This window comes from Paracoccus versutus (genome assembly GCF_029909795.1).
Classification (GTDB): domain Bacteria; phylum Pseudomonadota; class Alphaproteobacteria; order Rhodobacterales; family Rhodobacteraceae; genus Paracoccus; species Paracoccus versutus.
In genome coordinates this window covers 1,241,076-1,295,142 of record NZ_CP038196.1, presented here as the reverse complement: position 1 = coordinate 1,295,142, position 54,067 = coordinate 1,241,076, and the positions used below count along the sequence as shown (strand labels likewise).

The 54,067-nt window shown below is 66.0% G+C and carries 57 protein-coding genes, 1 tRNA gene and 2 pseudogenes (2 of these 60 only partly in view); 33 read left to right on the top strand and 27 right to left on the bottom strand.

All coding sequences use genetic code 11. The features are described 5' to 3' along the window. From E3U25_RS06350 to E3U25_RS06330, 5 genes are all read left to right on the top strand, one after another. On the top strand, positions 1-367 hold the 3' portion of the coding sequence (locus tag E3U25_RS06350) for a malate synthase G (protein ID WP_116220908.1). The gene continues 1,781 nt to the left of window position 1, outside the view; 367 of the gene's 2,148 nt are visible here — the last part of the coding sequence; the start codon falls outside the window, past its left edge; it ends in the stop codon at positions 365-367. Beyond that, a complete protein-coding gene (locus E3U25_RS06345; RefSeq protein WP_166435396.1) occupies positions 364-810 on the top strand; it encodes a methyltransferase family protein in 447 nt (148 codons plus the stop codon). The genes E3U25_RS06350 and E3U25_RS06345 overlap by 4 nt, the downstream gene beginning before the upstream one ends. A 10-nt stretch (positions 811-820) precedes the next feature. After that, a complete protein-coding gene (locus tag E3U25_RS06340) occupies positions 821-1,486 on the top strand; it encodes a D-lyxose/D-mannose family sugar isomerase (RefSeq protein ID WP_116220909.1) in 666 nt (221 codons plus the stop codon). Positions 1,487-1,612: 126 nt separating this feature from the next. Next, positions 1,613-3,187, top strand: a complete 1,575-nt coding sequence (locus E3U25_RS06335) for a Re/Si-specific NAD(P)(+) transhydrogenase subunit alpha (protein ID WP_116220910.1) — start codon at positions 1,613-1,615, stop codon at positions 3,185-3,187. Positions 3,188-3,200: 13 nt separating this feature from the next. Beyond that, positions 3,201-4,640: an NAD(P)(+) transhydrogenase (Re/Si-specific) subunit beta gene (locus tag E3U25_RS06330; protein ID WP_116220911.1), complete on the top strand. Its 1,440-nt coding sequence runs from the start codon at positions 3,201-3,203 to the stop codon at positions 4,638-4,640. Positions 4,641-5,420: 780 nt separating this feature from the next. Here E3U25_RS06330 and purF read toward each other — a convergent pair. The 6 genes from purF to E3U25_RS06300 form a co-directional block, all read right to left on the bottom strand. Then, positions 5,421-6,917 (bottom strand): amidophosphoribosyltransferase, encoded by a 1,497-nt coding sequence (gene purF / locus E3U25_RS06325; RefSeq protein ID WP_114536430.1) that lies wholly within the window; start codon positions 6,915-6,917, stop codon positions 5,421-5,423. A gap of 135 nt (positions 6,918-7,052) precedes the next feature. Beyond that, a complete protein-coding gene (locus E3U25_RS06320; RefSeq protein WP_036759674.1) occupies positions 7,053-7,664 on the bottom strand; it encodes a CvpA family protein in 612 nt (203 codons plus the stop codon). 43 nt (positions 7,665-7,707) lie between these two features. Then, on the bottom strand, positions 7,708-9,072 hold the full coding sequence (gene radA / locus E3U25_RS06315) for a DNA repair protein RadA (protein ID WP_036759673.1): 1,365 nt from the start codon (positions 9,070-9,072) through the stop codon (positions 7,708-7,710). Between the two features lie 149 nt (positions 9,073-9,221). Then, on the bottom strand, positions 9,222-10,412 hold the full coding sequence (locus E3U25_RS06310) for a UbiH/UbiF family hydroxylase (RefSeq protein ID WP_116220912.1): 1,191 nt from the start codon (positions 10,410-10,412) through the stop codon (positions 9,222-9,224). A 42-nt stretch (positions 10,413-10,454) separates the two neighbouring features. After that, positions 10,455-10,652, bottom strand: a complete 198-nt coding sequence (locus E3U25_RS06305) for a hypothetical protein (protein ID WP_036759671.1) — start codon at positions 10,650-10,652, stop codon at positions 10,455-10,457. A gap of 41 nt (positions 10,653-10,693) precedes the next feature. Next, on the bottom strand, positions 10,694-11,380 hold the full coding sequence (locus E3U25_RS06300; RefSeq protein ID WP_114536419.1) for a pyrimidine 5'-nucleotidase: 687 nt from the start codon (positions 11,378-11,380) through the stop codon (positions 10,694-10,696). A gap of 65 nt (positions 11,381-11,445) precedes the next feature. Here E3U25_RS06300 and E3U25_RS06295 point away from each other — a divergent pair, with 65 nt between their 5' ends. Genes E3U25_RS06295 through E3U25_RS06285 form a run of 3 tightly spaced genes read left to right on the top strand, consistent with a single transcriptional unit; the run spans position 11,446 to position 13,375 of the window. Next, the gene (locus E3U25_RS06295) at positions 11,446-12,081 is read left to right on the top strand and encodes a GntR family transcriptional regulator (RefSeq protein ID WP_036759669.1); all 636 of its coding nucleotides are present in this window, start codon (positions 11,446-11,448) and stop codon (positions 12,079-12,081) included. Beyond that, entirely contained in the window at positions 12,081-12,704 is a 624-nt protein-coding gene (locus E3U25_RS06290) for a DNA-3-methyladenine glycosylase family protein (protein WP_116220913.1), read from the top strand. Before E3U25_RS06295 ends, E3U25_RS06290 begins: the two co-directional genes overlap by 1 nt. An 11-nt stretch (positions 12,705-12,715) precedes the next feature. Continuing rightward, entirely contained in the window at positions 12,716-13,375 is a 660-nt protein-coding gene (locus E3U25_RS06285) for an alpha/beta hydrolase (RefSeq protein WP_072464081.1), read from the top strand. Between the two features lie 204 nt (positions 13,376-13,579). Here the strand turns inward: E3U25_RS06285 and E3U25_RS06280 are convergent, their stop codons facing one another. Further along, the gene (locus E3U25_RS06280; protein ID WP_116220914.1) at positions 13,580-14,011 is read right to left on the bottom strand and encodes a VOC family protein; all 432 of its coding nucleotides are present in this window, start codon (positions 14,009-14,011) and stop codon (positions 13,580-13,582) included. A 97-nt stretch (positions 14,012-14,108) separates the two neighbouring features. Between E3U25_RS06280 and E3U25_RS06275 the strand changes: the two genes are divergently transcribed. From E3U25_RS06275 to E3U25_RS06265, 3 genes are all read left to right on the top strand, one after another. Further along, the gene (locus E3U25_RS06275) at positions 14,109-14,429 is read left to right on the top strand and encodes a DMT family transporter (RefSeq protein WP_072464083.1); all 321 of its coding nucleotides are present in this window, start codon (positions 14,109-14,111) and stop codon (positions 14,427-14,429) included. Between the two features lie 156 nt (positions 14,430-14,585). Beyond that, on the top strand, positions 14,586-15,182 hold the full coding sequence (locus E3U25_RS06270; protein WP_116220915.1) for an HNH endonuclease: 597 nt from the start codon (positions 14,586-14,588) through the stop codon (positions 15,180-15,182). A gap of 164 nt (positions 15,183-15,346) precedes the next feature. Further along, positions 15,347-15,622 carry a hypothetical protein gene (locus E3U25_RS06265; RefSeq protein ID WP_240540434.1) on the top strand — a complete coding sequence of 92 codons (276 nt, stop codon included), beginning with the start codon at positions 15,347-15,349 and terminating at the stop codon, positions 15,620-15,622. Positions 15,623-15,695: 73 nt separating this feature from the next. Here E3U25_RS06265 and E3U25_RS06260 read toward each other — a convergent pair whose 3' ends face one another. Beyond that, positions 15,696-15,860, bottom strand: coding sequence for a hypothetical protein (locus E3U25_RS06260; protein WP_166435398.1), 165 nt, complete (start codon positions 15,858-15,860; stop codon positions 15,696-15,698). Positions 15,861-16,003: 143 nt separating this feature from the next. Here E3U25_RS06260 and E3U25_RS06255 point away from each other — a divergent pair, with 143 nt between their 5' ends. Next, entirely contained in the window at positions 16,004-17,086 is a 1,083-nt protein-coding gene (locus E3U25_RS06255) for a PA0069 family radical SAM protein (protein WP_036759661.1), read from the top strand. Here E3U25_RS06255 and bmt read toward each other — a convergent pair whose 3' ends face one another. Then, positions 17,087-18,046: a betaine--homocysteine S-methyltransferase gene (gene bmt / locus E3U25_RS06250; protein ID WP_072464084.1), complete on the bottom strand. Its 960-nt coding sequence runs from the start codon at positions 18,044-18,046 to the stop codon at positions 17,087-17,089. A gap of 86 nt (positions 18,047-18,132) precedes the next feature. Then, positions 18,133-19,152 carry a tryptophan--tRNA ligase gene (trpS, locus tag E3U25_RS06245; RefSeq protein ID WP_036759659.1) on the bottom strand — a complete coding sequence of 340 codons (1,020 nt, stop codon included), beginning with the start codon at positions 19,150-19,152 and terminating at the stop codon, positions 18,133-18,135. A gap of 80 nt (positions 19,153-19,232) precedes the next feature. Here trpS and E3U25_RS06240 point away from each other — a divergent pair, with 80 nt between their 5' ends. After that, complete coding sequence (locus E3U25_RS06240; RefSeq protein WP_240540435.1) at positions 19,233-19,949, top strand: rhomboid family intramembrane serine protease; 717 nt, start codon at positions 19,233-19,235, stop codon at positions 19,947-19,949. Here E3U25_RS06240 and murJ read toward each other — a convergent pair. The 3 genes from murJ to E3U25_RS06225 are packed head-to-tail and all read right to left on the bottom strand — an operon-like array spanning position 19,940 to position 25,510. Beyond that, positions 19,940-21,484: a murein biosynthesis integral membrane protein MurJ gene (gene murJ, locus E3U25_RS06235; RefSeq protein ID WP_116220916.1), complete on the bottom strand. Its 1,545-nt coding sequence runs from the start codon at positions 21,482-21,484 to the stop codon at positions 19,940-19,942. The genes E3U25_RS06240 and murJ overlap by 10 nt on opposite strands. A gap of 10 nt (positions 21,485-21,494) precedes the next feature. Beyond that, a complete protein-coding gene (locus tag E3U25_RS06230) occupies positions 21,495-24,305 on the bottom strand; it encodes a [protein-PII] uridylyltransferase (protein ID WP_114536425.1) in 2,811 nt (936 codons plus the stop codon). A gap of 2 nt (positions 24,306-24,307) precedes the next feature. After that, a complete protein-coding gene (locus E3U25_RS06225) occupies positions 24,308-25,510 on the bottom strand; it encodes a penicillin-binding protein activator (protein WP_036759656.1) in 1,203 nt (400 codons plus the stop codon). Positions 25,511-25,612: 102 nt separating this feature from the next. Here E3U25_RS06225 and rsmI point away from each other — a divergent pair, with 102 nt between their 5' ends. Both rsmI and E3U25_RS06215 read left to right on the top strand, forming a co-directional pair. Beyond that, on the top strand, positions 25,613-26,521 hold the full coding sequence (rsmI, locus tag E3U25_RS06220; RefSeq protein WP_116220917.1) for a 16S rRNA (cytidine(1402)-2'-O)-methyltransferase: 909 nt from the start codon (positions 25,613-25,615) through the stop codon (positions 26,519-26,521). Then, entirely contained in the window at positions 26,518-26,931 is a 414-nt protein-coding gene (locus tag E3U25_RS06215) for a YraN family protein (protein WP_116220918.1), read from the top strand. The genes rsmI and E3U25_RS06215 overlap by 4 nt, the downstream gene beginning before the upstream one ends. A gap of 490 nt (positions 26,932-27,421) precedes the next feature. Here E3U25_RS06215 and E3U25_RS06210 read toward each other — a convergent pair. Next, positions 27,422-28,351 (bottom strand): annotated as a pseudogene (locus tag E3U25_RS06210) (IS5 family transposase). Positions 28,352-28,446: 95 nt separating this feature from the next. On the opposite strand from E3U25_RS06210, the gene E3U25_RS06205 reads away from it, so the two are divergent. The 5 genes from E3U25_RS06205 to E3U25_RS06185 all read left to right on the top strand — a co-directional run bounded on the left by E3U25_RS06205 (position 28,447) and on the right by E3U25_RS06185 (position 31,068). Then, positions 28,447-28,656 carry a hypothetical protein gene (locus E3U25_RS06205; RefSeq protein ID WP_116220919.1) on the top strand — a complete coding sequence of 70 codons (210 nt, stop codon included), beginning with the start codon at positions 28,447-28,449 and terminating at the stop codon, positions 28,654-28,656. A gap of 343 nt (positions 28,657-28,999) precedes the next feature. Beyond that, complete coding sequence (locus E3U25_RS06200; RefSeq protein WP_036759654.1) at positions 29,000-29,218, top strand: hypothetical protein; 219 nt, start codon at positions 29,000-29,002, stop codon at positions 29,216-29,218. Between the two features lie 84 nt (positions 29,219-29,302). Further along, positions 29,303-30,091 carry a hypothetical protein gene (locus tag E3U25_RS06195; protein WP_244294904.1) on the top strand — a complete coding sequence of 263 codons (789 nt, stop codon included), beginning with the start codon at positions 29,303-29,305 and terminating at the stop codon, positions 30,089-30,091. Continuing rightward, positions 30,084-30,371: a hypothetical protein gene (locus E3U25_RS06190; protein WP_036759651.1), complete on the top strand. Its 288-nt coding sequence runs from the start codon at positions 30,084-30,086 to the stop codon at positions 30,369-30,371. The genes E3U25_RS06195 and E3U25_RS06190 overlap by 8 nt, the downstream gene beginning before the upstream one ends. A 94-nt stretch (positions 30,372-30,465) precedes the next feature. Beyond that, positions 30,466-31,068 carry a hypothetical protein gene (locus E3U25_RS06185; protein ID WP_116220920.1) on the top strand — a complete coding sequence of 201 codons (603 nt, stop codon included), beginning with the start codon at positions 30,466-30,468 and terminating at the stop codon, positions 31,066-31,068. A 79-nt stretch (positions 31,069-31,147) separates the two neighbouring features. Here the strand turns inward: E3U25_RS06185 and E3U25_RS06180 are convergent. Together E3U25_RS06180 and E3U25_RS06175 are read right to left on the bottom strand one after the other, a co-directional pair. Next, positions 31,148-32,410, bottom strand: a pseudogene (locus E3U25_RS06180) (IS3 family transposase). Positions 32,411-32,776: 366 nt separating this feature from the next. Next, positions 32,777-33,154: a hypothetical protein gene (locus E3U25_RS06175; RefSeq protein WP_010400853.1), complete on the bottom strand. Its 378-nt coding sequence runs from the start codon at positions 33,152-33,154 to the stop codon at positions 32,777-32,779. A gap of 235 nt (positions 33,155-33,389) precedes the next feature. Between E3U25_RS06175 and E3U25_RS06170 the strand changes: the two genes are divergently transcribed. From E3U25_RS06170 to E3U25_RS06155, 4 genes are all read left to right on the top strand, one after another. Then, entirely contained in the window at positions 33,390-33,557 is a 168-nt protein-coding gene (locus tag E3U25_RS06170) for a hypothetical protein (RefSeq protein WP_010400856.1), read from the top strand. A gap of 261 nt (positions 33,558-33,818) precedes the next feature. Further along, on the top strand, positions 33,819-35,033 hold the full coding sequence (locus tag E3U25_RS06165) for a DUF6538 domain-containing protein (protein WP_244294907.1): 1,215 nt from the start codon (positions 33,819-33,821) through the stop codon (positions 35,031-35,033). Between the two features lie 38 nt (positions 35,034-35,071). Next, on the top strand, positions 35,072-35,212 hold the full coding sequence (locus E3U25_RS06160) for a hypothetical protein (protein ID WP_244294908.1): 141 nt from the start codon (positions 35,072-35,074) through the stop codon (positions 35,210-35,212). Beyond that, positions 35,205-36,902 (top strand): hypothetical protein, encoded by a 1,698-nt coding sequence (locus E3U25_RS06155; RefSeq protein WP_244294911.1) that lies wholly within the window; start codon positions 35,205-35,207, stop codon positions 36,900-36,902. The genes E3U25_RS06160 and E3U25_RS06155 overlap by 8 nt, the downstream gene beginning before the upstream one ends. A gap of 145 nt (positions 36,903-37,047) precedes the next feature. Here E3U25_RS06155 and E3U25_RS06150 read toward each other — a convergent pair whose 3' ends face one another. After that, positions 37,048-37,497 carry a TerB family tellurite resistance protein gene (locus tag E3U25_RS06150; protein WP_244294915.1) on the bottom strand — a complete coding sequence of 150 codons (450 nt, stop codon included), beginning with the start codon at positions 37,495-37,497 and terminating at the stop codon, positions 37,048-37,050. Between the two features lie 150 nt (positions 37,498-37,647). Here E3U25_RS06150 and E3U25_RS06145 point away from each other — a divergent pair. Continuing rightward, positions 37,648-38,735 (top strand): IS3-like element ISPbe1 family transposase gene (locus E3U25_RS06145; RefSeq protein WP_076611590.1). Its coding sequence is split into 2 segments (ribosomal slippage): positions 37,648-37,903 and positions 37,903-38,735, totalling 1,089 coding nucleotides; the frame shifts between segments, so codons are not numbered across the junction. 3 nt (positions 38,736-38,738) lie between these two features. Here the strand turns inward: E3U25_RS06145 and E3U25_RS06140 are convergent. The 4 genes from E3U25_RS06140 to E3U25_RS06125 all read right to left on the bottom strand — a co-directional run bounded on the left by E3U25_RS06140 (position 38,739) and on the right by E3U25_RS06125 (position 41,388). Then, the gene (locus tag E3U25_RS06140) at positions 38,739-39,119 is read right to left on the bottom strand and encodes a hypothetical protein (RefSeq protein WP_208861515.1); all 381 of its coding nucleotides are present in this window, start codon (positions 39,117-39,119) and stop codon (positions 38,739-38,741) included. Then, a complete protein-coding gene (locus E3U25_RS06135) occupies positions 39,116-39,571 on the bottom strand; it encodes a hypothetical protein (protein ID WP_116220922.1) in 456 nt (151 codons plus the stop codon). Before E3U25_RS06135 ends, E3U25_RS06140 begins: the two co-directional genes overlap by 4 nt. 269 nt (positions 39,572-39,840) lie before the next feature. Then, a protein-coding gene (locus E3U25_RS06130; protein WP_076611590.1) for an IS3-like element ISPbe1 family transposase occupies positions 39,841-40,928 on the bottom strand; the annotation gives its coding sequence in 2 pieces (ribosomal slippage) (positions 39,841-40,673 and positions 40,673-40,928; 1,089 coding nt in all). A 34-nt stretch (positions 40,929-40,962) separates the two neighbouring features. After that, positions 40,963-41,388 carry a YajG family lipoprotein gene (locus tag E3U25_RS06125; RefSeq protein WP_147304470.1) on the bottom strand — a complete coding sequence of 142 codons (426 nt, stop codon included), beginning with the start codon at positions 41,386-41,388 and terminating at the stop codon, positions 40,963-40,965. A gap of 138 nt (positions 41,389-41,526) precedes the next feature. Between E3U25_RS06125 and E3U25_RS06120 the strand changes: the two genes are divergently transcribed. Continuing rightward, entirely contained in the window at positions 41,527-41,787 is a 261-nt protein-coding gene (locus E3U25_RS06120; protein ID WP_166435399.1) for a helix-turn-helix domain-containing protein, read from the top strand. A gap of 219 nt (positions 41,788-42,006) precedes the next feature. On the opposite strand, the gene E3U25_RS06115 is transcribed toward E3U25_RS06120, so the two are convergent. Beyond that, positions 42,007-42,081 (bottom strand) — tRNA-Gln (locus tag E3U25_RS06115). Positions 42,082-42,177: 96 nt separating this feature from the next. Between E3U25_RS06115 and E3U25_RS06110 the strand changes: the two genes are divergently transcribed. Beyond that, the gene (locus E3U25_RS06110; RefSeq protein WP_116220924.1) at positions 42,178-43,386 is read left to right on the top strand and encodes a BaiN/RdsA family NAD(P)/FAD-dependent oxidoreductase; all 1,209 of its coding nucleotides are present in this window, start codon (positions 42,178-42,180) and stop codon (positions 43,384-43,386) included. Here E3U25_RS06110 and kdsA read toward each other — a convergent pair whose 3' ends face one another. From kdsA to E3U25_RS06095, 3 genes are read right to left on the bottom strand one after another with little or no spacing between them, the layout of a single operon-like run. After that, complete coding sequence (gene kdsA / locus E3U25_RS06105) at positions 43,387-44,220, bottom strand: 3-deoxy-8-phosphooctulonate synthase (protein ID WP_036760622.1); 834 nt, start codon at positions 44,218-44,220, stop codon at positions 43,387-43,389. Next, positions 44,217-45,965, bottom strand: a complete 1,749-nt coding sequence (locus tag E3U25_RS06100) for a KpsE/RkpR family capsule polysaccharide export protein (RefSeq protein ID WP_116220925.1) — start codon at positions 45,963-45,965, stop codon at positions 44,217-44,219. The genes kdsA and E3U25_RS06100 overlap by 4 nt, the downstream gene beginning before the upstream one ends. Then, positions 45,949-46,602 carry an ABC transporter ATP-binding protein gene (locus E3U25_RS06095; protein ID WP_072462460.1) on the bottom strand — a complete coding sequence of 218 codons (654 nt, stop codon included), beginning with the start codon at positions 46,600-46,602 and terminating at the stop codon, positions 45,949-45,951. Before E3U25_RS06095 ends, E3U25_RS06100 begins: the two co-directional genes overlap by 17 nt. Before the next feature lie 203 nt (positions 46,603-46,805). Here E3U25_RS06095 and E3U25_RS06090 point away from each other — a divergent pair, with 203 nt between their 5' ends. After that, positions 46,806-47,414, top strand: a complete 609-nt coding sequence (locus E3U25_RS06090; protein WP_244294918.1) for a uracil-DNA glycosylase family protein — start codon at positions 46,806-46,808, stop codon at positions 47,412-47,414. Next, positions 47,398-48,150 carry an SseB family protein gene (locus E3U25_RS06085; RefSeq protein ID WP_116220927.1) on the top strand — a complete coding sequence of 251 codons (753 nt, stop codon included), beginning with the start codon at positions 47,398-47,400 and terminating at the stop codon, positions 48,148-48,150. The genes E3U25_RS06090 and E3U25_RS06085 overlap by 17 nt, the downstream gene beginning before the upstream one ends. 68 nt (positions 48,151-48,218) lie before the next feature. Here the strand turns inward: E3U25_RS06085 and mepK are convergent, their stop codons facing one another. Then, positions 48,219-48,779, bottom strand: coding sequence for a peptidoglycan L,D-endopeptidase MepK (gene mepK / locus E3U25_RS06080; RefSeq protein WP_036760631.1), 561 nt, complete (start codon positions 48,777-48,779; stop codon positions 48,219-48,221). 333 nt (positions 48,780-49,112) lie between these two features. Here mepK and E3U25_RS06075 point away from each other — a divergent pair, with 333 nt between their 5' ends. The 4 genes from E3U25_RS06075 to E3U25_RS06060 all read left to right on the top strand — a co-directional run bounded on the left by E3U25_RS06075 (position 49,113) and on the right by E3U25_RS06060 (position 53,492). Next, a complete protein-coding gene (locus E3U25_RS06075; RefSeq protein ID WP_116220928.1) occupies positions 49,113-50,717 on the top strand; it encodes a L,D-transpeptidase family protein in 1,605 nt (534 codons plus the stop codon). A 26-nt stretch (positions 50,718-50,743) separates the two neighbouring features. Continuing rightward, a complete protein-coding gene (locus tag E3U25_RS06070) occupies positions 50,744-51,838 on the top strand; it encodes a UDP-3-O-(3-hydroxymyristoyl)glucosamine N-acyltransferase (RefSeq protein ID WP_116220929.1) in 1,095 nt (364 codons plus the stop codon). A gap of 47 nt (positions 51,839-51,885) precedes the next feature. Further along, complete coding sequence (locus E3U25_RS06065; RefSeq protein WP_116220930.1) at positions 51,886-52,146, top strand: acyl carrier protein; 261 nt, start codon at positions 51,886-51,888, stop codon at positions 52,144-52,146. A 137-nt stretch (positions 52,147-52,283) separates the two neighbouring features. Continuing rightward, complete coding sequence (locus E3U25_RS06060; protein ID WP_114535988.1) at positions 52,284-53,492, top strand: beta-ketoacyl-[acyl-carrier-protein] synthase family protein; 1,209 nt, start codon at positions 52,284-52,286, stop codon at positions 53,490-53,492. Between the two features lie 45 nt (positions 53,493-53,537). Here E3U25_RS06060 and E3U25_RS06055 read toward each other — a convergent pair whose 3' ends face one another. Further along, positions 53,538-54,067: the 3' portion of an MFS transporter gene (locus tag E3U25_RS06055; RefSeq protein ID WP_166435491.1), read on the bottom strand. The gene runs 691 nt beyond the window's last position; only the last 530 of its 1,221 coding nucleotides appear in the window; its start codon lies off the right edge, out of view; the stop codon is at positions 53,538-53,540.

Genomic DNA, 54,067 nt, shown 5'->3' with positions numbered 1-54,067 from the left:
TGTCGTGCGCTGGATCGACCAGGGCGTCGGCTGCTCGAAGGTGCCCGACATCAACGACGTCGGCCTGATGGAGGACCGCGCCACGCTGCGCATCTCGGCCCAGTCGCTGGCGAACTGGCTGCATCACGGCATCGTCACCGACCGGCAGGTCATGGACGCCTTCCGCAAGATGGCCGCGGTGGTGGACCGCCAGAACGCGGACGACCCGGCCTATGCGCCGATGGCGCCGGGCTTTGACGGCGTGGCCTTCCAGGCGGCCTGCGACCTGGTCTTTTTGGGCCGCATGCAGCCCTCGGGCTATACCGAGCCGGTGCTGCACGCCCGCCGCCTGCAGGCCAAGGCCGAACAGACGAGCCGCGCGGCATGATCGCGCGGCTGGCCGGCCTGCCGCCGGTCTGGCTGGTGCTGTTCGCATCGGCCGGGGCGGTGCTGGGTCGGCTGGTGCCGCTGGGCCTGCCGCCGGCGCTGCGCGGGCTGGGCCTGTTGCTGGTCGCGGCGGGGCTGGGGCTGATGCTCTGGGCGGCGCTGACCATGTGGCGGGCGCGCACCACCGTCATGCCCGGCCGCCGGCCCGAGGCGCTGGTGACGGGCGGCCCGTTCCGCTTTTCGCGCAATCCGATCTATCTGGCCGACCTGATTCTGCTGGCCGGGCTGATGCTGGCGCTGGCCGCGCCGGCGGGGCTGGTCACGGTGCCGGCCTTCGCCCTGTTCCTGCAGCGCCGCTTCATCCTGCGCGAGGAAGCCGTCATCGCCGCCGCTTTCGGTCCCGCCTATGACCGCTATAGGATGCAGGTCAGGCGCTGGATCTAGGGAGGGCATCGTGGAACGCTCGCGCATCAACCGCATCATGGCCGAGGCGGCCGAGCTGATTGGCAAGGCAGGCTTCCACCTGCCGCCATTCGCCCATTGGAGCCCCGAGGAGTTTCGCGCCCGCGCCACGCCGGCGATTCGCGACGGCCGGCTGGGCTGGGACATCACCGATTACGGCCAGGGCGATTTCGATCGGCTGGGCCTGTTCCTGTTCACGCTCAGGAACGGCCGGCTTGCCGAGCTGCAGGCGGGCAGGGGCATGGTCTATGCCGAAAAGCTGCTGATCTCGCAGGAAAACCAGATCAGCCCGATGCATACCCATGCCATCAAGACCGAGGACATCATCAACCGCTGGGGCGCGACGCTGGCCATCCGGCTTTGCGGGTCGGACGCGCAGGGCTGCATGGACCGCAATGCGCCCTGCCGGGTCGATTGCGACGGCATCGCGCGCGAGATCGCGCCGGGCGGCGTGCTGCGGCTGGCGCCGGGCGAATCCGTGACGCTGCGTCCGGGCGACTGGCACGAGTTCTGGGCCGAGGGCGGGCCGGTGCTGATCGGCGAGGTCTCGACCGTGAACGACGACCTGACCGACAATATCTTCGCCGCGCCCATCGGGCGTTTCGCCACCGTCCACGAGGACGAGCCCCCGGTTCACCTGCTGGTCAGCGACTACTGAACTCCGCGATGGTGTTTCTGACGCAGGGTCACATTCGTGGAATGTGCGGCGCCTCACTCTCTTGTGAAAGATTGTTGCGCTCTGCTATGGGGGACGCTGAAAGTCGCTAACAGGGGAGGTGGCCTGGTGAAGATCGGCGGATTGAAGGAGATTTTTGAGGGGGAGGCTCGGGTCGCCATCACTCCGTCCTCTGCGGGGCATCTGCGCAAGCTGGGGCATGACGTGCATGTCGAGACGGGCGCGGGGGTTCGTGCGGGGTTTTCGGATGCGGCCTACGAGGCGGCAGGCGTCACCGTGCATCCCGATGCCGCGGCGCTGGTCGGGGCGGTCGAGGTGGTGGTCAAGGTCCGGCCGCCGAGCGAGGCCGAGCTGCGGCAGATGCGGCGCGGGCAGACCCTGATCTCGCATTTCTACCCGGCGCAGAACCCGGACCTCCTGGAGCTGGCGCGCGAACAGGGCGTCACCGCCATCGCCATGGACATGGTGCCGCGCATCTCGCGCGCGCAGAAGATGGACGCGCTGTCCTCGATGGCCAATATCGCCGGCTACCGGGCGGTGATCGAGGCGGCGAACAACTTCGGCCGCTTCTTCACCGGCCAGGTCACCGCGGCGGGCAAGGTGCCGCCGGCCAAGGTGCTGGTGGTGGGCGCGGGCGTCGCCGGGCTTGCCGCCATCGGCGCGGCGGTCAGCCTGGGCGCGCAGGTCCATGCCTTCGACGTGCGCCCCGAGGTGGCCGAGCAGATCGAATCGATGGGCGCGGAATTCGTCTACCTGGACTTCCAGGACCAGGTGCAGGACGGGGCCGCGACCGGCGGCTATGCCGCGCCCTCGAGCCCCGAGTTCCGGGAAAAGCAGCTCGAGAAGTTCCGCGAACTGGCGCCCGGGATGGACATCGTCATCACCACGGCGCTGATCCCCGGCCGCGATGCGCCCAAGCTCTGGACCCGCGACATGGTCGCGGCGATGAAGACCGGCTCGGTCATCGTCGACCTGGCGGCCGAGCGCGGCGGCAATTGCGAGCTGACCGTGCCGGACGAGCGCATCGTCACGGAAAACGGCGTGGTCATCATCGGCTATACCGACTTCCCGTCGAGGATGGGCGCGCAAGCCTCGGAGCTTTATGGCAACAACATCCGCCACATGCTCTCGGACCTGACGCCGGGCAAGGACGGCGTCATCGTGCAGAACATGGAGGACGACGTGATCCGCGGCGCCACCGTCGCCCATGACGGCGACGTGACCTGGCCGCCGCCGCCGCCCAGGGTCGCGGCCATCGCCGCCCAGAAGCCGCGCGAGAAGCCCAGGGAGCCGACCCCCGAGGAACGGCGCGCGCAGGAGATCGCCGCCTTCCGCGCCCAGACCCGCAGCCAGGTCACGCTGCTCGGCGCGGGCGCGGCGGCGATGCTGCTGGTGGGGCTGTTCGCGCCCGCGAGCTTCCTGTCGCATTTCATCGTCTTCGTGCTGGCGGTCTTCGTCGGCTTCCAGGTGATCTGGAACGTCAGCCATTCGCTGCACACGCCCCTGATGGCGATCACCAACGCGATCTCGTCGATCATCATCGTCGGCGCGCTTCTGCAGATCGGCTCGGGCGGCTGGCTGGTGGTGTTGCTGGCGGCGCTGTCGGTGCTGATGGCGGGCGTCAACATCTTCGGCGGCTTCCTGGTCACGCGCCGGATGCTCGCCATGTTCCAGAAGTCGTAAGGGGAGAGGGCGCATGGAATACGGATTCACCACCGCCGCCTATGTGGTCGCGGCCGTGCTGTTCATCCTGTCCCTGGGCGGGCTTTCCGGCCAGGAAAGCGCCAAGCGCGCGGTCTGGTACGGCATCGCGGCCATGGCGCTGGCGGTGGTCGCGACGCTGATCGGGCCGGGCTACGGCAACTGGGGGCTGACGCTGGTCATGCTGGCCATCGGCGGCGCCATCGGCTGGGTCGTGGCCAAGCGGGTGCAGATGACCGAGATGCCGCAGCTGGTCGCGGCCATGCACAGCCTGGTCGGCCTGGCCGCGGTGCTGATCGGCTTCAACGCCCAGTTCGAGCTCTCGCGGGTGCTGCGCGCCCGCGCCGCCGACGCGGCGGCCGAGTTCCACGGCTTCGCCGCGGTGCTGGCGCACAAGACCCCGGCCGAGATCGCCATGCTCAAGGTCGAGGTGGCGCTGGGGATCTTCATCGGCGCGGTGACCTTCACCGGCTCGATCGTGGCCTTCGGCAAGCTCGCCGGCAAGATCGACGGCAAGCCCCGGAAGCTGCCGGGCGGGCACATGCTGAACGCGGGGGCGGCGGCGCTGTCGCTCTTGTCGGTGATCCTTTACTGCACCGCCGGGGCGCCGGTGCTGTGGCTGGTGCTGATCACGCTTCTGGCCTTCTTCATCGGCTATCACCTGATCATGGGCATCGGCGGCGCCGACATGCCGGTGGTGGTGTCGATGCTGAACAGCTATTCCGGCTGGGCGGCGGCGGCGATCGGCTTCACCCTGGGCAACGACCTCCTGATCGTGGTCGGCGCGCTGGTCGGCTCGTCCGGTGCGATCCTGAGCTACATCATGTGCAAGGCGATGAACCGCAACTTCGTCAGCGTGATCCTGGGCGGCTTCGGCGGCGAGGCGGGCCCGGCGATGGAGATCGAGGGCGAGCAGGTGGCCATCGACGCCGACGGCGTGGCGGCGGCGCTGAACGAGGCGGACGAGATCGTCATCGTGCCGGGCTACGGCATGGCGGTGGCGCAGGCGCAGCAATCGGTCAGCGAGCTGACGCGCAAGCTGCGGGCGCGCGGCAAGAACGTGCGCTTTGCCATCCACCCGGTGGCGGGGCGCCTGCCGGGGCACATGAACGTGCTTCTGGCCGAGGCCAAGGTGCCCTACGACATCGTGCTGGAGATGGACGAGATCAACGAGGATTTCCCCTCGACCGACGTGGCGATCGTGATCGGCTCGAACGACATCGTGAACCCGGCGGCGCAGGAGGACCCGAACTCGCCGATCGCGGGCATGCCGGTGCTGGAGGTGTGGAAGGCCAAGCAGGTGTTCGTCTCCAAGCGCGGCCAGGGCACCGGCTATTCCGGCATCGAGAACCCGCTGTTCTACAAGGAAAACACCCGCATGTTCTACGGCGACGCCAAGAAGTCCATCGACCAGCTCCTCCCCATGATCGAGTGAGCGGCCGCGAAAGGCGACCCCCCTGGTCCGCCCCCGCGATATATCGGGAAGAGCCGCGCAATGCGGCTCTTTTCATTTTTCGGGAATGGGTAAGCGGCATCGCCCATTTCCGATGCCGGCAAGGAGATGCGATGCGCCGCCTTGCCGCCTGCGCAGTTGCCGGGCTCGAACTGCCGAAGGCCAGAGCCCCTGCGCATCTGTCCCAAAGCGCCTAGCCCGGCGACCGGAAAGCCGGCGTCTGCGAAGGAGGAGGCATTCGCCCGCGCGGGCGAACAAGCGTTCAGAATGAAAGAGTGCCCGTGGCGATATCGGCCCTTAGTTCGGCATGGCTCGGTATCGTCGGGGGCCTTGTCACCCCTGCAGTTGTCTGGCCTGACCTGCCGAAGGCCGGGCGTATGGCCGGCCTATGCGCATCTGTCCAAAAGCGTCCAGTCCGGCGGCTGGAAAGCCGGCGTCTGCGAGGGCGGAAGCATTCGCCTCGCTCGCCCCGGCAAACCAATCGTTCAAGAAGGATGGAGGGCCGTCGCGATGCGGCCTCCGCTCGGCATGGTCCGGTATCGTGGGGGCCTTGCTGTCCCTGCGGCTGTCGGGCCTGACCGGCACATGGCCGGGGCCTGCACATCTGCTCGAAAGCGCCCAGTCTGGCAACCGGAAAGCCGGCGCCTGCGAGGGCGGAACCATTCGCCCCGCCCGCGCGGGCAACCATCGCTCAGAAAGAGGGAGTGCCCGTGGCGATACCGGCCCTCAGCTCTCGGCAGGAGCCCGGCATCGCCGGGGCCGTCATTCCGCGGCGTGGCCGGTGACGGGGCTGGGGGCGCCGGAGGATTTCATGCGAAAGCCGCGCTCGAGCTGGTCGAAGGGCGCCACGGGATATTCGCCCGAGAAACAGGCGTCGCAATATTGCGGGCAGGCATTGTTGCGGCCCTTGGCCTCGCCCACGGCGCGATAGAGCCCGTCCAGCGACACGAAGGCCAGCGAATCGACGCCGATCCATTCGCGCATCTCTTCCTCGGACATCTGCGCGGCCAGCAGCTTTTCGCGGTCGGGCGTGTCCACGCCGTAGAAGCAGGGCCAGGCGGTGGGCGGGCTGGCGATGCGGAAATGCACCTCGGCCGCGCCCGCGTCCAGGATCATGTCCTTGATCTTGCGCGAGGTGGTGCCGCGCACCACCGAATCGTCCACCAGCACCACCCGCTTGCCCTTGACCAGCGCGCGGTTGACGTTGAGCTTGAGCCGCACGCCCATGTTGCGGATCTGCTCGGTCGGCTCGATGAAGGTCCGGCCCATGTACTGGTTGCGGATGATGCCCATGCCGAAGGGAATGCCGCTTTCATGGGCATAGCCGATGGCGGCCGGGGTGCCGCTGTCGGGCACCGGGCAGACCAGGTCGGCCTCGACCGGGGCCTCGCGGGCCAGTTCCACGCCGATCTGGCGCCGGGTCTCATAGACGGAACGGCCGCCTATGATCGAATCGGGGCGCGAGAAATAGACATGCTCGAAGATGCAGAAGCGCCCCGTCGAAGGGCCGAAGGGGCGCGAGCTTTCGACCTCGCCCTTGGAGATCACCACCATCTCGCCCGGCTCGATCTCGCGCAGGAACTCGGCGCCGATGATGTCGAGCGCGCAGGTTTCCGAGGCCAGCACGAAGCCATCGTCGCCGATGCGGCCCAGCACCAGCGGCCGCACGCCCAGGGGGTCGCGCACGCCGATCAGCTTGGTGCGGGTCATGGCGATCACCGCGAAGGCGCCCTCGACCCGGCGCAGCGCGTCCTTCATCCGCTCGGGGATGTTGCGCTGGATGGACCGCGCCATCAGGTGGATGATGCATTCGGTATCCGAGGAGGACTGGAAGATCGAGCCGCGCTCGATCAGCTCGCGGCGCAGGGCCATGGCATTGGTGATGTTGCCGTTATGCGCCACGGCGCAGCCGCCCATGGCGAATTCGCCGAAGAAGGGCTGCACGTCGCGGATCGCCGTCGCCGCCTTGGTGCCGGCGGTGGAATAGCGCACATGGCCGATGGCGAGCGAGCCGGGCAGCGTTTCCATCAGGCTTTGCTTGGTGAAGTTGTCGCGCACATAGCCGAAGCGATGGGCGCTGTTGAAGCCCTGCTCGGCATCGTGGCTGACGATGCCGCCGGCCTCCTGCCCGCGGTGCTGCAAGGCGTGCAGCCCCAGGGCGACGAAATTGGCGGCATCCGTCACTCCGATCACGCCGAACACGCCGCATTCTTCGTGCAGGCGGTCGGAATCGAAGGGATGGGCAAGGAATGGCTGCATCATCACCGACTCTTGGGGCTATTCCGGGGGCTGGGTAAGGGGACGCTTGACGCCAATCTAGGGTGTCATGCGGGCGAAGTCACGCCCCACGGCCGTCGCGGGGCGCATTTTATGTCACAAATTGGCCATATCGGCTCAATTCGCCGGTGCGGCGGGGGTGGGGGCCGGCGTCTGCGCATCGACCGGCTGGCCCGTGGGGGCGCAGCTGCGCACCAGCTGTTCATAGCGGCTGACCACCCAGCCCGGCGCGTCCTGCGGGATCTGCTGGTCCATCTGGCCGCGCATGCGCTCGAACACCTGGGCCGAGCGGGAGTTGTCCACCACCGCCACGGGCTGGCTGGCCATCACCCGGTCATAGACGATGAAGGCGATGGCGACGAGCAGGATGCCGCGCGCCACGCCGAAGAGGAACCCCATGCCCTGGTCGACGCCGCCAAGCGCCGAGCGCTGCACGACCGAGGAGAACAGCGGCGTGATGATGGAAAACAGCACCAGCGCCAGCGCGAAGACCGCGGCGAAGCCGGCGATGGTGGCAAGCTCGCAGCTGTCGGCCAGGAACTTGTTGAGCCCCGGCACCTGCGCCACCATCGGCCGCACCGTCGGCGCGAAGATGAAGGCCAGCACGGCCGCGCCGATCCAGCCGAGGATCGCCAGCGATTCGCGCACGAATCCCCGCGCATAGGCCAGGATCGCCGAGAGGATGATCACGGCTGCGACGATGCCGTCGATGATGGTGAATCCGTCCATTTTCACGCCCTTTCGCGGGATTGCCCGCGTCTTTGGGACGAGTTCATCCGGCGCCGAATGTCTCGCCCACGAAACTTGTCAGATCCGCGATGCGGTCGATCCGCATCCCGGCCACGCCCTCGACCTTGGTCGCCGAAGGCAGGATCGCCCGTGAAAAACCAAGTTTCTGCGCCTCTTTCAACCTGTTTTCCGCCTGGGCGACGGGGCGCAGGGCGCCCGACAGGCTGATTTCGCCGAAAAGCACCGCCTCGGGCGGCAGCGCCACGTCCTCGCGCGCGCTGAGGAGCGCGGCGGCGATGGCCAGGTCGGCGGCGGGTTCGCTGACCCGCATCCCCCCGGCAACATTGAGGAAAACGTCGAGGCCGGCGAAGGGGACGGCGCAGCGCGCCTCGAGCACGGCGAGGATGGTCGAGACCCGGCCGGAGTCGAGGCCGACCACGGTTCGGCGGGGACTTGCCAATGTCGAGGGAGCGACCAGCGCCTGCACCTCGGTCAGCACCGGGCGGGTGCCCTCGATCCCGGCAAAGACCGCAGAGCCGGCGCTGGCCTCGCCGCGTTCGGACAAAAACAGCGCCGAGGGGTTGGCGACCTCGGCCAGCCCGCCGCCGGTCATCTCGAAGACGCCGATCTCGTCCGCCGGGCCGAAGCGGTTCTTGTGGGCGCGCAGGATGCGGAACTGGTGTCCGCGCTCGCCCTCGAAATAAAGCACGGTGTCGACCATGTGCTCGACCACGCGCGGGCCGGCGATCTGGCCCTCCTTGGTGACATGGCCGACGAGGATGACCGAGGTGCCGCGCCGCTTGGCGAAGGTGACAAGCTCATGGGCGCTGGCGCGGACCTGCGCCACCGAGCCGGGCGCGGCCTCGATCCGGTCGGACCAGAGCGTCTGGATCGAGTCGATCACCGCGACATCGGGCCGCTCGGCGTCGAGCGTGGTCAGGATGTCGCGCAGCGCGGTCTCGGCGCCCAGGCGGACGGGCGCGTCGCCGAGGCCCAGGCGCTGCGCGCGCAGCCGGACCTGGGCGCTGGCTTCCTCGCCCGAGACATAGATCGCCTGCTGGCCGGCGCGGGCGAAGGCGGCGGCGGCCTGCAGCAGCAGGGTGGACTTGCCGATGCCCGGATCGCCGCCGACGAGGATGGCCGAGCCGGGGACCAGCCCGCCGCCCAGCACCCGGTCGAGCTCGGCGATGCCGGAGGTGGCGCGCCGGGGCGGCGCGTCCTGCGTGGCAAGGCCCGAGAGCGGGATCGGCTTGCCCTTGAGCGTGCCCAGGCCGCGGCCCGGGCCTTGGGAAAGCGGCGCTTCCTCGATGATGGTGTTCCAGGCGCCGCAGGCGTCGCAGCGGCCGGCCCATTTGCGATGGCTGGCGCCGCAGGCGGTGCAGGTGAAGGCGGTGATCGGTTTGGCCATGGCCGTTATCTGGCAGATTGCGCCGGCGCGCGCCAGCCGGGAAGGGCGCGCCCGGCGGTGCGGTCCCTTGGGTATTTGGGGAACGAAGAAGTCCGGGGCGGTGCTGGCTGGGCCGGCCGGATGAGTATTTGGGAAACGGTGGAAGGGGCTCAGGTCACGCCCAGGCCGGCGCGCATCATGATGCGGCGCACCGGGGCGACGGCATAGAGCCCGCCCAGGGCGGCGGCGCGCAGGTCGCGCAGCGGGCGGGCCGAGATCATGCTGGCGCGGTTCAGCGCGTCGATGCCGATCAGCCGGGCCAGCGCCTCGGGGCGGCGGCGGCGTTCGTAGGCGGCAAGCGATGCGGCGCTGCCGGGATCGCCGGCCGAGAGGTCGATGAGCGAGGCGAGATCGGCGAGGCTCATGTTCAGCCCCTGCGCGCCGATGGGCGGGACGACATGCGCGGCCTCGGCGATCAGTGCCGTGCGGGGGCCGGTGAAGCGGTCGGCGATCTGGCTGATGATCGGCCATTCCGTCAGCCGCGTCGCCTGGGTCAGCTGGCCCAGAACGCCGGCCGAGCGGCGGTTCAGTTCCGCCTCGAATGCCTCGCGCGGCAGGGCGCGCAGCCGGGCGGTTTCCGGGCCGCGCTCCATCCAGACCACGGCCGAGGAGGGCTTGCCGTCGCGGTCGGGCAGGGGGACCAGGGTGAAGGGGCCGCCCGAGCGGTGGATCTCGGTCGAGACGTTGTCGTGCGGGCGTTCGTGGGTCACGGCGAAGGCCAGCGCCTTTTGCCCATAGCGCAGCGTGCGGGTGCCGATGCCGAGCGCCTCGCGGGTGGGCGAGTTGCGCCCGTCGGCGCCGATCACCAGCCGGGCCCGGATGCGGCTGCCGTCGGTCAAGGTGGCCAGCGCCTCGCTGTCGCGGACCAGCAGGCCCGCGGTGCCGGTGCCGGGCAGGAAGCGGACGTTTTGCAGGCTGGCGAGCCGGGCCGAGATTTCCCGTTTCAGGAGCCAGTTCGGCAGGTTCCAGCCGAAGGGCTGGTCCGAGATCTCGGATGCGTCGAAATCGCGCGTCAGCCGCGCCTGCGACAGTTTCCCGCCGGCGTCGATGATGCGCATGACCTGGAGCGCGGTGGCATGCGGCGCGAGCCGGTCCCAGAGCCCGGCTGCCTGCAGCACCGCGATCGAGGGGTGCAGGAAGGCGGTGCTGCGCAGGTCCGAGCCCTGGGCGCCTTCCTCGGTCACGGGCGGGGCGGGGTCCACGCAGGTCACGGAATGCCCGGCGCTGCCGAAGGCGGCCGCGGCGATCAGCCCGGCGATGCCGCCGCCGGAAACGAGGATCTCGGTATCGTCGATCTGCATGGTCTGGCGCCGGGTCTGGTGAGGGGGTCGGTGCGGGTCGGCCTAGAACCCGGCCGCATAGGCGCCGAGCATGAGGAACATCAGCAGCGTCGCCGCAAGGCCGAGTATGCCGAGCGCCGGCAGGCCCCAGATCAGGACGCCGACAACCGCCAGCACGACGACCAGCAGCGCGAAGATGTAAAGGGCGGTGGCGGTGCGCGCCTCGGCCTGGGCCTCGGCGGGAGTAAGCGGTTCGGACATGCGCGTTCCCTGTTCTTTTTTCGGTTTCCTGTCGGCGAATTTCAGATCTTACCCAAGCTTAGGCTTGCGGCAAGCCCGTGCAGGAAGGCACCCAGATCCCCGGTGCGGTAATGCACATGCGGGCCGTGGTCGTGATCCTGGGCCAGCTCGTCCGGGCCGTGGCGGCCCGCACCGACCAGAATCGTCCGCATTCCAAGCGAATGCGGGATGGCGAGGTTCCTGGGGTCGTCCTCGAACATGGCGGCCTGGGCGGGGTCGAACCCCTCGGCGGCCTGGACTGCGGCATAAGCGCGCGGGTCGGGCTTGGGGTGGAAATCCGCCTCCTCGACGCCGTGGATGGCGTCGAAGACCATCAGCCCGCGATGTTCCAGCACCCGCGCCGCATAGGCGCTGTCGCCGTTGGTATGCACGATCTTGCGGCCGGGCAGGGCCGAGATCAGCCCGGCCAGCGCCGGGTCGGGCGTCAGCACGGTGAAGTCGATGTCATGGACCTCGCGCAGATAGGGCAGGGGATCGACGCCATGCTCGGCCATCAGCCCCGCCAGCGTGGTGCCGTGCTGGCGCCAGTAATGGTTGCGCAGCCGGTTGGCCTCGGCCTCGGTCACGCGCAGCTCGCGCATGACAAAGGCGGTCATGCGCCGCTCGATCTGGGCGAAAAGCCTGACCTCGGGCGCATAAAGGGTGTTGTCCAGATCGAAGATCCAGGTGGTGACATGCCGAAAATCCATGATCCCTGCCTAAACCTGCGGCATGGCGCTTGCAATCGCCGTTGCAAGCGCGGATCGTGCGTCCCATGAAAGACGCCTATTCCCTGATCCTCTCGGCCATCGACAATGGCATTTACCGCCCCGGCGACCGGCTGGTCGAATCCGAGCTGGCCGAACGCTTCGGCGTCTCGCGCACCCCGGTCCGCGAGGCTTTGCAGCGGCTGGAGACCCAGTCCATGCTCAAGCGCGACGGGCGCAGCCTGATCGTTGCCACGCTGGACCACAACCAGCTGGCCGAGCTTTACACCGTGCGCGCGGAACTCGAGGCGCTGGCGGCGCGGCTGGCCGCGCGCCACGCCACGCCCGAGGAGGTGCGCGTCCTGGCCGGCATGGTCGAGGACGACCGCGCCATCCTGGGCGACCCGCAGGCGCTGGCGCGGGCCAATCGTCGCTTTCACCACCAGATCCACCTGGCCTCGCACAACCGCTATCTGGTCCAGCAGTTGGACCTGGTGCATCGCAGCATGGCCTTGATGGCGCGCACCAGCCTGGCGGCGCAGGGCCGCGACGTGGTCACGCTGGACGAGCACCAGGCCATCGTCGAGGCCATCGCCGCCCATGACGGGCCGGCTGCCGAACAGGCGCTGCGCCACCATATCTCGATGGCCTTCGAGACCCGGCTGAAGGAAGAGGCGCGGCTGGCCGACGAGGACGAGGGCTGATGCGCGAGATCCGCGCCGCCGCCGACCTGGAGGAAGGCGCGGCGCATCTGATGCGGGTCTGCCCGGTCTGGGCGCGCGAATTGCCGGCGCTGCTGCCCCTGCCGCTGCGGCGCTGGCCCGAGGGCTTTCCGGCGATTCGCGATGCGGTCGTCTCGCAGCAGATCTCGGTCCAGGCGGCGAATGCCATCGGCGCGCGCATGGCCGCGGCCGGCCTGGCCGACGAGGCGGGGATCGCCGCCGCCGATGACGAGGCGCTGCGCGCCGCCGGCCTGTCGCGGCCGAAGATCCGCTATCTGCGCGGCATCGCCACGGCGCAGCTTGATTGGGCGGGGCTGCGCGCCTTGCCCGACGACGAGGTGATCGCCCGGCTGACCGCGCTGCCCGGCATCGGGCGCTGGACGGCCGACATCTATCTGAAATTCGCGCTTGGCCGCGCCGATGCCTTCGCCTCGGGCGACCTGGCGCTGGCCGAGGCGGCGCGGCTGCTCTACGGCCTGGCCGAGCGGCCCCGCCCGGCGGCGCTGGCCGAACTGGCCGAGCCCTGGCGGCCCTGGCGGGCGGTTGCGGGCCGGGCGCTCTGGGCCTATGACCGGGTCGCGAAAGGGCGCGAGGGCGTCCGCTGAAGGGGGACGAGATGCCGCGCGAGTTGAAATCCGAACGCAAGGGCCCGCGCAAGGCCGATTCGGTGGTGGTCTTCCTGCACGGCTATGGCGCCGACGGGGCCGACCTGCTGGGCCTGGCCGATCCGCTGGCGCCGCATCTGCCCGGCACTGCCTTCCATGCCCCGAACGCGCCCGAGCCCTGCCTCAACAATCCGATGGGCTATCAGTGGTTCCCGATCCCCTGGATGGACGGCTCGTCCGAGGCGCAGGCCCAGGCCTCGGCCGCGCAATCCTTCGAGGACATCAACGCCTTCCTGGACAAGATCCTGGCGGATGAGGGGCTGGCGGCGGACCGGCTGGCGCTGGTCGGCTTTTCCCAGGGCACGATGATGGCCCTGGCCGTGGCGCCGCAGCGCGACGAAGAGATCGCCGGGGTGGTCGGCTTCTCGGGCCGGTTGCTGGACCCCGAGGGGGCGGGGCAGGCGCGGGTCAAGCCGCCGGTCCTGCTGATCCATGGCGACCAGGATCCGGTCGTGCCCTTCGAAAGCATGGGCATCGCCGGCGAGGCGCTGCAAAAGGCCGGCTTCACCGTCTACGGCCATGTGATGAAGGGCACCGGCCACGGCATCTCGCCCGACGGGCTGTCGGTGGCGCTGGCCTTCCTGAAAGAGCGGTTTGCCGCGAGGTCGTGACGCTTTGAGCGATTTCGCACTTGCGAAAGGAACAGCAGTTCCTACCTTCCTGATAAGAGGATGAGACGAGGAGAACGCACATGACCCTGATCTGGATGACCGCAATCGCCCTGATTCCGGCCGGCATGGTTTCCCTGCGTCTTCTGGCGCCGCAGCCCGTGGCGGTGCGCGCCCGCCGCTGATCCCTGCGGCCGAGCCGCCGGGTCACGCCCAGATGGCGGGATCGGCGATCTCGATGGAGTTTCCGGCCGGGTCGCGGAAATACAGCGACCGGCCGCCTTGGGGCCAGAAGAAATCGGCCTCGATCTCTACCCCCGACGCTTCCAGATGCGCGCGCCAGGCGTCGAACATGCCCGGCTCGGCGCCCATGCAGAAATGCCCCGGCCCCTCGCTGCCATGCGGCGGCACGGGCAGGCGGGCATCGGGCTTGGGCGGCACGCGCGTCGCACTGGCGCGGAACACCAGCAGCACCTGCGTCCCGCAGCGAAAGAACACGTGCCGGCCGGGCACGCGGGCGATCTCGGGCAGGCCGATGATCTCGGTCCAGAAACGGGCGGCCTCGCCCAGATCCTCGGCGTAAAGCGCGGATTCCAGCGTGCCGGTCAGCCGGGGCGGCGTTGTCGGGGGCTTGGTCATGGCCCGATCTTGCCAGCAATCCGCCGGGCAGGCCAGCCCGGCTTGACCTTGGCCGCGCCGCGCGCGACAGCTTGCCCGAAAGGACCGGAGGCGCGGCATGGCATGGATCTATCTGGGCGTGGCGGGATTGCTCGAGGTGATCTGGGCCTTTGCCATGAAACAGTCCGAGGGCTTCACCCGGCCCTGGCCCACCGCGATCACCCTGGTCGCCATGGTGGCCAGCGTCTGGTTCCTGTCGCTGTCGATGAAGGTGCTGCCGCTGGGGACCGCCTATGTCATCTGGACCGGCATCGGCGCGGTCGGCACCTTCGTCCTGGGCGTGTTGCTGCTGGGCGAATCGGCCGACGCGCTGCGCCTTGTCGCCGCCGTGCTGATCGTGGCGGGGCTGGTGCTGATGAAGATCGCCTCGTCGCAATAAGGCGCGGCAAGCCCCAGTCAGTCCTTGTCACGCGCCTGTCACGCCCCCCGGCTATTTGTGCGCCAGGCATATATTCAGGGACTTGTCAGCCCGGAGCCGCGATATATAGTCGGTGCCATGTTCTGACCCGTCCCGGACAAGGCGAAGCGAGGGCCGATGCTGGACGACCATGGCGAATTTCGAACCCAATGCGTGCGCGAGCCATCCTTCTCGCGCCACCATCCCGCACTGGTTCTAAACGCCGACTTCAGACCGCTCAGCTACTATCCGCTGTCGCTCTGGCCCTGGCAGGAGGCGGTGAAGGCGGTGTTCCTGGACCGGGTCCAGATCATCGCCGAATATGACGAGGTGGTGCGAAGCCAGCATCACGCGATACGCATCCCCTCGGTCGTCGTGCTGAAAGATTACGTCAAACCCCAGAAGCGCGTGGCCTTCACGCGCTTCAATCTTTTTCTGCGGGACGAGTTCTGCTGCCAGTACTGCGGCGCCAAGGGCGAGCTGACCTTCGACCACGTGGTGCCGCGTTCGCGCGGCGGCGTGACCAGCTGGGAGAATGTCGTCGCCGCCTGTTCGCCCTGCAACCTGAGGAAGGCCAACAAATCGCTGAAGAATTCGGGGCTGCGGCTGCGCCGCCCGCCGCGCCGGCCCACCCCCGACGAGATGCATGCCATAGGCCGGCGCTTCCCGCCGAATCACCTGCATGAAAGCTGGATGGATTTCCTCTACTGGGATACGGAACTGCTGTCGGACTAGGCACGGCCGCGCCGGACGCAGCGGATTTATTGCAGCGCCGCGCAATGCCGGTTAAAGAAACCGTCAGGTTTGCGTGATGACATCAAGCCTGATGACGCGCCGATTCGGATTCGTCCGGCGCTGCGACCATCGTCCGCGCGCATGGCTGCCCGCAAGTTGCGGCCATGCAGGGCGATCAACGAAAAGACAAGAAAGGATCTCGTATGTGGACACGTATTCAGACCGTGGTGGACGGCAAACCCGTTTCGGGCGACTGGACCATTTGCCGCAATGAGGAGCCGGTCGGGCGCATCTGTCACGATCCGAAACAGCCGGGCGTCGCCGCCTGGGCCTGGACGGTCCTGAACGATCCGAATGCGAATGGGCGGGCTTGGACGGAAGAGGCGGCGCTTTCGGCCGTCAAGGAAAGCGCCGAGAAGCCGGGCAATGCCGCGGCGTGACGCCGCAGAAAAAACGGAAAACGGCGCCAGCAGCGCCCTTTCTCCAACCCGCCCGCCTGTTGTGGCGGGGTGACTAGCTTCGGTGATCGCGCGTCGTCAGATGCGCGATCGCCGCCGCCAGCAGCGCCAGGAACCCCAGCGCGAACAGCGGAATGCCGATGGCGCTTGCAGCCCAGATCGTCAGCCCGGCGGCCAGGATCACGGCAAGGATCAGGATCAGGAAATGCGGCAGCGGCATGGCATCCTCCGTTGCCTTCAATATGGCCCCGCCGGGGCGCGCCGAAAAGCCCCGATCCGGCTTTGCGCGTTCCGCTGCCGATTCCAGCTGCGCTTTCGCGGCGCGATCTGGAAAATGTTCACGTAATGTTCTAGTCTGGCGGCATGAGCCTGCCACCCCGCAATCCCGACGAGATCCTGCGCGCCCGCGGCGCCGACTCGCGCCCCGCCGCGCGCTTCGAGCCCTACCGGACCGAGCGCGAGCATGACGGCTGGGACATCCCCGAAGAGCAGGACCTGCTGCGCACCGAGGTCACGCAGGAGCGGGCGCGCTCGATCATCGCCCGCAACACGTCGCCCGACATTTCCTTCGACCGCTCGATCAACCCCTATCGCGGCTGCGAGCATGGCTGCATCTATTGCTTCGCCCGGCCGAGCCATGCCTATCTGGGCCTGTCGCCGGGGCTGGATTTCGAGACGCGGATCGTCGCCAAGCCCAATGCCCCCGAATTGCTGGAGGCCGAGATCGGCCGGCGCGGCTATGCCGTCGCGCCCATCGCCTTCGGCACCAATACCGATCCCTACCAGCCCATCGAGGCCAAGCTGGGCATCATGCGCGGCTGCCTGCAGGTTCTGCACGATTGGAACCACCCGCTGAGCCTGGTGACGCGGGGCGCGACCGTCATGCGCGACGTGGACCTGCTGGGGGCGATGGCGGCCAGGGGGCAGGTGCTGGCCGGGGTCTCGATCACCACGCTGGACGCGGAACTGGCGCGGCAGATGGAGCCGCGCGCGCCGGCGCCGGCGACCCGGCTGCGCATGATCCGAGCGCTGGCCGGGGCAGGGGTTCCGGTCCGCGTCATGGTGGCGCCGGTGATCCCGGTGCTGACCGAGCATGAGGTCGAGCGCATCATGCAGGCCGCCCGCGATGCCGGGGCGACCGCGGCCAGCATGATCCCGATCCGCCTGCCGCTGGAGGTGGCGCCCCTGTTCCGCGACTGGCTGGAGCGCCATCATCCCGGCAAGGCCGCGCATGTCATGGCGCGGGTGCAGGCGATGCGCGGCGGGCGCGACAACGACCCGCGTTTCGGCAGCCGCATGCGCGGCGAGGGGCCCGAGGCCGGCCTGCTGCTGCAGCGTTTCCGCCTGGCCCGCAAGCGGCTGGGATTGCAGCGCGAATCCGAAGTGCTGGATTGCAGCCGCTTCGGCCCGCCGCCCAGGGCGGGGGACCAGCTGTCGCTGTTCTGACTATTCGCCCGGCCCCATGGCCTGGGCGATGCGGGCCGAGATGCGTTCGGGCGAGGGGCGCGGGCCGCGCGGCGCGGCGACCAGCGCATCGCGCATGGCGGCCAGATGCGCGGGCGTGGTGCCGCAGCAGCCGCCGATGATGCGCACGCCCATGTCGCGCGCCAGCACGGCGAATTCGGCCATGACCTCGGGCGTCGCGTCATAGATCAGCCCGCCGTCCTGATAGCGCGGCACCCCGGCATTGGGTTTGGCGATCAGGGGGCGCTCGTTGCCCGAGGCGGCGAACCCGGCCACGGCCAGCAGCAGCTCGGCCGGGCCGGTGCCGCAATTCGCGCCATAGGCCAGGGGCGGATGCGGCAGCCGGTCGATCAGCGAGGCAAGCTGCGGCGGCGTCACCCCCATCATGCTGCGCCCGCCCGGCTCAAAGCTCATCATGCCGCACCAGGGCATGCCGACGCTTTGCGCGGCCTTGGCGGCGGCGCGCATTTCCTCGGCGGCGCTGATCGTCTCGATCCACAGCACGTCGGCGCCGCCCTCTTTCAGCGCCTGCGCCTGCTGGGTGAACATGGCGGTGGCATCGGCCTCGGTCAGCCGGCCCATGGGGGCCATGATCTCGCCGATGGGGCCGACCGAGCCGGCGACGACGACGGCGCGGCCGACCTCGGCCGCGGCCTCGCGCGCCAGGCGGGCGGCGGCGCGGTTCAGCGCGGCCACGCGGTCCTGCGCCTTGGCCAGCCGCAGCCGGCTGGCATTGGCGCCGAAGCTGTTGGTCAGGATGATGTCCGCGCCCGAGGCGATCATCTGCCGGTGCAGCGCGCGCACCTTGTCGGGATGGGTCTCGCACCACAGGTCCGGCGCCTGGCCCGATGCCAGCCCCATGTTGTAAAGATTGGTCCCGGTCGCCCCATCGGCCAGCAACCATGGGCGTTCGCCGAGCATCCTCGACAATTGATCAGGCATGGTTTTTCCCGTTTTGCGGCAGGATGGGGAATCATAGCCCATCCTGCGGGGAAGTCATTGAAACATTCGGTGGGACTGCCCGGCGCTCAGCGCGAGCGGATCATGCCCATGATGTCCTTGGTGCGCTCGACGATCGGGTGGGCGATGGCCTCGGCCTGGCCGGCGCCGCGGCCCAGGATGCGGTCGATCTCGGCCGGGTCGGCCATGAAATCGGTCATGCGCCGGGTGATCGGCGCCAGCGCCTCGACCGCGACCTCGGCCAAGGCCGGCTTGAAGGCGCCGAAGCCCTGGCCCTCGAACCGCGCCAGCACCTGGTCGCCGCTCTCGCCGGTCAGCGCGGCGTAGATGTTGACCAGGTTCTTCGCCTCGGGCCGGTCCTTCAGCCCCTCCATCGACCCCGGCAGCGGGTCGGCATCGGTGCGCGCCTTGCGGATCTTCTGCGCGATGGCGTCGGCATCGTCGGTCAGGTTGATGCGGCTGGCGTCCGAAGGATCGGATTTCGACATCTTCTTGCTGCCGTCGCGCAGGGACATGACGCGGGTCGCCGTGCCCTCGATCAGCGGCTCGGTGATCGGGAAGAAATCGACGCCGTAGTCGTGGTTGAACTTGGCGGCGATGTCGCGGGTCAGTTCAAGGTGCTGCTTCTGGTCCTCGCCCACCGGGACGGCGGTGGCGTGATAGGCCAGGATGTCGGCGGCCATCAGCGACGGATAGGCCAGCAGGCCCAGGCTGGAATTTTCGCTGTTCTTGCCGGCCTTGTCCTTGAACTGGGTCATGCGATACATCCAGCCCACCCGCGCCACGGTATTGAAAAGCCAGGCAAGTTCGGCGTGCTGGCTGACCTGGCTCTGGTTGAACAGGATCGAGACCTCGGGGTCCACGCCCGAGGCCATGAAGGCGGCCGCGACCTCGCGGGTGTTGTGGCGCAGCTTTTCGGGATCCTGCCAGACGGTGATCGCATGCAGGTCCACGACGCAATAGATCGTTTCGGCCCCCTTGCCCTGATAGTCCGCAAAGCGTTTCAGCGCGCCCAGGTAATTGCCCAGCGTCAGCCCGCCCGAGGGCTGGATGCCGGAAAAGATGCGCTTGGCGAAGCTCGTGGTCATGGCACTACCTGCTTGGAAAATCCCGGTGGCTGGCTTACCCCTTGCCCCGTCCGGGCGCAACAGCCCACTGGAAAGGAGCCATGATGCGACCCGGTTACGACGAATCGCCCCTGAACCCCGTGCCCGCCGTGGTATGGATGATCGCCCTGCCGATGATCGCCTGCGAGGCGGTGTTCGGCCTGGCCCAGATGGGCTTTCTTGGCGGCGGCGGGCCGGGCGCCGGCCTTGCCATGCGCCAGATCGCGGTCGAGCGCACCGCCTATATCCCCGAGCTGGTGCTGCGGCTGTGGCAGATGCGCATGGTGGTGCTGGACCAGAGCTGGCGCATCCTGACCTATTCCTTCGTGCATCTGTCGCTGACGCATGCACTGTTCGTCATCGTCTTTACCCTGGCCCTGGGGAACCTGATCGCGCATCAGTTCCGCGCCTGGGCGGTGGCCGCGCTGTTCTTCGGCTCGGCCATCGGCGGCGCGCTGGTCTATACGCTGGCCGCGGGGCTTTTGCCGCAATTCCGCTTCCAGGCGCTGATCGGCGGCTATCCGGCGGTCTATGGTTTCGTCGGCGCCTTTACCTTCCTGCTCTGGACCCGGCTGGGGCAGGAGAACGCGAACCGGCTGCGGGCCTTCGTGCTGATCGGCATGCTGCTGGCCTTCCAGCTGGTCTTCGCCATCCTGTTCCAGGACGGCAGCCTGACCTGGATCGCCGAGATCGCCGGTTTCTGCTGCGGCTTCCTTTTGTCCTTCGTGCTGGTGCCGGGCGGGATCGCGCGGGTGATGCGCCAGATCCGTCAGCGCTGACGGCGCAGGCCCGCGCGCAGGTCCGAGGGGCGGAAGGCGCCAAGGACCAGCGCCGCCGCGCCATAGGCGGCCAGCCCGCCGAAGACCAGCGCGGACAGCGCCAGATAGCGGGTGCCGGGCTGCTCCAGCGCATCGCCCAAGGCCAGCATCAGCCCCCAGATCACCGCGCCCATGACGGCGGAGGCGGCGCAGATGCGGGGCAGGCGGTGGCGGAAGCGGTCGTCAAGCGCGGCCGCCTCGCCAAAGGCGCGGGTGCCGCGCCACAGCTGCGCCGCCATGGTCCAGCCGGCGATGGTGGTGCCCCAGGCGGCGGCGGAAAAGCCGATGAAGGGCGCAAGCCCCAGCGCCACCACCGCATTGATCACCATGGACCAGACCGCGAAGCGGAACGGGGTGCGGGTGTCCTCGCGCGCGAAATACAAGGGTTGCAGCACCTTTTGCAGGACAAAGGCCGGCAGCCCTAGGCCATAGATCGCCAGCGCCATCGCGGTCGGGCCGACATCGGCGGTCAGAAAGGCGCCGCGCCGGAACAGCACCGAGATCAGCGGATAGGCCGCGATCACCAGCGCCACGGCCGCCGGAACGGTCAGGAACAGCGCAAATTCCGCGGCGCGGTTATAGGCGTGGCGGCCGCCGCCGGTGTCGCCGTTCTTCAGCCGGCGCGAGATGTCGGGCAGCAGCACGATGCCGATGGCGATGCCGACGACGCCCAGCGGCAGCTGATACAGCCGGTCGGCATTGGTCAGCCAGGCGATGCCGCGGTCGAAGAACGAGCCGACCTGGCGGCCGACCAGCAGGTTGACCTGCACCACGCCGCCCGCCAGCACCGCGGGCGCCGCCACGGCCAGCAGCCGGCGCATGTCCGGCGACAGCCGCGGCCGGCGCAGGCGCAGCGCAAAGCCCATGCGCTTGGCCGCCCACCAGACGGTGAAAAGCTGCGCTAGCCCCGAAACCGGCGTGGACCAAGCCATGGCCAATCCCATGTCCCAGCCATGGCGATCCGCCAGCAGCATGGCCGCGATCAGGATGAAGTTCATCAGCACCGGCGCGGCCGCCGCCGCCATGAAACGCCCGCCCGCGTTCAGCAGCCCCGAAAGCAGTGCCGTCAGCGAGATGAACAGGATATAGGGAAAGCAGATCCGGCCATAGATCACCGCCAGGTCGAAGCGCTCGTCGCCCTGAAAGCCCGCCGCCTGCATCAGCACCAGCCAGGGCATGGCGATATGCGCGATCAGCGAGACCGCCAGGACCACCGTGGCCAGCCCGGCGAAGGCTTCCTCGGCAAAGCCGCGCGGGTTCTCGCCGCTTTCCAGCCGCTTGGCGAACATCGGCACGAAGGCGGTGTTGAAGGCGCCCTCGGCAAAGAAGCGGCGGAACATGTTGGGCAGGGTGAAGGCGACGATATAGGCCTGCGCCACCGGGCCGGTGCCCAGGTAGGCCGCGATCATCACGTCGCGCACGAAGCCCACGACGCGGCTGGCCAGAGTCCATGCCCCCACCGAGAGAAAGCCCCGGATTAGTCTGATCGGTTGCATCCCCTGTCCCTCAGAACGATCCGCCCAGCGGGCGCTCGGCGCGTTCGGCGCGCTCGGCCCCGTCCTTGATCGCCTGGCGCAGCTTCTTTTCCAGCGCCTCGCGGCGGCCCGGCTGGTGCAGCTTCAGCCCGAACATGTCCTTGACATAGAAGGTGTCGACCACCTGCGCGCCGAAGGTGGCGATCACGGCGCTGGCGATCTGGATGTGGTTGTCGGCCAGGGTCCGGGTCAGGTCGTAGAGCAGGCCGGGCCGGTCGCGGGTATCGACCTCGATCACCGTATAGACGTCGGAGGCTTCGTTGTCGAAGGTGACATGGGTCGGGAAGCGGAAGGCGGCCTCGCGCTTCTTGGGCTTGTCGCGGCCGGCCAGGGCCTCGCGCGCGACGATCTCGCCGCCCAGGGTGCGCTGGATCATGGTGCGCAGCCGCGGCAGCCGGTCGGCGGCATAGGGATGGCCGTCCGCATCCTGCAACCAGAACACCGCGGTCGCGAAACCGTCCTTGGTGGTATAGGTGCGCGCATCGACGATATTGGCGCCCACCAGCGCCAGCGCCCCCGCCATGCGCGAGAAGATGCCGGGATGGTCGGCCAGCACGAAGGCCGCCCGCGTTGCGTCGCGGTCGGTGTCGGGATGCAGGTCGGTGCGGATCTCGTCCTCGCCCAGATCCTTGAGCATCTCGGCAAAGACATATTGCGTCTCGGTCGGCAGGCCCGGCCAATAGTTGTCGTAATGCCGGCCCAGTTCGGCCTTGATCGCCCTGGGCTCCCAGCCCTTGGCGGTCAGCAGGTGGCGCAGCGACCGCTTGGCCTCGCCGATGCGCTTGTCGCGGTTCAGCTCCTCGAGGCCGTTTTCCAGCGCCAGCTTGGTTTCCTGGTGCAGCTTGCGCAGCAGCATCGCCTTCCAGTTGTTCCAGGTGCCGGGGCCGACGCCGCGGATGTCGCAGACGGTCAGCACCAGCAGCATGTCCAGCCGCTTGGTGGTCTTGACCGCCTTGGCGAAGTCGCGCAGCGTGCGCGGATCGGCGATGTCGCGCTTCTGCGCCACGTCCGACATCAGCAGGTGGTTGCGGATCAGCCATTCGATGGTCTCGATCTCGTCCGCCGGCAGGCCGAAGCGGGTGCAGATGCGCCGCGCCAGCCGCGCGCCCAGGATCGAGTGATCCTCGGCCCGGCCCTTGCCGATGTCATGGAGCAGCACGGCCAGGTAGATCACCCGCCGGTTCACCTTGCCCTTCATGATCTTGCTGACCACGGGCAGATCCTCGGCATCCTCGCCGCGCTCGATGGCGGCCAGGGCGGCGACGCATTGGATCAGGTGCTCGTCCACCGTGTAGTGGTGATAGACGTTGAACTGCATCATCGCCACCACCGGCGCGAATTCGGGGATGAAGGCGGCCAGCACCCCCAGTTCGTTCATCCGCCGCAGCGAGCGTTCGGGGTTGCCGTGCTTGAGCAGCAGGTCGAGGAAGATCCTGACCGCCTCGGGGTCCGAGCGCATGCGGTCGTCGATGCTGTCCAGGTTGGCCGCGACGGCGCGCATGGCGTCGGGATGGATCAGGATGCCGGTCCTGAGCGCCTCTTCGAAAAGCCGCAGGATGTTCAGCGGGTCGGACAGGAACTGCCGCTCGTCGGCATAGGTCAGCCGCCCCCGGTCCATCCGGAAACCGGCGCGGACGCGGCGCCGGCGCTGGAACAGGATGTTCATGATCGGCGCGCGATAGAGGTGGCGGGCCTCCAGCGCGACCAGGAAGACCCGCGTCAGCTCGCCCACGCGGGTGGCGTGCAGGAAATAGTCCTGCATGAAGATCTCGACCGCGCGCCGGCCGCCCAGGTCGCGATAGCCCATGCGGCGGGCGACCTCGACCTGCATGTCGAAGGTCAGCTGGTCCTGCGGCCGCCCGGCGATCAGGTGCAGGTGGCAGCGCACGGCCCAGAGGAAGTCCTCGGCCTGCCAGAAGGTCAGATGCTCCTCGCGGGTGAAGAAGCCCAGGTCGACCAGTTCGACGGCGCGGTCGACCCGGTGGATGTATTTCGCGATCCAGTAGAGGGTCTGCAGGTCGCGCAGCCCGCCCTTGCCCTCCTTGACGTTCGGCTCCAGCACGTAGCGCTGACCGCCCTGGCGGCGGTGGCGTTCGGCGCGCTCGGCCAGCTTGGCCTCGATGAACTCGGGCACGGTCTTGTCGAAAAGCTCGGCCCACAGCCGGTCGCGCAGGATTTCGGCGGCGGCGGCATGGCCGCAGATCAGCCGATGCTCCAGCAGGCTGGTGCGGATGGTGATGTCGCCGGCGCCCAGCCGCAGGCAATCGTCGATCGAGCGGGTGGACTGGCCGATCTTCAGCTTCAGATCCCAAAGCATGTAGAGCATCGATTCCACCACGCTCTCGGCCCAGCCGCTGACCTTCCACGGCGTCAGGAACAGCAGGTCCACGTCGGATTGCGGCGCCATCTCGGCCCGGCCGTAGCCGCCGATGGCCAGCACCGCCAGCCGCTCGGCATCGGTCGGGTTGAGCAGCGGATGCAGGATCGTGGTGGCGACATGGTGGATCGCCGCGACGGTGGCGTCGGTCAGGCTGGCGATGGCGCGCACCGTCTCGCGCGCGGCGCGGGGATGGGACATGAAGCCCGCCGCGATGTCGCCCATGGCGGCGCTGCGGGCCTGGGCGAGGATGGCGACGGTGCGCGCGCGGATCTCGCGCGGCTCGGCGATGCCGCTCAGCGCCTCGGTCAGCGCGGGCAGGAAGCTTTCGGGGCTGAACAGGGAATGCGCCCCAGGCAGGGCCGGGGCGCTTTGCGGCAGGCTGTCGGTGTCCTTGGCGCTCAAGATCAGAACCCGAAGCCGCCGAAGCTGCGCGGTGCGGGATCCAGCACCACCACCTGGCCGCCGCGCACGGTGGCGACCGACAGCGCGCGCTCGTTGGTGCCGTCGCGCTTCAGTCGGAAGGCGCCCGAGACCCCGGCGAAGCCCGCGCTCTGCGTCAGCCCCGAGGTGGTCAGCGCATTGCGGTTGCCCGCCCGCACCAGCGCCGCGATCGCGGCCACGCCGTCATAGGCCAGCGAGCCCAGCTCATGCGGCGTCTCGCCATAGGCGGCGCGATAGCGCTGGTCGAACTGCGCCTTCATCGTGGTGTCGGGAATGGCGAACCAGCCGCCCTGCACGCCGCGCAGCTGCAACCGGGCCGAGGGCTGGTCCCAGCGCGTCAGCCCCATCATCTGCACCGTGGCCGAGGTGACGCCGGCATCGGCCAGCCTGTCGGTCAGATAGGGCAGCACCGCGCCCTGGTTCGCGGTCAGGAAGACCGCATCGACATTGCCCGACAGCGCCGCCTGGGTGACGTTCGGCACGATGGCGTCGATGCCGGACTGGGACAGCGGATGCACCGCCGTCCCGGCCAGGGTGGCGCCGTTGCTGCGGATCGCCCGCTCGATGGCGCGGGCGCCGACCTGGCCGGCGGTGTCGTCCTCGGCCACCATCAGGATGCGGCGCTTGCCGTTCCTGACGCCGTATTTCACCAGCCGGTCGGCGACGTTGTCGAAGGTATTGCCCAGCACGAAGACATTGCCGCCGGCGATGTCGGTATTGTTCGAGAAGGACAGCACGTTCACGCCCTGGGGCGCCATGGCGTTGCCGACCGCATTGGCGCTGTCGGCGAAAAGCGGGCCCAGGATGATCTTGGCGCCCTCGGCCACCGCGCGGTTGGCCATGGCGACCGCGGTGCCCGGCTCGGAGCCCGCATCATAGATGCGCAGGTCGATGGTGGCGCCGCGCGCATCGGCCGCCGCCATCTTCGCGGAATTGCCGAGCGAACGCGCCAGCCAGTCCAGGTCCGCGCTTCCCGTGCCGCCCGGCACCAGCAGCGCCACCTGCACCGGCTGCGAGGGGTCGATGCTCTGGCCGGTCTGCGGGCCCGAGGCCCCCATCTCGATCGGCTGGCAGGCGGCAAGCGCCAGGGCGGAAAGGACAGCTCCGACGCGCGCAAGCGGGCGGCGCAGGTCGAAGGCGCCGCGGATCGTTTTCAGGACGGTCATGGCGTGATTCCCTGTTGGATCGAGGCTGGGGGTTTGATGAGGGCAGGTTATTGGCATATTCGGGACATGGCAACTTGCCCCGGCAGAACGAAAGGGACCGCGATGGAGGATGGCGCCAGCACAACCGGGACGGGCGCGCGGCCGCTTTCCCTGACCGTCTCGGCCGCGTCGCCCGAACCGGGGCTCTACCTGGTCGCGACCCCGATCGGCTCGGCCAGGGACATCACGCTGCGCGCGCTCGACGTGCTCAACACCGCCGATGTCCTGGCCGCCGAGGATACCCGCAACCTGCGGCATCTTATGGATATTCACGGCATCCCGGTGCGCGGCCGCCGCATCCTCGCCTATCACGACCACAACGCCGACCGGCAGCGCCCGGCGATCCTGGCCGCCCTGGCCGAGGGGCGGTCGGTGGCCTATGCCTCGGACGCGGGCACGCCGCTGGTCGCCGATCCCGGCTACCGGCTTGCGCGGGATGCCGCCGAGGCGGGCTTTGCGGTGCGGGCGCTGCCCGGCCCGTCGGCGGCCCTGGCGGCGCTGTCGGTCTCGGGCCTGCCCAGCGACCGGTTCCTGTTCGTGGGCTTTCCCCCGGCCGCCGGCGGGGCGCGGCGCAGCTGGATCGAAAGCTGGCGCAAGGTCGATGCGACGGTGATCGTCTTCGAAAGTCCCAGGCGCGTTAAGCAACTGTTGGAGAACTTGTGCGAAGCTGAGGCGAATCGGCTTACGGTGATCTGCAGGGAACTGACGAAGAAATTCGAAGAGGTGATGCGCGGCACGGCGGCGGAACTGCTGGAACGGATCCCGCCCGAAGGGTTGCGCGGCGAAATCGTGGTGCTGTTCGGGCACCCCGAGCCGGTCGCCGCCGACGAGAACAGCTTGCGCGAGGCCCTGGCGGGTCTGCTGGACAGGCTGCCGGTGAAGGAGGCGGCGGCAGAGGTGGCGGCCCGGTTCGGACGTCCCCGGCGTGAAATCTACGCGCTGGCGCTCGAGATGAAGAAGGAGCAGGAATGAGGTTCGAAAGGATTTCCGGCGGGACGCCGGTTCCGGCCCTGGACATGAAGGCCCGGCAAGGCGCCGTTGCCCATTCCGCCGGCCGTTTCGCCGAGGAATCGGTGGCGCGGGAATATCGCCGTCGCGGTTACGAGGTCATGGCGGAGCGCTGGCGCGGGCGGGGCGGCGAAATCGACCTGATCCTGCGCAAGGATGACGAATATGCCTTCGTCGAGGTCAAGAAGTCGCGCTTTCACGCCGGGGCGGCGGAACGGATCGGTGCGCGGCAGATCGCGCGGATCTGCAATGCAGCGCTGGAGTATTGCGGCCGCTTGCCTTCCGGGTTGCTGACCGCGATGCGTTTCGATGCCGCCCTTGTCGATCAGTTCGGGCGCGTCGAGATCATCGAGAACGCCTTTGGCTCGAATTGAAGGTCGATGAGGTTTTCCGACCCCCGAGGAACGCTTCCCGTCGCATCTGTCCGACCCGAATCGCAGCGGCAAGCTGGCCTCATGGTCCGATGAAGGACCGCGGTGCCTGCGTCGCGCGGCTGCGAGGGACAGGGCTCACATGCGGTGGAGAGGCGATGCATGTGTCTTGATGCGTGCGGGACGAGATGTCCTCGACGAGACCGCGCAGGAAAATGCCCCGGTCATGCTTTGCCAGAAGCTTGGATAGGTTGGATGGCGATCAGGGTTTTCCGGCGGTTGAAGCGTCGAAACTCCCTCTGGATCATGCATCTCGCTGGCCGCCCAGGATGACACCGGTTACGTCGATGAAATTACACCATGCTTGCGGACGCTAACGAGCAATGCCCGTCTCCGAGTATCAGACACGAGCTTCATTGCCCTAAGATTCGGCTAGCATGGCTTTGTTGCGTTATTCGGGTTTAGGTCGAACTTATCCCTTTCCTTTCTCTCGTCAGCGCATGCGAACGGTCTCCGGCGAGCCGAGTGACGCGAAGCGGTTCATGAGTGCTATTCGGATCTGAACCTCTGCATCCTGCCGGTCGAAGTCTCTCGCCATGATGCGCTCACCCAGGAGCTTGAGACAACGCATCTTGACCTCTACGCAACTTCGTCGGTGATAGCCTGACCATTTCTTCCAGTTGGCCCGTCCGAAGCGTTTGCAGGCAAGTAGCGCTTCGTTTCGCGCCTGTAGGCCTAGATCATCCCCCTTCCAGGTGCGGGCATTTCGGCGCGGCGGTATGATGGCTTCAGCGCCTCAGCCCGCGATGGCGGCGTGGCAGCCTTTGGTGTCGTAGATCCCATCGGCGGTGACGCTGCCGATCTGCTCCTGCGGCGGTATCTGCACCGGCAGGTCGGGCAGAACCGGTGCATCTCCGATGCGGTTGCTGGTCATCTCGACAGCCCGCACTTCCAACGTATCGGCATCAATACCGATGTGGATCTTGCGCCACTGGCGACGGCGGCTGGCCCCGTGCTTGCGGACCTGCCACTCGCCTTCTCCAGAGAACTTGATGCCAGTGCTGTCCACCAGAAAATGCAGCGGCCCGGACGCCGCGCGATACGGGGTCTGCACCTTGAGGTGCTTCTGCCTGCGGCAGAGCGTCGTGTAATCCGGCACCGGCCAGTCGAGCCCGGACAGGTTCAGAAGGCTCTCCAGGAACCCCGTCGTTTTCCGGAGCGGCAACCCGAACAGCACCTTGATTGAGAGGCAGAATTGTATGGCCGCCACCGAAAACCTCCCAGGATGACCCGCCTTGCCGCTCGGGACCGCGAACCAAGCCATCTCCGGGTCAAACCAAACCATCAGGGAGCCACGGCGCTTCAGGGACCGACTATAGCCGGACCAATTCGTCGTTCGGAAACCAGGGATGGGTTTACTAATGGACAACCTAACCCGCTGACTCAAAAACATAAATCCATCAACCAAGGGGAAGTGCAACAAAGCCGCTCTGCGCGGCACAATATGCCTTCGGGGAGATGTGTGCGATCATCCTGCGGGCCATCAAGCAGGCACTGACGGAATGCGCTTCGGTCCTGCAGATCAGCCATTTCGCCGAGGCGTATCGCTTGCGCTATGACTGCGTTCCGGCCCTGAACCCGTTCCTGTCAGATAATTATCTTGCTGTGTCCGCACCGCGCTCGGTTCCCAGCCAGACGCCCGCCAAGAAGCGGCGGAGGGGATTATGACCTTCCTGTCCCGTCTGCCAATCTCCCTTTCCGCGAAACCGGGAGAGCCCGCATTTTCGTTGCTGGCGCGGAATACCGAGGCGAATGGCCGCCGCACCCTAGCCGAATTCTGCACCGCTGTGGGCATGGAGAAGAATCCGCTCTGCGCCGGCGATCCCGGGCAGGTTGCGCAGCTTGCCGCTCTGACCGGCTCCGACTGTGCCGAGCTGCTGGCGCAATCGCCACGCCAGATCGACCGGAAATACACCGATCTTCTCGGGCAGCGGTTTCTGACAGATCCATCCGAAAGGACGATCTTGCCATCTGTCCCGCCTGCTGGATCGACCAGGGGCGGGGCAGCCGGATGGATGCTGCAGAACTGGCAATCCACGCGAATTGGCTGCCCCGCATGCTGTCGAGTTGCGCGAGACATGGCGTTGCGCTGCTGTCCTTGCCCTATCGCGACTACACGACCTGCTACGATCCGCCGGCCCGTTGCCGCGCTGATCCGAACTGGCTTCACAGGTTGGAGGACATGATCGTCGAGCAGCGGCTGTCCCGTTTCGAGCGGGCCGTTCTGTGACAGCTTAATGGGCAGAGCGCCTGCCCGTGGCTGCCCGATCTGCAGATCGACGTTCTCGAGCGCTGGTGCCTTGGTCTCGGGACGATGACGCAGCTCGGCGGGCAATCCCCGGTCGAACTGGATACCGAGACGCAGGGCCAGCTGATCGACGAGGGCTTTGCCATTACCCTGGCGGGCCACGACGCCATCCAGTCTGCCGTCGACAAGGCGCTTGGCAAGTTCCAGATCCGATTGTCGGCGGCATGGCTGCATGGCTGGGCATTGCAGTCGGCCAATCCCGAAGAGTGTGGCGCGCTGCGCAGGCTGATGCGCCAGATGGGTCGGGATCAGGGGCAATATTGCCTGCTCAGCGTCACGCCTGCGGGTCGGTGCGACGTGCACACCGCTATTGGAAAGGCTGCCAAGGCAGGGGCGGTTGTTTCCTGCCCTGACGGTCTCGATCGTCACCAAGCGGTTTGCCACGATAAGGGAGGCGCTGGGGCTGGATCGTCCCGGTATCGTGTTCCATTCCACCCGGAAATGGTTCGTGACGCAGTGCGAGTGGGCAGGGGTGCCGGAGCATTTCACGGCATCCATCGTTGGCCACCAATCGGCGCGGTCGGAAAACAGGATGACCTATGGCATCTATTCCGCCGGGATCAGCGACGAACAGAAGCGCGAGATCGTCGAGAAGGTGGGGTTGCCATGCCTCTAGTTCCCGACATTGACGAGTTCGAGGAGCGGGCCGCTATCATGGAATATGATGGCGGTCTTTCTCGTTCCATGGCCGAGGATCGGGCAGCGCAGGAGCAGGGTTTCCGGGATGCCGCCCAGTTCCGTGAAGCCCTCGCCTATTACCTGCACACCGGACGTCTGGGAGGTTGGGATGACTGAACCCCTTGAAGTCTATCCTCTGGTGTTTTCCGGGGGGCGGTGGTGGCTGCCCTATGGCCACGAGGCTGATGCTGAATCCCTGTCGCGCGTGTTTGGCAGCGATTGCTCGGTGGTCTTCCTTGGGCCGGGTGGTGGCAGCCTCGCCTATGACGTGACGGACGAGGGGGAGGAGGTGGTCAGGCTTGACGATGAGGGCTGGCTACCCCTTGCCCGTGCTGTCCTTGCCCCGTGGCAGAAGCAGGCAATTCAACTGGTCATGGATGCCATCGACAGCATGTAAAAAATTTCCTCGGCGGCTTTGGTCGCCGGGGAGCACCACTTTTCTTTTTTTATCGCCACCTTATCTATGACGCCCACGACGGAGACGGGACGGGATGCAGGAAGAGCCACCGAACGAACCAGCACTAGAAGCAGCACCGCAGGAGATCATCTTTGACTCGCAGCATTCCCGGCCTTTGGACACCGCCGTCTGGACGGAAGACCCCGCCTTGATTGGTCTGGTGCAGGAGATCTGGGACGAACACCTTGCTGCTGATGAGGCAGGAAAGCAGAAAGGTGGCAAGAAACCCGCGCGGCCCTATATCGAACAGCTCCGGGTGCTGGTGACGGCGCTTTATCTGGTGTGGCGGGAGGACCCCCTTCTCTGTTTGGGTATGCCTTTCTCGGAAGGAGCCTGGAGCAGCAAATCCCGGTATAATCTTTTGGCGTTGACCAAGGATGTGGTGGTGCTGGTGAAGCGGTTGAATGCTGCTGGATTGGTACGAGTATCGACTGGAAGCTATGCCGCCCCCGGAGCCAAGGGAAACAGGACGAGCAGAATCCAGGCCAGCACGGTACTGCAAAAGCGATTCGAGGAGCTGATCGTCAATCAGAAAGCGATCTGCACAGTCCCAGCAGAATGCATCATCTTGAAAACGATATCGGGAAAAGCAGCAAGGCTATCGAGTACGAGGACACCGATGACACTCGTCGCATGAGGTTGGAAGGTCACGGCCTATAACGATCTTCTGACACGAACCTTCATCGACCTTGACCTGCCCCCCGGTCGTCCCTCGTTCATAACGAGAGTCCTTTGGGTTGATATTGGTTGGTTTCGGGTTGGGCAAGCGGGTCGGGCGCGGAGCCCCCAGTTTGCTCAAGCGCCCTGCGCGCTTCTGCCGGGGTCTGGTTGCCGAGCGAGGAATGCGGCCTGACGTGGTTGTAGTCGTAGCGCCAGAGGGCCAGCTTTCGGCGGGCATCGGCCAGGCTTTCGAAGATCTCCTCGTTGAGGCATTCGTCGCGCAGGCTGCCTTTGAATGACTCGATGTAGCCATTTTGCCGGGGCTTGCCCGGATCGATATAATGCCATTCGACGCCGGCCTCGTTGGCCCACTTCAGGATCGCCTTGCTGGTGAACTCGGTGCCCCTCCTCGGGAAAACGATCCCCCGGATCGTTTTCTGATCCTCGTCGATCACTGACGACACAGGCCGGCTTGCCGTAGATCCTGACCAGCGCATCCAGTTCCCGCGCCACCCTGGCCCCCGAGATGCTGGTGTCGGCGATCAGGGCGAGGTTTTCGCGGCAGCAATCGTCGTTCACGGCCAGAATGCGGAACCTGCGGCAGGCCCCGAACGTGTCGGCCAGGAAGTCCAGCGACCACCGCTGGTTCGGCAGCAACGGCACTGGCATGGGGGTCCGACTGCCACGCGCCCGCTTGCGACCGCGCCTGCGCCGCACCGACAGACCTTCCTCCCGGTAAATCCGGTAGAGCCCTTCGCCCTACAAACGATCCCCCGGATCGTTTGCTTTACGGGCTCCGATCTCGTTCATGACCATGCCCTTGCGCTCCAGCATGATGCCCACGCGCCGATAGCCGAAGCGGCGGCGCTGCTCGGCGATCTTGTGCATCTCCTCACGGATCTCCGGGTTGTCGGGCGGCCGCTTGCGCCGCACCGTCTTCGGATCGACACCGATCAGAACGCAGGCGCGACGTTGAGAGATCGGATGATCCCTCAGCGCCCGCAGCACCGCGTCCCGCCGTTGCACCAGCGTCGTCAAGGCTTTCCCAGCAGATCCTTCAGCACCACGTTGTCAAGCATGGCATCGGCCAGCAGGCGCTTGAGCTTCGCATTCTCGTCCTCAAGCTGCTTCAGCCGCTTGGCGTCGGACAGGTCCATGCCGCCATATTTCGCCTTCAGCTTGTAGAATGTCGCGGGGCTCAGCCCATGCTTCCGACAAAGCTCGGACGTGGGCAAACCAGCCGCCTGTTCCTTGATCATCCCGATAATCTGTTCATCGGGGCTTACGCGGCCCCACTGGGGCCACGGTCCCCTCTTCATCGGTAAAACGGCTCTTCCTCATCTCGTCTGCTCCTTCAGATTGGGCAGACGCTACATCACGGCGAGGGAACTTCCGGGGGGGCAGGTCAGCCTCACCGGTCGGTGACTGCCTTCAGCGACCTTGCGACCCGTTAGGCTGATGATCGCGCTAGAAGAAATCCTGGTCCGCGAACTCTCTTGGTCTGTCAACAATCACTGTGATGATTTGGCTGGGGCGGTAGGATTCCTGCTAGACGGAAGATCCGGTACCAGAATGTTGCCAGTCGTTGGCAGGGCGGGGCGATAGGTGGGGCACATGGCCCGATGACGCTATGGCCCTTTCCTGGCTTGAAACGAGCTAACCCGCGCTAAGGAGTCTTGCAGATATCAGGTCAGCGTCGCTTGCAGATCGAAAGTCTCTTTTTCGTCTTTGGTGCACGTTCCCAAGGCGTTATACGTCTTCATGCTATACCTGAACTGACAGGTCATATGGCTCCCCTTGTTGGAGCGGAGGATTGCGTTTCCGTTGCCGGCATCGCCTGAAAATCCCAGAACGCCGGTGTCTCTCACGGCCATCCATGTGCCGGTGTATTGTTCGTCGCCGATAGTAAGGTTCGCTTTCCCTGAATTGCCGAACGCGGTGTTTTCCAGGGTGCCTGTTCCCTGTTGACCCGTTGAGCGGCTAGTGATCGTCACCGCTGGCGAGCATGCGGCCAGTAGGGAGATCGTGACTAGGAAGGCGGCATGGTTCGGGAACAGCTTCATCTATACCTCCAAGACCGAACTGTGCAGGCAGTCTATCTCTAGCAGTCAACTGAATTTCAAGCCCTTTTGATGGCGCGTGATCAAAATTTGTATTGACGACAGTGACGAGCCCATGGGGTCGCCTAGACAGCTTTCCAAAGAGCCCGGCTAGCGTGGGCTTTGCATGGTCGCCAGAAACGCGAAAAACGAGGGCAGGTCCGTATCTGAAATAGAAGTAGATACAGGAGCTTACTTGATGAACAAAAACAACTTCCAACGCATTGTCAAGCACACCTTTCGTGCAATCAGACGTTGGCTAAGCCTGCTGCTGATCGCGTGGGTGGCATCCCGCATCAGCCGTGAACTTGCCATGGCGATCTACACGGAAGCTCTCAAGGCGGGGTGGTACGATGCAGCCCGGTGACGTGGCGGTTATCTCTGCCTTCGATGACGTACCGGGATACCTGTTCCAGACCGAGCGGGTGCCGGACGACCATGTGACAGGGATTACTCTCATTGGTCCTCTGGCGGGGAATACAGAGAACCGGACTTCTCGATGATTCCCAGGGTCTTGGACCCGAAAACCAGATGGCTGGGAACTCAGCAGTCCCTCTAAGCCAAAGCAACCAAACGGAAAAAACAGAAACACTAGAGGAATGGGGCGGACGCCCCAGATGGAGGTCGCATGTCTGTGCGGATCAAATACGCATATCTCAAGCAGCAGACTTGGCTGTATCGCAGGAACTACCCCAAGGAGCTTCAGGGCGTTCTCGGGCAGGCCATGAAGCAGTCGTTGAAGACCGGGGATGCCCGGATCGCCAAGGCACGGGCTGCCGAGGTCAATGCCAAGTATGAGGAGGTGTTGGCGAAGGCGAGGGCGGGACAGGTGGTGGACAAGCCGGTGCCCGTGATGGTGACGCCGCCGGTATTCTCTCAGGTGGTCTTGGTGGGGCGCAGGACGGTCAAGGAACTCGCTCGCACCTATCTCGATCGACGGTCGCGGGAGCTTCAGCACGGCGGCTTCAAGTCGGTCAGGTTCTCGGTCGGGCTGTTCGTGTCGGCTTATGGGACGAGGCAGATCGGGGCAATCACCCGTGACGATGCTCTGGCCTTCGTGCGGAAGGTGGCGCTGCTGGGCTGTCATGCGGGGAAGTCGTGGCGGACCCGTGGCTATGGGCTGGACCAGCTTGTTCAGGTCAGCCAAGGGGATCGCATCTCTGCCCCGACACAAAGGCGGACGGTCAGTCAGGTTGGGCATTTCCTGGACTGGGCGGTGTACGAAGGGGAGTTGATGGCCAATCCCTTCAAGACCGTGCGGGTGGAAGCCAAGGGCAAGAATCGCAGCTATGCAGCCTTGACGGATGCCGAAGTCGGGAAGCTGCTGGGTCTGGACGATTCCCGTATCGGTGATGTCCTGCTGTTCTGCCTGTTGACCGGGATGCGGGCCGGTGAAGCGGTGGGGCTGCTCAGGGAGGATCTGGTCTGGAAGGGGAATCTGGGCTGGTTCGTCTGGGTCAGGCCCAATGCGGTCAGGACGCTGAAAACCGATGCCGCCGAACGCTTCATCCCGCTGCACTCGGCGTTGACGCCGCTGTTGGAAAGGCTGCCGAGGCAGGGGCGGTTGTTTCCTGCCCTGACGGTCTCGATCGTCACCAAGCGGTTTGCCACCATGAGGGAGGCGCTGAGGCTGGATCGTCCCGGTGTCGTGTTCCATTCCACCCGGAAATGGTTCGTGACGCAGTGCGAGCGGGAAGGGGTGCCGGAGCATTTCACAGCATCCATCGTCGGGCACCAGTCGGCACGGTCGGAGAACAGGATGACTTACGGCATCTACTCCGCCGGGATCAGCGATGAGCAGAAGCGCGAGATCGTCGAGAAGGTGGGGCTGCCATGCCTCTGATACCTGACATTGACGAGTTTGAGGAAAGGGCCGCTATCATGGAATATGATGGCGGTCTTTCTCGTTCCATGGCCGAGGATCGGGCGGCGCAGGAGCAGGGTTTCCGGGACGCGGCCCAGTTCAGGGAGGCTCTTGCCTATTACCTGCACACCGGGCGTCTGGGAGGTTGGAATGACTGAACCCCTGGAGGTCTATGCGCTGGTGCAACGTGAGGGGCGATGGTGGCTGCCCTACGGCCCAGAAGCCGATGCCGAAGCTTTGGCACGGGTCTTCAACAGCGATTGCTCGGTGGTGTTCCTTGGACCTGATGGTGGCAGCCTTGCCTATGATGTCACGAACGAGGGGGAGGAGGTGGTCAGGCTTGAAGCAGCGCTAGAAGCCGTGGCCCAGGAGGTCATCTTTGACCCGCAGCATTCCCGGCCCCTGAACACCGCCATCTGGACGGAAGACCCCGCCTTGCTCGGTCTGGTACAGGAGATTTGGGACGAGCACTTTGCTACCGGGGAGGCAGAGAAGCAGAAGGGCGGCAAGAAGCCCAGACGGCCTTATATCGAGCAGCTACGGGTCTTGGTGACGGACCTTTATCTGGCGTGGCAGGAGGATCCTCTTCTATGCTTGGGTATGCCCTTCTCGGAGGGGGCATGGGATAGCCAATCCCGCTATAACCCCTTGGGGCTTTCCAAGCATCTGGTGGTGCTGGTGAAACAGCTACAGGCGGCGGGTCTCGTGCGAGTATCGGCGGGTAGCTATGCCGCTCCTGGAGCAAAGGGGAACCGGACGGGCAGGATACAGGCCAGCACGGAGCTTCAGAAACGATTCGAGGCGTTGGTTGTTGATGGTCGAGCTATCCAGGTAGTCCCCTCGGAATGCATTATCCTGAAGGAGGGTGAAGGGGATTATAGTCGTGCAGTGGAATACCAGGACACCGATAACACCCTCTGCATGAGGCAGGTGTTGACGGCCTATAACGATCTGCTGGCACAGACCTTCATCGACATCCCCACCCTGGAGCAGCCGTGGGCCGTCCGGCAGGACAACAGGGGAAAGGACATCAGGGTCGCTGTCGGATCTCGCCATCAGCTTGTCAGGCGAATATTCAGCCGGGGTTCATGGGAGATGAACGGGCGGTTCTATGGCCCGTGGTGGCAGGGGCTGAATAGCAAGCTACGATCACAGATATTCATCAATGACACTCCGACTGTCGAGATCGACTTCAAGGCCATGCACATCCAGATTCTGGCAGCGCAGCAAGGGGTGGAGCTTCCTCCTGATCCCTATGAGCTTCCCCCTGGACAGTTCCCCGATACCGATCCTGATGAGCAACGCAGGCTGGTCAAGCAACTGGTGCTGACGGCTCTGAATGCCAAGGATACTCGTTCTGCCTGCTCAGCCTTTCGGGAAGGGCTTAAGGCTGGACATCCCGGGAAACACTTGAAGAATACTTCCCTGCAAAAGACCATCAACACCTTTAGCGAGCATATCCCGGCGCTGGCGGATAACCTTTGCTCAGATGTAGGCATCAGGCTGATGTTCACCGATTCCCAAATCATGGAGCGGGTTATCACGCATTCCACTCTCCTGGGTTTGCCTGTTCTGACCATTCACGACAGTGCCATTATCCCCTATACCCACAGCAAAGTATTAGAAGAAACGATGAAGCAGGCTGCTGTTGAGGTGGTCGGTCGGGAAATCCCCTTGGAAGCAAAAGCTCTGGGGCTGGACCATGATAGCTGGAAGGATGACCCCGTTTATGTTCGACTGGATTACCAGACATGCCGAGAGACGGAACGCTGTGAGGGATACCTGACGAGACTCAAGGAGTGGGAGAATACTACCGGAAGAGAAGTGGTTCCTTTCAACATCCTCTAAGAGAAGATAAGAAAGAAGAGAATTAAGAAGGAGGAGAATACACGAGGAGATTAACCATGCTTCTTCTTCCCTTCCTTCCCCATACTTATACGTATCAGTGAGTTATGGGTGTATCAGCCATTGCTTGAGGGGCAGGGGCAGGACACTATTGATCGGCCTTGCCGTTCCGCCCGAGCTTGCTTCCGATCCATCCGGTCGCAGAGGATACCGCTGCACCAGCCCCCCTAGCTGCGCGTGACAGGCTGGCAACCGTGGAGTTCTGTTCATCAAGTGACCGGATAACCCGGTCAATCGCCATCTCCTCGCGCTCGTCCAGCCTTCCGTCTGCCTCTGCGACCTCGGTCAGCAGGCGTTTGATCTCCTGTTGAAGGATTCCGAACTTGCAGTCTGGGTTTCCATGAACGAACTCGGCAAGTACTCGCGTCATGTCGGTCAGGCGCGACTTGTCATCGTTCGCGCTGAGAAGGGCTAGGGCATGGTCCACATAGTCGGGGTCGTAGCCCCAGTCTTCCACGAAGTAATCCCTGATGACCTGAACCTCTCGCGTATCGACATGACCATCAATCGCGGCGACCTTTAGCGAAAGGGCACCCATCAGATCGAGTATAGATGCACCCAGGACATCCAGAGGCGTGTTCAGGAACCTTGGCACCGTATCGACACGTGATTGGCTGGGTAATCCTCCCCGAAAGTAAGGGGCTGCATAAGTAGAATTTTCTCGGCAAGATGAACGAGGAGATTCTGAATGAAGACAAGCAGATACACTGAAGCGCAGATCCTTTCGATCCTGCGTCAGGCCGAAGGCGGGATGCCGGTGGCCGAGCTGTGCCGCGAGCATGGCATGAGCAGCGCGTCGTTTTACAAGTGGCGGGCGAAGTATGGGGGCATGGACGCGTCCCTGATCAGCCAGATGAAGGCTATGGAAGAGGAGAACCGGCGGCTGAAGCGGATGTACGCTGATCTCAGCATGCAGGCCGATTTGCTGAAGGAGGCTCTCGGAAAAAAATGACGCGGCCATCTCAACGCCGCGAGATGGCCGAGAAAGCGGTGGCGCGACACGGGGTCAGCATTGCGCTGGCTTGCCGGGCCTTCGGGGTGAGCGAGACCTGTTATCGCTACAGCCCGAAGCTGAAGGACGAGAACGAGGAGATCGCCGATCTGCTGGTCGGGCTGACGGACGCCCGCAAGACCTGGGGGTTTGGCCTGTGTTTCCTGCATTTGCGCAACGTGAAGGGGCATCCATGGAACCACAAACGTGTCTATCGCATCTATTGCGCGCTGGAACTGAACCTGCGGATCAAGCCCCGCAAACGGCTGAAGCGTGAGAAGCCCGAGGCTCTGGCCGTGCCGGATGCGCCGAACCTGACCTGGTCCATGGACTTCATGGCCGATCGTCTGGGGGATGGCCGCCAGTTCCGGCTGTTGAACGTGCTGGACGACTTCAACCGGGAGGGCTTGGGCATCGAGGTCGACTTTTCACTGCCAGCGGAAAGGGTCATCAGAAGCCTCGACAGGATCATTGAATGGCGCGGCAAACCCGGCACCATTCGGGTCGACAATGGCCCGGAATACATCAGCGGCAAGCTGATGGAATGGGCCGAAAAGCGGAAGATCACCATCCAGCACATCCAACCCGGACAGCCCCAGCAGAACGCCTATATCGAGCGCTACAACCGCACCGTACGGCATGAATGGCTCGATCAATACATCATCGAAACCATCGAGGAGGCTCAGGACTTCGCCACGCAATGGCTCTGGACTTACAACAACGACCGCCCGAACATGGGCATCGGCGGCATCACACCCGCACAGAAACTGAAGATGGCCGCGTGAATTCTACGGATGCACCCCGCTAAAAATGGGGGGATTACCGCTGTAGCTCCTGAACAGCCGTGCGACGCCATAGCATGCTCCCCCGCTGGCGATGGCGGCGGCGGCAATCCATCCCGGCGGCGTGACCGCTGCACCTGTGAACAGGGTCGCAATCCAGCCCTTTGCGAAGAATGTCGAAACGACCCAACCCGAATTGGCCGCCGCCGCGCCACTTGCAGCAGCTCCGGAAACGTCGAAAAGGCTGCGGAGGCCCTTGCCCACTTTCAGACTGGTATAGGCATCATCGCCGATCCCCAAGCGTGCCTTGAATTTGACGTCATTCGCCACCACACGCTTGACGGCATCGAAACCGGCGCGCTGTTCATCTTCGCTCAGATCGGTCATACTTGCACCGTGCTAAAGACCGCAAACTGTGCTGCGAAGCGATCCATGGCATCCTTCATCGCATGCTGCCGGATATCTTCGATGGCGCCCGCCGTGACCCCGATCAGGAGCAAGAGCTTGTTGAGCAGCAAGGCAAGCCCCGCCCCGACCATCGGGATCGCCCCGACCAGCGTTGTGACGGCTAGCGCAACCGCCACCCCAAGAAGTGTGTTCGGCATGTTATCGACCAGCCACATGGCCATGCCGAAAATTCGGCGGCCAATCGCTACTACAGCTTCACCGATCTTGATGGTGAACCCTGCCACATCATAGAGCAGCGCCTTGAGGTCGGCTGACAGGTTGGTGCTGTCTAGATATGCCTTGATCTTTCGAAGCGTTGGGCTGGATTGGCAGAGTTCGATTGCTTCTTCAATGGTGCGTGGCGGCTCTGAACTATCGAGAGACGACTGCATAACTCTAACTCCAGATAGGATAACGTTAAGGGCTGAGCTATCAACCCGTCAGGTTAAGGTTGCCTGCCTGTCGAAGACCTCTTTCTCGTCTTTCGTGCATGTTCCATGGGCTATAGATCGTCATGCTATACCTGAACTGACAGGCCACATGGCTGCCTTTGGAGGAACTCAAGGACATGTGCAGATTATTTCGAACTAAACTCTGGTTTGAAATTATATCGAGACGCCGCGGTAATCCCCCCATTTTTAGCGGGGTGCATCCGTAGAATTCACGCGGCCATCTTCAGTTTCTGTGCGGGTGTGATGCCGCCGATGCCCATGTTCGGGCGGTCGTTGTTGTAAGTCCAGAGCCATTGCGTGGCGAAGTCCTGAGCCTCCTCGATGGTTTCGATGATGTATTGATCGAGCCATTCATGCCGTACGGTGCGGTTGTAGCGCTCGATATAGGCGTTCTGCTGGGGCTGTCCGGGTTGGATGTGCTGGATGGTGATCTTCCGCTTTTCGGCCCATTCCATCAGCTTGCCGCTGATGTATTCCGGGCCATTGTCGACCCGAATGGTGCCGGGTTTGCCGCGCCATTCAATGATCCTGTCGAGGCTTCTGATGACCCTTTCCGCTGGCAGTGAAAAGTCGACCTCGATGCCCAAGCCCTCCCGGTTGAAGTCGTCCAGCACGTTCAACAGCCGGAACTGGCGGCCATCCCCCAGACGATCGGCCATGAAGTCCATGGACCAGGTCAGGTTCGGCGCATCCGGCACGGCCAGAGCCTCGGGCTTCTCACGCTTCAGCCGTTTGCGGGGCTTGATCCGCAGGTTCAGTTCCAGCGCGCAATAGATGCGATAGACACGTTTGTGGTTCCATGGATGCCCCTTCACGTTGCGCAAATGCAGGAAACACAGGCCAAACCCCCAGGTCTTGCGGGCGTCCGTCAGCCCGACCAGCAGATCGGCGATCTCCTCGTTCTCGTCCTTCAGCTTCGGGCTGTAGCGATAACAGGTCTCGCTCACCCCGAAGGCCCGGCAAGCCAGCGCAATGCTGACCCCGTGTCGCGCCACCGCTTTCTCGGCCATCTCGCGGCGTTGAGATGGCCGCGTCATTTTTTTCCGAGAGCCTCCTTCAGCAAATCGGCCTGCATGCTGAGATCAGCGTACATCCGCTTCAGCCGCCGGTTCTCCTCTTCCATAGCCTTCATCTGGCTGATCAGGGACGCGTCCATGCCCCCATACTTCGCCCGCCACTTGTAAAACGACGCGCTGCTCATGCCATGCTCGCGGCACAGCTCGGCCACCGGCATCCCGCCTTCGGCCTGACGCAGGATCGAAAGGATCTGCGCTTCAGTGTATCTGCTTGTCTTCATTCAGAATCTCCTCGTTCATCTTGCCGAGAAAATTCTACTTATGCAGCCCCTTACTTTCGGGGAGGATTACCCCGCGACCTTTACAAACAATGGAGATGGCCATCATATTTCCTTCAGTGCTGCCGATGTCGGCAAGGCTGAAAGCTTTACTTCCACCTTCATTGACGAAAATTCCTATAAAGGGCTTGTCGCCCGTGTATCCTCCGAAGCTGTTGCGCCCATTAACGTAGCCGCAAACAGTCACTTTTCCCGTATTGTCTTTGGCCGCTGCCATTGCTCCGAAGCGGGCGCTGTCAGGATCTTTCATACCTGCACGGACGCCTGCTTGGACCGTTTTGACATCTTGCCCGGAAAGCCCAACCGGAGTTCCTGGGGGCTGTTTTGGGGTGCTTTCCACAGGAGCACAGGCAGCCAGAGCAAAGGCAATCAACAGCGTCCCACAGCTTGAGAGCCGATTCATCTGATATCTCCATAGTTGACCGCTAGCTGACCGTGTCAGCTATGGCGATGGGGTTGATTCATCAAATACTTCCTGAAATCCGATTTTTCACAGAATACTTCATAGAGCAAGAGGGATAAGTCTTGCTTGTGCGCGGGGATGGATACCAACCCCGACGCCTTTCTCATGGTCTATGCGCGGGTGCTGCGCAGGCATCGCAAGGACCGGGGCCTCTCACAGGAGGAACTCGCATTCCGGGCGGGGTTGAGCATGCGCTACGTGTCGCTGCTTGAGAGCGGGAAGCACCAGCCCAGCCTTGCCACGATGAAGGCGCTGGCCGATGCCCTGGAAACGAATCTTACCGCGATGATCGCCGAAGCCGAGGGCGACGATCAAGGAGAGAGGCGGCTTCCTGAATAGGGCGGCATCAACAGATCAAGCACGCAACAAGGTCTCGGCACTCTCACCTGACCTCCTAGACGTAAACTTGGGGCATCTCTTGGGGCATAACCACGCTCGTTGCCCAATCGGCATCACGAGGCAGGTCACGAGCCGATCTAGGCTATCCCGTCAAAAAGGTTCGGAAAGATCCTGTCCTTAAGGGAGGAAAATCCCATCTCCTCAAAGACTTGGATGATTTGGCTGGGGCGGTAGGATTCGAACCTACGGTACACGGTACCAAAAACCGTTGCCTTACCACTTGGCCACGCCCCAACTTGTGGAGGCGTATCTAGCCAAGCCGACGGGGGGGTGCAAGAGGCAAAACGGAAAAATCTTGTGGCTTCCGCGCCGGAGTTCTATGCGCCCGGCATGGAACAGGTCGATACAGTCATTCTTGGTGCCGGGGCCGCCGGACTTTTCTGCGCCGGCTCGATCCTGTGGCAGGCAGGCGAGCGGGCGGGGCGGATCGTCGTGCTGGATCACGCCCGTGCGCCGGGCGAAAAGATCCGCATCTCGGGCGGCGGGCGCTGCAACTTCACCAATCTGGCGACGGGGCTTGATCGCTTCGTTTCGGGCAACCCGCGTTTTGCCGCCTCGGCCCTGGCGGGCTTCACGCCTGGGGATTTCGTCGCCCTGGTGGATCGGGCGGGCATCGCCTGGCATGAAAAGACGCTGGGGCAGCTGTTCTGCGACGGCAGCGCCCGGCAGGTCATCGACATGCTGCTGCACCGAATGCGCGGCGCCGAATTGCGGCTCGGGACCGCCGTCGCGGGGGTGGAGCGGGCAGGCGACGGCTTCGTGGTCGCCACCCCAGGAGGGCCGCTGGCGGCGCGGCGCGTGGTCGTGGCGACGGGCGGCAAGTCGATCCCCAAGATGGGTGCCACGGGGATCGGCTATGACATCGCCGCCCGCTTCGGGCTGGCGCTGGCCGAGCCAAGGGCCGGGCTGGTGCCGCTGACCTTCGCCCAGCAGGACCTGGACCTTTGCCGGCCGCTGGCCGGGCTGTCGGTCGCCGCCGAGGTCAGCCATGGCGCCGGGCGGCGGCGCACCCGCTTTCGCGACGGGCTGCTCTTTACCCATCGCGGCCTGTCGGGACCGGCGATCCTGCAGATCTCGAGCTTCTGGCGGCCGGGAGAGGAGATCGCCGTCGACCTGGCCCCCGATGCGGATGTCGCCGCGGCGCTGCGCGAGATCCGCGGGCAGGGCGGGCGCATGGCCGTGGCCTCGGCCCTGACGCGCTGGCTGCCCGCGCGGCTGGCCGAGGCCATCGCTGCCGAGGCAGGGCTGGTCGGCGCGCGGCTGGCCGATCAGGGCAACGCGACGCTCGACCGGCTGGGGGCGCGGGTGAATCGCTGGGCCCTGCGCCCGGTCGGCACCGAAGGCTGGCGCACGGCCGAGGTCACGGTGGGCGGGGTCGATACGCGGGCGCTCGATTCGCGGAGCATGCAGGTGAAATCCGTTCCCGGCCTCTATTTCATCGGCGAGGTGGTGGATGTCACCGGCTGGCTCGGCGGCTATAATTTCCAATGGGCCTGGGCCTCGGCCCATGCCGCGGCCAGGGCCATTGCGGCCGGCTGATCAGCCCATCACCGGGTCGGATTTGGCCAGCGCGTCGAAGCGCATCAGCGAGGCGATCAGCGCCGGCATCCGTTCCAGATGGATCATGTTCGGCCCGTCGGAGGGGGCGTTGTCGGGATCCTGATGCGTCTCGATGAAGACGCCGGCCACGCCCAGCGCCACCGCCGCCCGCGCCATGACCGGCGCGAATTCGCGCTGCCCGCCGGAGGAACCGCCCTGTCCGCCCGGCTGCTGCACGGAATGGGTCGCATCCATGATCACCGGCCAGCCGGTCCGCGCCATGATCGGCAGGCTGCGCATGTCGGCGACCAGCGTGTTGTAGCCGAAGCTGACGCCGCGTTCGGTCAGCAGGATGCGCTTGTTGCCGGTCGAGGCGACCTTTTCGGCGACATTGGGCATGTCCCAGGGGGCAAGGAACTGGCCCTTCTTGATGTTCACCGCCGCCGGTGTCTCGCCCGCCGCCAGCAGCAGGTCGGTCTGGCGCGACAGGAAGGCGGGGATCTGGATCACGTCCACCACCGAACCGGCCAGGCGTGCCTGCTCGATGTCATGCACGTCGGTCAGCACCGGGCAGCCGATGCGGCGGCGCACCTCGTCGAGCATGCGCAGCCCCTCGTCGATGCCGATGCCGCGCCGGCCCGTCAGCGAGGTGCGGTTGGCCTTGTCGTAGCTGGCCTTGAAGACGAAGCCCGCGCCGGCCTTGGCGCAGGCCTCGGCCACGGTCTCGGCGATCATCAGCGCATGATCGAGGGTTTCAAGCTGGCAGGGGCCCGCGATCACCGCAAGGGGGCGGTCGTTGCCGAAGGTGACGTTGCCGATCTGGACATGATTCATGAGGATACCTGTTCGCGCAGGATCGAGGCGGTCAGCGAAAGCATCAGGTAGATGCCGGAAAACACCAGGAAAGCCACGATCGTGTTCTGGAAAGCCTTGGGATAGGTCGCCTCGTCCGGCGGGACCGGCGCGACCGAGAGCGAGAGATAGCGCACCTGCTTGTTGGCCTCGATCCGCGCGGTTTCCATCTGCGCGGCGGCGGCGGCCAGCAATTCCTGCCGGGTCAGCAGGTCGGATTCGGCGATGCGGATCTCGCCCGAGATGGTGGCCAGCGAGCCGCGGGCGGTGCTGCCCTCGGTCAGTTGGCTGCGGGTCTCGGCCAGCATCTCCTCCAGCCGGCCGATGTCGCCCTTGACCCCGGCGACGCGGCTGGCATTGGGGCTCTGGTTGGAGAGCAACTGGCCCAGCTCCAGCTTCTTTTCCGCCAGCTGGCGCTCGAGTTCGGCGATATGGCTCATGATCACGCCGCCCTCGGCCGCGGGGTCCAGCACGCCCAGCCTTTGCTGCAGCTCCTGGACGCGGCGCTGCGCCAGCAGCACCTTTTCCTCGGCCTCCTGGTAGCTCTCGACCGAGCCCTTCATCTGGTCCTCGCGCAGCCGCGCGGTCATCTGGTCCACCTGGCCCTCGGCATATTTGATCAGCGCCAGCGAGAATTCCTGGCTGAGCTCGGGATCGGGGGCGATCACCTCCATGTTGATGACGCCCTCGGTCGGATCGTAGCCGATCTTGACCGAGTTCCGATAGAGCTTGTAGGCCTGTTCGTTCGTCGTATCCGGCGCCAGGCGCAGGATCGGGTCCATGGCCGGATCCTGGAAGGCGCGCTTGAAGCCCAGATCCCGGTCGAGCCGCAGCATCGCATCGCGCGAGGTCAGGTAGCTTTGCACCGACACCGAATCGGTATTGGTCGCCAGCTGCGTGCCGCCGAACAGGCCCCCCAGCCCGCTCGAGCTTGACTGATCGGCCTGCTGGATCTGGAATTGCGAGACGGTGGCGTAAAGTGGCGTCGCGACGAAGAAGTAATACCAGCCGGCGACCAGCGTCGGCAGCCCGACAAAGGCCGCCAGGCGCGCGAACAGCATCAGGAGCTTGCGGCGGCGGCGGCGGGCGATGTCCTGCTGGATGCGGATGATCTCGGCGGCGCGGCGGTCCTCGGTCAGTTCCTCGCGCGAGGGCAGGTTGGTCGTGCCGGGGGGCAGCGGCGCGATCTCGGTCCCGCGCCGGCGGGGCGGCGTGCGATCCCCCCGCATCGGCACCGGCATGGTGGTGCCGGCCGCCTCGGCCGCCGCCTGGGCCCGCGCGCCCTCTTCCGACAGGATCCTGCTGACGGAGGCGCGGTGGAACGGGTCGATGCCGCGGTCGCGCAGCAGGACCACCGCCTCGTGATCCGAGGCGGCTTCGATCTCGTGCATGGCGGCGATGCGGCGCGCCATGCGCAGCTGGCGATCGGTCAGGTTTTCCGCCCGCACCGCGGCGATACGCTCGGCCATCGGGGGCTGGTCCGGGGCTGCCGCATCCTGGGGCGGATCGGCCGGCCGCGGCGCCGCGCCGGGAAAGCGCATGTCGCCGAAACCGTCGTCGGCCGTGGCGAAAAGCCGTTCCGCGTCCTGGGTCGGGGTCTCGGCGCCTTTCCTGACCTCGACCTTCACCTTGGGCTTCTTTGCGGTCTCCGTGGGTTCCTGGCCGACGGCCAGCACCGATTCCTCGCGGCGGGTGCGATAGGCGCGCGCCTTAGGCGGTGTAGTCATAATATTGCTTCGCCTCTTCGAGGGTTTCAAACTGGTATAGCTTGCCGTCGCGCAGGACGGCAGCGGAATTGCAGAATTTTTCAATGGTTTGCGCCTGGTGCGACACGACGACCACCGTCGCCGACCTGAGGCGTTCGTAAAGCACCGTCCCGGCCTTGCGGTTGAATTCCGGGTCGGTGGTGCTGGGCATGCCCTCGTCGATCAGGTAGACGTCGAACTCCAGCGCCAGCATCAGCGAAAAGGTGAAGCGCGACCGCATCCCGGCGCTGTAGGTGCCGACCGGCATGTCGAAATATTCGTCGATGTCGGTCAGCCAGCGGCAGAACGCCTCGACGTAATCCGGGTCCAGCCCGTAGATGCGGGCGATGAAGCGCGCATTCTCGTTGGCGCTGAGCGACGAGGTGATGCCGCCCATGAAGCCCAGCGGAAAGGACACCCGGCATTCGGTGCGGATCGTGCCCTCGTCGGGCTTTTCCAGCCCGCACATCATGTTGATGATCGTGGTCTTGCCGGTGCCGTTGGGGGCCAGGATGCCCATCGACCGCCCCAGCTCGATCCGAAACGAGGCGCGGTCGAGGATCACCTTGCGTTGCGTGCCGGTCCAGAACGATTTGGAGACGTTGTCGAATTCGATCATCTGGCCGTCCTGGTCCGCGCGCGGGCGCGGAATGGTAATGGTTACGACATACACAGTTCCCGCCGCCGACCGAAAACACCCCAGGCCGCGGCAGGCCGGACCATATGCCGGGCGGGTCGCGCTGTCCACCATGGCGATCAATGCTTGATATATCGTGAATGCCGGCCCTTTTCTGCCGTCGGCGGGCTGCCTATCTGCCAGGCATGCCCAGCCTTCTTCGCGAGATTTCCGACTGCCGTCTCTGTGCGCCGCGCTTTGCCGCGACGGCGACCCGGCACAGCCCGCGCCCCGTCGCCTGGTTCCGGCCCGGCGCGCGCATCCTGGTCGTCGGCCAGGCGCCGGGCATGCGCGTGCATCTGGCCGGGCGGCCCTTTGCCGACCGTTCGGGCGACCGGCTGCGCGACTGGATGGGCGTGTCCGAGGCCGAGTTCTATGACCGCGCGCGCATCGCCATCGTGCCGATGGCCTTCTGCTTTCCCGGCTATGACGCCAAGGGTGCTGACCTGCCGCCGCCGCCGATCTGTGCGCAGACCTGGCGCGCGCGCGTCATGGCCGAGCTGCGGCCCGACCTGACGCTGCTGGTCGGCGGCCATGCGCAGCGCTGGCACCTGCGGGCCGCGGCGCGCGGCGGGGTGACGGCGACCGTCGCCGGCTGGCGCGATCATGCGCCGCACATCTTCCCCTTGCCTCATCCGTCCTGGCGCAATACCGGCTGGCTGCGGCGCAATCCCTGGTTCCAGGCCGAGCTGCTGCCGGAATTGCGCGCCGCCGTTGCCGCCCTGTTGAGAGAAGCCGATGACCCCGCTGGATGAGCTTTGCCAGGTTCCCTTTCACGAGGCCGATGCGCCCGCCCGGTCGCGCATCCTGTCGCGCCTGGCCGATACCGAGCTTTTCGTCGCGCTGTTGGCCGAGCCGGCCGACGACCGCGCCGAATTGCGGCTGTTCGACCTGCCCGAGGGCCGCTTTGCCCTGGCCTGCGACCGCGAGGAGCGGCTGGCCGGTTTCGTCGGCGGTCCCGTCGCCTATCTTGCCCTGCCGGGCCGCGTGCTTGCCGCCGCCCTGGCCGAGGAGGGGCGGGGCCTGCTGGTCAATCCGGGCCATGGCTCGCAGCTGATGCTGGATGCCGGGGTGCTGGCCTGGCTGGTGCGGGCGCTCGAGGCGCGGCCCAGCATGGCGCCGGACGAGGCCGCGCGGCGCCTGGGCGCGCCCTCGCCCCAGGCGGTGGCGCTCTTGGCCGAGCCCCTGGCGCAGCGGCTGGGCGACATGGCCGGGCTGGTCGGCCGCCTGGCCCTGGTCGCCGCCGAATGGCGCGACGGGCGGCAGGGCCATGCGCTGATCCTGTCGGGCGTCGAGCCGGCGCATCAGGCCGCGGTGGCCAAGGCCCTGGCGGAGTTGCTGGCCTTCCTGCCCGAACTGCCCGGCGGCGTGGACATCGGCTTTGCCGAGCCGGACCTGCCCGCCGGCGCGCTGATCCTGGAGCCGCCGCCCCCGCCGCCGGCGCCCGAACCGGTGCGGCGCGATCCCTCGGCCCCGCCGCGGCTGCGCTAGCAGGCAAACGAAAACCCGCCCAAGCGGGCGGGTCTTTGCGTGATCACCGGAAGTTGATCGGTCGCGAGTCAGGCGCCCCAGTGGCGGATCGGGCCGCAGTCCATATGGACGAAGTTCGAGCGCGAATATTTGCCGACCCCGCCCGCATTGCAGGCGGCCGCGGCCTTGTACATCTGCGAGACCGAGCGCGACTTCAGGCGCAGGTCCGCAGCCTTGCCCACCATGTGCAGCGAGTTGCGCGCGACGCCCGAGGATTGCGAGCGCAGCATCGCATTGGTCTTGGGCGAGCGATAGCCCGACAGCATCATGTAGGGTTCGTTGGTTTGCAGCAGCCTGTGCGAGGCTGCGGCGATGTCAACCGTGCGCGGATCGATTCCGATGGCCTGGCCCGTCCGCCAGTCGCGCATGAAGATGTTGATTTCATTCAAGGCATCCCGGATATACTTGCCTTCGACCCAGTAAACCGTGTCGATGCTTTCGCCCGTGCGCCCCGAATACATGCGAATGCGGCGGATGTCGCCGGCACCCCGCAGCAGACCGAAGGCATTGGCCATAACCGGCGCTGCTGCCACCGTGGTCGCCGCGAAGACGCCAAGGATGCCCCGACGCGAGAGAGTTTCGAACGTCATGTCAGATCGCCTGTCCTGCTTTCGTTGTTCTTGCCGTCCGTTGAAACGGCGCGGTCCGGTTTAGCCGGAACCGGTTAAGACTATGTCACCAGCGCGCGAGCGGTGGGAAGCTTTTCGTTCCAGGGGCGGCGAAGTTCTGCCATTCTCGGCGAGAATCCGCCGAAATCCGCGCGATTCGGAACCAAATCCAATGTTTCTGCGCGGCCGTGTTCACGCTGCATCAGTGATGCAACAAAAAACCCGCCTCGCTGGACCGGAATCCGCCCGGATGCGAAGATTTGCCGCAGGTGTTGAAGGGAATGTCAGGTGCGCTCTTTTGGGCTGATTCGCGTGATGGTTGTTGCGGCCGTTCTGGCCATGCCGGGGGCTGCCGCGGCCCAGGCGCTGGATGCCGCGCCCGTGGCCGCGCTTCCGGCGCCGCGGCTGAGCTTTTCCGAAAGGGAAATGCGGCTGGCCGAGCAGGTCGCCGACCATCCGGGCCTTGCGGATTTCTATGGCACGAACGGGCTGAAGCCGATCTTCGCCGGTGCCGAGGGCGCCCTGCGCCGGGCCGCGCTGATCGAGGCGCTGGGGCAGGCGGCCTCGCACGGCCTGCCGCCCGCGCGCTATCGCCAGGCCGCGCTGCGCAGGCTGGGCGGCGCCGGCGCCGATACGGTCGAGGACGAGATCCGCTTTGCCCGCGCCTTTGCCGACTGGAGCCGGGACGTGTCGGGCGGGATCCTCGATCCGCGCAAGGTCGAGCCGGGGATCAAGCGCGAGGTGCAACGCCCGCGCACCGGCGACCTGCTGCGCGCCTTTGCCGCCGCCGACGATCCGGCGGCGATGCTGGCCGCCCTGCCGCCGCAGGATCCGCGCTACGAGGCGCTGCGCCAGGCGCTTGCCCGGCAGTCGCAGCTGGTGGCGCCCGCCGATGCGCCGCCGGTGCCCGAGGGGCTGTGGCGCGAGGGGACCAGCGACGCCGCCGTCGCGGCCTTGCGCGTGCGGCTGGCCTCGGTCGGCTTTGCCGCGGCGCCCATGGGCAGCCCGCTGACCTATGACGGCGCGCTGGCGCAGGTGGTCGCCGCCTATCAGCAGGCGGCGGGGCTGCCGGCCGACGGGGTGGCCGGGCCGCGCACGGTCGCGCGGCTCAACCGCGGCACCGGCCCCGAGGCCGAGGCGATCCTGGTCGCGCTGGAGCGGATGCGCTGGATGGCCGGCCACGACCTGAACGCCCGCCACGTCTGGGTGAACCTGCCCGAGTTCAACGCCCGCATCTACGAGAACGGCCGCGAGGTCTTCGAGACCCGCGTCGTCATCGGCAAGGCCAACCAGGAATTCGAGACGCCCGAGTTCAGCGAGACGATGAAATACATGGTGGTCAACCCGCGCTGGAACGTGCCGCGCTCGATCACCGTCAAGGAATACCTGCCGCGGCTGCAGGCCAACCGCCACGCGGTTTCCCATCTGGACGTGGTGGACGGGGCCGGCAACGTCATCCCGCGCGACCGCATCGACTTTCGCAAATACAGCGCCAAGACCTTTCCCTATCGCATGCGGCAGAAACCCAGCGACGACAATGCGCTGGGGCAGGTCAAGTTCATGTTCCCCAACCCCTGGAACATCTATCTGCACGATACCCCGACCAAGCACCTGTTCAACCAGTCGAGCCGCGCCTATTCGCATGGCTGCATCCGCGTCGGCCGCCCCGTCGACCTGGCGCATGAGCTGCTGAAGGGCCAGGTCGAAAGCCCCGAGGCGGTCTTTGCCAAGGCGCTGAAATCCGGGCGCGAGACCTATCTGAACCTGCACCCGCCGGTGCCGGTGCATCTGGTCTATTTCACCGCCTTCCCCGACGAGACCGGCCAGATCCGCCGCTTTCCCGACATCTATGGCCGCGACGCGCTGATCCATGCCGCCCTGGCCAAGGCCGGGCTGGATTCCGCCGGCCCGGATGAATAGATGAACCCCAAGCAAAGGGGAGTCGCATGACATTGACCATCGCTGAACTGGCCCGCGCACTCGATGCCCGCCTCTGGGGCGACGGCAGCCTGCTCGTCAACGGTGCGGCCGAGGCCGGCCAGGCGCGCGAGGACCAGATCGCGCTCGCCACCTCGCCCGCCTATGCCGAGAAGCTGGCGCCGGGCGGCATGGCGCTGCTGGCCGAGGGGGCCGACCCCGAGGCGCTGGGGCTGCGCGCCGCCATCCTGGTCGGCCGGCCGCGGCTGGCCATGGCCGGGCTGACCCGCGCCTTCGATCCCGGCCCCGGCATCGCCCCCGGCATCCATCCCAGCGCGGTGATCGACCCGACGGCCGAACTGCCCGAGGATGCCGCTATCGGCCCCTTCGTGGTCATCGGGGCGCGGGTGCGGATCGGGGCGGGGGCGCGCATCGCCTCGCATGTCTCGATCGGCGCGGATACGGTGATCGGCCGCGACGCGCTGATCCATCCCGGCGTGCGCATCGCCCATGGCGTGACCATCGGCCACCGGGTGATCCTGAACCCCGGCGTCTCGCTGGGCGCGGACGGGTTTTCCTTCGTCACCCCCGAGAAATCGGGGGTCGAGGAGATCCGGCAGTCCCTGGGCGAGCGGGCCGAGATCCGCCAGCAGCACTGGACCCGCATCCATTCGCTGGGCGGGGTCGAGATCGGCGACGATGTCGAGATCGGCGCCAATTCCACCGTGGACCGCGGCACCATCCGCGCCACCCGCATCGGCCGCGGCACCAAGATCGACAACCTGGTGCAGGTCGGCCATAATTGCCTGGTGGGCGAGGATTGCCTGCTTTGCGGCCTGGTCGGCATCGCCGGCTCGGCCCGGATCGGCAACCGCGTGGTGCTGGGCGGGCAGGTCGGGGTCTCGGACAATATCTTCGTCGGCGACGACGTGATCGCCGGCGGCGCGACCAAGATCTTCACCAACGCCCCCGCCGGCCGGGTGCTGCTGGGTAGCCCGGCGGTCAAGATGGAGGCCCATGTCGAGGCGCAGAAGAACATCCGCCGCCTGCCACGGCTTTACGCGCAAGTGGCCGAGCTTCGCGAAACTGTTAAGAAACTGCTCGACAAGGGCGGCGTGGAATAGCATTCCCGCATGTAATCGCCCCTGACCGGGACAGAACGGAGGCCGAGATGACAGAAATCCGCGATCGCATCATCCAGATCGTCGCAGAACAGGCGATGCTGGATCCGTCCGAACTGAAGCTCGAGATGTCGCCGCAAGACATCGGCATCGACAGCCTGGGCCTGGTCGAATCCATCTTTGCCATCGAGGAAGCCTTCGACATCTCGGTGCCCTTCAACGCCAACGAGCCCGAGAAATCCGACTTCGACATCTCGACCCTCGGCGCCATCATTGCCGCCGTGGAAAAGCTGGTCGCTGAAAAGGCATGAACGCCAAGAGGACCAAGGGCGAGAAAACGCCCAAATCCGAACGCAAGCCCGGCAAGGTCAAGGGCAAGGTCAAGAACGCGACCAAGATCGCCCGCACCATGCTGGGCCGCGTCATCATGGGGCGGCATGCCAACGGCATGCGCCGCGTCGCCATCACCGGCATGGGCACGGTCAACGCGCTTGGCCGCGACGTGCCCTCGACGCTGGAGGCCATGCGCGAGGGGCGCTGCGGCATCGGCCCGCTGGAGTTCCGCGACGTCGAGCGGCTGGCGATCCGCATCGGCGGCCAGGTCCGCGACTGGGAGGCCGAGACCTATTTCAACCGCCAGCAGATCGTCCTCTACGACAAGTTCACCCAGTTCACCCTGCTGGCCGCGCGCGAGGCGGTGGCGCAATCCGGGCTGGTCTTCGAGGGCGAGCTGGGCCTGCGCTCGGGCGTGGTGCTGGGCACCGCTGCCGGCGGCATGAACACCTGGGACGAGAATTACCGCACCGTCTATGAAGAGGGGAAGAACCGCGTCCATCCCTTCGTCGTGCCCAGGCTGATGAACAACGCGGCCTGTTCGCATCTGAGCATGGAATACGGGCTGCTGGGCCCCAGCTTCACCGTGGCCACCGCCTGCGCCAGTTCCAACCACGCCATGGGCCTGGCCTTCAACATGGTGCGCTCGGGCGCCGCGACCGTCATGCTGACCGGCGGGTCCGAGGCGATGCTGTGCTTCGGCGGCGTCAAGGCCTGGGAAGGGCTGCGCGTCATGTCCAAGGACGCCTGCCGCCCGTTCTCGGCCACCCGCAACGGCATGGTGCAGGGCGAGGGGGCCGGCGTCTTCGTCTTCGAGGATTGGGAACACGCGGTCGCCCGCGGCGCCGACATCCTGGCCGAGGTGGTGGGCTTTTCCATGTCGGCCGATGCGCAGGACATCGTCATGCCCTCGGCCATCGGCGCCGAGCGCACCATCACCGGCGCCATGCTGGACGCGCATATGCGCCCCGAGGAGGTCGGCTATATCAACGCCCATGGCACCGGCACGGCGGCGAACGACAAGACGGAATGCGCCGCTGTGGCCCATGCCTTCGGCCATCACGCCGACCGGCTGATGATCTCGTCCACCAAGTCCATGCACGGCCACCTGATCGGCGGCACCGGCGCGGTCGAACTGCTGGCCTGCATCATGGCGCTGCGCGACGGCGTCATCGCGCCCACCATCGGCTATGAGGAGCCGGACCCGGAATGCGCGCTGGACGTGGTGCCGAACGAGGCGCGCGAGGCCAGGGTCGAGGCGGTGCTGTCCAACGCCTTCGCCTTCGGCGGGCTGAACGCGGTGATCGCGCTGCGCAAGGCCTAGGTCGGGTGCCGCCCGCCGCAGGTGGGGCGGGCGGGTCAGGCCGCCCTAGCGTGCCACTTCGCGCGGGCGCAGCATCAGCCACAGGAGCGCACCGCCCGCCAGCACCAGGAAGGGCAGCATGGCCAGGTTGACCGCGCTCCACCCCGCCTGGGCCGAGCCGCCCATGCAATTCATCAGCCCGCCCGAGGACAGCGAGGCCAGGAACACCCCGCCGAAGACGATGGCGTCGTTCAGGCCCTGCACCCGCTCGCGCTCCTCGGGGCGATAGGCGCGGGTCAGCATGGCGGTGGCGCCGATATAGCCGAAGTTCCAGCCGAGCCCGAGCAGGATCATGGCGATGTAGAAATGCGCCAGGTCCACCCCCGACAGCGCCACCGCCCCGGCGCCCGCCAGGATCGCCAGGCCGACCATGACGATGCGGGTGGCGCCGAAGCGGGCGATCAGGTGGCCGGTGAAGAACGAGGGCGCGAACATCGCCAGCACATGGCCCGAGACGATGTTGGCCGCATCCGCGGTGGCAAAGCCGCAGCCCACCACCGCCAGCGGCGCCGAGGTCATCACCAGGTTCATCAGCG

Excerpts from the sequence above, each read along its gene's own strand:
- E3U25_RS06345 (WP_166435396.1), top strand. The coding sequence starts at position 364 with ATGATCGCGCGGCTGGCCGGCCTGCCGCCGGTCTGGCTGGTGCTGTTC.
- E3U25_RS06330 (WP_116220911.1), top strand. The coding sequence starts at position 3,201 with ATGGAATACGGATTCACCACCGCCGCCTATGTGGTCGCGGCCGTGCTG.
- purF (WP_114536430.1), bottom strand. The coding sequence starts at position 6,917 with ATGCAGCCATTCCTTGCCCATCCCTTCGATTCCGACCGCCTGCACGAA.
- E3U25_RS06320 (WP_036759674.1), bottom strand. The coding sequence starts at position 7,664 with ATGGACGGATTCACCATCATCGACGGCATCGTCGCAGCCGTGATCATC.
- radA (WP_036759673.1), bottom strand. The coding sequence starts at position 9,072 with ATGGCCAAACCGATCACCGCCTTCACCTGCACCGCCTGCGGCGCCAGC.
- E3U25_RS06310 (WP_116220912.1), bottom strand. The coding sequence starts at position 10,412 with ATGCAGATCGACGATACCGAGATCCTCGTTTCCGGCGGCGGCATCGCC.
- E3U25_RS06305 (WP_036759671.1), bottom strand. The coding sequence starts at position 10,652 with ATGTCCGAACCGCTTACTCCCGCCGAGGCCCAGGCCGAGGCGCGCACC.
- E3U25_RS06300 (WP_114536419.1), bottom strand. The coding sequence starts at position 11,380 with ATGGATTTTCGGCATGTCACCACCTGGATCTTCGATCTGGACAACACC.
- E3U25_RS06295 (WP_036759669.1), top strand. The coding sequence starts at position 11,446 with ATGAAAGACGCCTATTCCCTGATCCTCTCGGCCATCGACAATGGCATT.
- E3U25_RS06290 (WP_116220913.1), top strand. The coding sequence starts at position 12,081 with ATGCGCGAGATCCGCGCCGCCGCCGACCTGGAGGAAGGCGCGGCGCAT.
- E3U25_RS06285 (WP_072464081.1), top strand. The coding sequence starts at position 12,716 with ATGCCGCGCGAGTTGAAATCCGAACGCAAGGGCCCGCGCAAGGCCGAT.
- E3U25_RS06280 (WP_116220914.1), bottom strand. The coding sequence starts at position 14,011 with ATGACCAAGCCCCCGACAACGCCGCCCCGGCTGACCGGCACGCTGGAA.
- E3U25_RS06275 (WP_072464083.1), top strand. The coding sequence starts at position 14,109 with ATGGCATGGATCTATCTGGGCGTGGCGGGATTGCTCGAGGTGATCTGG.
- E3U25_RS06270 (WP_116220915.1), top strand. The coding sequence starts at position 14,586 with ATGCTGGACGACCATGGCGAATTTCGAACCCAATGCGTGCGCGAGCCA.
- E3U25_RS06265 (WP_240540434.1), top strand. The coding sequence starts at position 15,347 with ATGCAGGGCGATCAACGAAAAGACAAGAAAGGATCTCGTATGTGGACA.
- E3U25_RS06260 (WP_166435398.1), bottom strand. The coding sequence starts at position 15,860 with ATGCCGCTGCCGCATTTCCTGATCCTGATCCTTGCCGTGATCCTGGCC.
- E3U25_RS06255 (WP_036759661.1), top strand. The coding sequence starts at position 16,004 with ATGAGCCTGCCACCCCGCAATCCCGACGAGATCCTGCGCGCCCGCGGC.
- bmt (WP_072464084.1), bottom strand. The coding sequence starts at position 18,046 with ATGCCTGATCAATTGTCGAGGATGCTCGGCGAACGCCCATGGTTGCTG.
- trpS (WP_036759659.1), bottom strand. The coding sequence starts at position 19,152 with ATGACCACGAGCTTCGCCAAGCGCATCTTTTCCGGCATCCAGCCCTCG.
- E3U25_RS06240 (WP_240540435.1), top strand. The coding sequence starts at position 19,233 with ATGATGCGACCCGGTTACGACGAATCGCCCCTGAACCCCGTGCCCGCC.
- murJ (WP_116220916.1), bottom strand. The coding sequence starts at position 21,484 with ATGCAACCGATCAGACTAATCCGGGGCTTTCTCTCGGTGGGGGCATGG.
- E3U25_RS06225 (WP_036759656.1), bottom strand. The coding sequence starts at position 25,510 with ATGACCGTCCTGAAAACGATCCGCGGCGCCTTCGACCTGCGCCGCCCG.
- rsmI (WP_116220917.1), top strand. The coding sequence starts at position 25,613 with ATGGAGGATGGCGCCAGCACAACCGGGACGGGCGCGCGGCCGCTTTCC.
- E3U25_RS06215 (WP_116220918.1), top strand. The coding sequence starts at position 26,518 with ATGAGGTTCGAAAGGATTTCCGGCGGGACGCCGGTTCCGGCCCTGGAC.
- E3U25_RS06205 (WP_116220919.1), top strand. The coding sequence starts at position 28,447 with ATGTGTGCGATCATCCTGCGGGCCATCAAGCAGGCACTGACGGAATGC.
- E3U25_RS06200 (WP_036759654.1), top strand. The coding sequence starts at position 29,000 with ATGGATGCTGCAGAACTGGCAATCCACGCGAATTGGCTGCCCCGCATG.
- E3U25_RS06195 (WP_244294904.1), top strand. The coding sequence starts at position 29,303 with ATGACGCAGCTCGGCGGGCAATCCCCGGTCGAACTGGATACCGAGACG.
- E3U25_RS06190 (WP_036759651.1), top strand. The coding sequence starts at position 30,084 with ATGACTGAACCCCTTGAAGTCTATCCTCTGGTGTTTTCCGGGGGGCGG.
- E3U25_RS06185 (WP_116220920.1), top strand. The coding sequence starts at position 30,466 with ATGCAGGAAGAGCCACCGAACGAACCAGCACTAGAAGCAGCACCGCAG.
- E3U25_RS06175 (WP_010400853.1), bottom strand. The coding sequence starts at position 33,154 with ATGAAGCTGTTCCCGAACCATGCCGCCTTCCTAGTCACGATCTCCCTA.
- E3U25_RS06170 (WP_010400856.1), top strand. The coding sequence starts at position 33,390 with ATGAACAAAAACAACTTCCAACGCATTGTCAAGCACACCTTTCGTGCA.
- E3U25_RS06165 (WP_244294907.1), top strand. The coding sequence starts at position 33,819 with ATGTCTGTGCGGATCAAATACGCATATCTCAAGCAGCAGACTTGGCTG.
- E3U25_RS06160 (WP_244294908.1), top strand. The coding sequence starts at position 35,072 with ATGGAATATGATGGCGGTCTTTCTCGTTCCATGGCCGAGGATCGGGCG.
- E3U25_RS06155 (WP_244294911.1), top strand. The coding sequence starts at position 35,205 with ATGACTGAACCCCTGGAGGTCTATGCGCTGGTGCAACGTGAGGGGCGA.
- E3U25_RS06150 (WP_244294915.1), bottom strand. The coding sequence starts at position 37,497 with ATGGGTGCCCTTTCGCTAAAGGTCGCCGCGATTGATGGTCATGTCGAT.
- E3U25_RS06140 (WP_208861515.1), bottom strand. The coding sequence starts at position 39,119 with ATGACCGATCTGAGCGAAGATGAACAGCGCGCCGGTTTCGATGCCGTC.
- E3U25_RS06135 (WP_116220922.1), bottom strand. The coding sequence starts at position 39,571 with ATGCAGTCGTCTCTCGATAGTTCAGAGCCGCCACGCACCATTGAAGAA.
- E3U25_RS06125 (WP_147304470.1), bottom strand. The coding sequence starts at position 41,388 with ATGAATCGGCTCTCAAGCTGTGGGACGCTGTTGATTGCCTTTGCTCTG.
- E3U25_RS06120 (WP_166435399.1), top strand. The coding sequence starts at position 41,527 with ATGGATACCAACCCCGACGCCTTTCTCATGGTCTATGCGCGGGTGCTG.
- E3U25_RS06110 (WP_116220924.1), top strand. The coding sequence starts at position 42,178 with ATGGAACAGGTCGATACAGTCATTCTTGGTGCCGGGGCCGCCGGACTT.
- kdsA (WP_036760622.1), bottom strand. The coding sequence starts at position 44,220 with ATGAATCATGTCCAGATCGGCAACGTCACCTTCGGCAACGACCGCCCC.
- E3U25_RS06100 (WP_116220925.1), bottom strand. The coding sequence starts at position 45,965 with ATGACTACACCGCCTAAGGCGCGCGCCTATCGCACCCGCCGCGAGGAA.
- E3U25_RS06095 (WP_072462460.1), bottom strand. The coding sequence starts at position 46,602 with ATGATCGAATTCGACAACGTCTCCAAATCGTTCTGGACCGGCACGCAA.
- E3U25_RS06090 (WP_244294918.1), top strand. The coding sequence starts at position 46,806 with ATGCCCAGCCTTCTTCGCGAGATTTCCGACTGCCGTCTCTGTGCGCCG.
- E3U25_RS06085 (WP_116220927.1), top strand. The coding sequence starts at position 47,398 with ATGACCCCGCTGGATGAGCTTTGCCAGGTTCCCTTTCACGAGGCCGAT.
- mepK (WP_036760631.1), bottom strand. The coding sequence starts at position 48,779 with ATGACGTTCGAAACTCTCTCGCGTCGGGGCATCCTTGGCGTCTTCGCG.
- E3U25_RS06075 (WP_116220928.1), top strand. The coding sequence starts at position 49,113 with ATGGTTGTTGCGGCCGTTCTGGCCATGCCGGGGGCTGCCGCGGCCCAG.
- E3U25_RS06070 (WP_116220929.1), top strand. The coding sequence starts at position 50,744 with ATGACATTGACCATCGCTGAACTGGCCCGCGCACTCGATGCCCGCCTC.
- E3U25_RS06065 (WP_116220930.1), top strand. The coding sequence starts at position 51,886 with ATGACAGAAATCCGCGATCGCATCATCCAGATCGTCGCAGAACAGGCG.
- E3U25_RS06060 (WP_114535988.1), top strand. The coding sequence starts at position 52,284 with ATGCGCCGCGTCGCCATCACCGGCATGGGCACGGTCAACGCGCTTGGC.